Origin of the sequence: Enterococcus cecorum, from assembly GCF_052119425.1 — a bacterium.
GTDB classification, from domain to species: domain Bacteria; phylum Bacillota; class Bacilli; order Lactobacillales; family Enterococcaceae; genus Enterococcus_E; species Enterococcus_E cecorum_C.
On the sequence record NZ_JBQKFH010000008.1, the window covers coordinates 1 to 57,671 of the forward strand.

The 57,671-nt window shown below is 38.3% G+C and carries 54 protein-coding genes and 6 pseudogenes (1 of these 60 running past the window's edge); 15 read left to right on the forward strand and 45 right to left on the reverse strand.

Annotation, left to right across the window (positions count from 1 at the left end; translation table 11 throughout):
- Positions 1–57: 57 nt before the first annotated feature.
- Positions 58–1,347: a serine hydroxymethyltransferase gene (gene glyA, locus ACTQZM_RS02950; protein ID WP_441652854.1), complete on the reverse strand. Its 1,290-nt coding sequence runs from the start codon at positions 1,345–1,347 to the stop codon at positions 58–60.
- Positions 1,348–1,555: 208 nt separating this feature from the next.
- On the opposite strand from glyA, the gene ACTQZM_RS02955 reads away from it, so the two are divergent.
- Positions 1,556–1,735: a hypothetical protein gene (locus ACTQZM_RS02955; RefSeq protein WP_441652855.1), complete on the forward strand. Its 180-nt coding sequence runs from the start codon at positions 1,556–1,558 to the stop codon at positions 1,733–1,735.
- 174 nt (positions 1,736–1,909) lie between these two features.
- Here ACTQZM_RS02955 and ACTQZM_RS02960 read toward each other — a convergent pair.
- The 28 genes and pseudogenes from ACTQZM_RS02960 to lepB form a co-directional block, all read right to left on the reverse strand.
- Positions 1,910–2,070: pseudogene (locus tag ACTQZM_RS02960) on the reverse strand (MFS transporter); the annotation flags it as partial.
- An 85-nt stretch (positions 2,071–2,155) separates the two neighbouring features.
- Positions 2,156–3,022 carry an aldo/keto reductase gene (locus tag ACTQZM_RS02965; RefSeq protein ID WP_248621201.1) on the reverse strand — a complete coding sequence of 289 codons (867 nt, stop codon included), beginning with the start codon at positions 3,020–3,022 and terminating at the stop codon, positions 2,156–2,158.
- Positions 3,023–3,091: 69 nt separating this feature from the next.
- Positions 3,092–3,511: a MerR family transcriptional regulator gene (locus tag ACTQZM_RS02970; RefSeq protein WP_441652856.1), complete on the reverse strand. Its 420-nt coding sequence runs from the start codon at positions 3,509–3,511 to the stop codon at positions 3,092–3,094.
- Between the two features lie 58 nt (positions 3,512–3,569).
- Entirely contained in the window at positions 3,570–5,060 is a 1,491-nt protein-coding gene (locus ACTQZM_RS02975) for an ABC transporter permease/substrate-binding protein (RefSeq protein ID WP_248621203.1), read from the reverse strand.
- A complete protein-coding gene (locus tag ACTQZM_RS02980; RefSeq protein WP_441652857.1) occupies positions 5,053–5,784 on the reverse strand; it encodes an ATP-binding cassette domain-containing protein in 732 nt (243 codons plus the stop codon). The genes ACTQZM_RS02975 and ACTQZM_RS02980 overlap by 8 nt, the downstream gene beginning before the upstream one ends.
- 333 nt (positions 5,785–6,117) lie before the next feature.
- Positions 6,118–6,804: pseudogene (locus tag ACTQZM_RS02985) on the reverse strand (site-specific integrase); the annotation flags it as partial.
- 21 nt (positions 6,805–6,825) lie between these two features.
- Positions 6,826–6,885 (reverse strand): annotated as a pseudogene (locus ACTQZM_RS02990) (hypothetical protein); the annotation flags it as partial.
- Between the two features lie 563 nt (positions 6,886–7,448).
- Positions 7,449–8,864 carry a tetracycline efflux MFS transporter Tet(L) gene (gene tet(L) / locus ACTQZM_RS02995; protein ID WP_047342058.1) on the reverse strand — a complete coding sequence of 472 codons (1,416 nt, stop codon included), beginning with the start codon at positions 8,862–8,864 and terminating at the stop codon, positions 7,449–7,451.
- A gap of 22 nt (positions 8,865–8,886) precedes the next feature.
- Positions 8,887–9,030: a hypothetical protein gene (locus ACTQZM_RS03000; RefSeq protein ID WP_158409719.1), complete on the reverse strand. Its 144-nt coding sequence runs from the start codon at positions 9,028–9,030 to the stop codon at positions 8,887–8,889.
- 72 nt (positions 9,031–9,102) lie between these two features.
- Positions 9,103–9,231 (reverse strand): annotated as a pseudogene (locus ACTQZM_RS03005) (cysteine-rich KTR domain-containing protein); the annotation flags it as partial.
- A gap of 100 nt (positions 9,232–9,331) precedes the next feature.
- The gene (gene tet(M), locus ACTQZM_RS03010) at positions 9,332–11,251 is read right to left on the reverse strand and encodes a tetracycline resistance ribosomal protection protein Tet(M) (protein WP_281955975.1); all 1,920 of its coding nucleotides are present in this window, start codon (positions 11,249–11,251) and stop codon (positions 9,332–9,334) included.
- A gap of 15 nt (positions 11,252–11,266) precedes the next feature.
- Positions 11,267–11,314 (reverse strand): annotated as a pseudogene (locus ACTQZM_RS03015) (hypothetical protein); the annotation flags it as partial.
- 313 nt (positions 11,315–11,627) lie between these two features.
- Positions 11,628–12,560: a conjugal transfer protein gene (locus ACTQZM_RS03020; RefSeq protein WP_001224318.1), complete on the reverse strand. Its 933-nt coding sequence runs from the start codon at positions 12,558–12,560 to the stop codon at positions 11,628–11,630.
- Positions 12,557–13,558, reverse strand: coding sequence for a bifunctional lytic transglycosylase/C40 family peptidase (locus ACTQZM_RS03025; RefSeq protein ID WP_000769868.1), 1,002 nt, complete (start codon positions 13,556–13,558; stop codon positions 12,557–12,559). Before ACTQZM_RS03025 ends, ACTQZM_RS03020 begins: the two co-directional genes overlap by 4 nt.
- Positions 13,555–15,732 carry a CD3337/EF1877 family mobilome membrane protein gene (locus ACTQZM_RS03030; protein ID WP_441652858.1) on the reverse strand — a complete coding sequence of 726 codons (2,178 nt, stop codon included), beginning with the start codon at positions 15,730–15,732 and terminating at the stop codon, positions 13,555–13,557. The genes ACTQZM_RS03025 and ACTQZM_RS03030 overlap by 4 nt, the downstream gene beginning before the upstream one ends.
- A gap of 2 nt (positions 15,733–15,734) precedes the next feature.
- Entirely contained in the window at positions 15,735–18,182 is a 2,448-nt protein-coding gene (locus ACTQZM_RS03035; protein WP_000331160.1) for an ATP-binding protein, read from the reverse strand.
- Positions 18,166–18,558: a conjugal transfer protein gene (locus ACTQZM_RS03040; protein WP_000723888.1), complete on the reverse strand. Its 393-nt coding sequence runs from the start codon at positions 18,556–18,558 to the stop codon at positions 18,166–18,168. Before ACTQZM_RS03040 ends, ACTQZM_RS03035 begins: the two co-directional genes overlap by 17 nt.
- Before the next feature lie 88 nt (positions 18,559–18,646).
- Positions 18,647–19,144 carry an antirestriction protein ArdA gene (locus tag ACTQZM_RS03045; protein ID WP_000342539.1) on the reverse strand — a complete coding sequence of 166 codons (498 nt, stop codon included), beginning with the start codon at positions 19,142–19,144 and terminating at the stop codon, positions 18,647–18,649.
- An 89-nt stretch (positions 19,145–19,233) separates the two neighbouring features.
- Positions 19,234–19,482: a hypothetical protein gene (locus ACTQZM_RS03050; RefSeq protein ID WP_441652859.1), complete on the reverse strand. Its 249-nt coding sequence runs from the start codon at positions 19,480–19,482 to the stop codon at positions 19,234–19,236.
- 42 nt (positions 19,483–19,524) lie between these two features.
- A complete protein-coding gene (gene mobT, locus ACTQZM_RS03055) occupies positions 19,525–20,730 on the reverse strand; it encodes a MobT family relaxase (protein WP_000398284.1) in 1,206 nt (401 codons plus the stop codon).
- 177 nt (positions 20,731–20,907) lie between these two features.
- Positions 20,908–22,293 (reverse strand): FtsK/SpoIIIE domain-containing protein, encoded by a 1,386-nt coding sequence (locus ACTQZM_RS03060; protein ID WP_000813488.1) that lies wholly within the window; start codon positions 22,291–22,293, stop codon positions 20,908–20,910.
- Between the two features lie 28 nt (positions 22,294–22,321).
- Entirely contained in the window at positions 22,322–22,708 is a 387-nt protein-coding gene (locus ACTQZM_RS03065; protein WP_000985015.1) for a YdcP family protein, read from the reverse strand.
- Positions 22,709–22,723: 15 nt separating this feature from the next.
- The gene (locus ACTQZM_RS03070) at positions 22,724–23,038 is read right to left on the reverse strand and encodes a YdcP family protein (protein WP_000420682.1); all 315 of its coding nucleotides are present in this window, start codon (positions 23,036–23,038) and stop codon (positions 22,724–22,726) included.
- Between the two features lie 404 nt (positions 23,039–23,442).
- Entirely contained in the window at positions 23,443–24,453 is a 1,011-nt protein-coding gene (locus ACTQZM_RS03075) for an L-threonylcarbamoyladenylate synthase (protein ID WP_441652860.1), read from the reverse strand.
- 94 nt (positions 24,454–24,547) lie between these two features.
- On the reverse strand, positions 24,548–25,390 hold the full coding sequence (gene prmC / locus ACTQZM_RS03080; protein ID WP_441652861.1) for a peptide chain release factor N(5)-glutamine methyltransferase: 843 nt from the start codon (positions 25,388–25,390) through the stop codon (positions 24,548–24,550).
- Positions 25,383–26,456, reverse strand: coding sequence for a peptide chain release factor 1 (gene prfA / locus ACTQZM_RS03085; RefSeq protein ID WP_047242220.1), 1,074 nt, complete (start codon positions 26,454–26,456; stop codon positions 25,383–25,385). Before prfA ends, prmC begins: the two co-directional genes overlap by 8 nt.
- Positions 26,457–26,490: 34 nt before the next feature.
- Positions 26,491–27,072 (reverse strand): annotated as a pseudogene (locus ACTQZM_RS03090) (thymidine kinase); the annotation flags it as partial.
- A gap of 186 nt (positions 27,073–27,258) precedes the next feature.
- Positions 27,259–27,834: a signal peptidase I gene (gene lepB / locus ACTQZM_RS03095; RefSeq protein WP_441652862.1), complete on the reverse strand. Its 576-nt coding sequence runs from the start codon at positions 27,832–27,834 to the stop codon at positions 27,259–27,261.
- 172 nt (positions 27,835–28,006) lie between these two features.
- Here lepB and ACTQZM_RS03100 point away from each other — a divergent pair, with 172 nt between their 5' ends.
- The 6 genes from ACTQZM_RS03100 to ACTQZM_RS03125 all read left to right on the forward strand — a co-directional run bounded on the left by ACTQZM_RS03100 (position 28,007) and on the right by ACTQZM_RS03125 (position 33,962).
- The gene (locus ACTQZM_RS03100) at positions 28,007–29,764 is read left to right on the forward strand and encodes a LytS/YhcK type 5TM receptor domain-containing protein (protein WP_441652863.1); all 1,758 of its coding nucleotides are present in this window, start codon (positions 28,007–28,009) and stop codon (positions 29,762–29,764) included.
- A 5-nt stretch (positions 29,765–29,769) separates the two neighbouring features.
- Positions 29,770–30,504: a LytR/AlgR family response regulator transcription factor gene (locus ACTQZM_RS03105; RefSeq protein ID WP_441652864.1), complete on the forward strand. Its 735-nt coding sequence runs from the start codon at positions 29,770–29,772 to the stop codon at positions 30,502–30,504.
- A 156-nt stretch (positions 30,505–30,660) separates the two neighbouring features.
- A complete protein-coding gene (gene lrgA, locus ACTQZM_RS03110) occupies positions 30,661–31,095 on the forward strand; it encodes an antiholin-like murein hydrolase modulator LrgA (protein ID WP_087662666.1) in 435 nt (144 codons plus the stop codon).
- The gene (lrgB, locus tag ACTQZM_RS03115; protein WP_016250863.1) at positions 31,092–31,775 is read left to right on the forward strand and encodes an antiholin-like protein LrgB; all 684 of its coding nucleotides are present in this window, start codon (positions 31,092–31,094) and stop codon (positions 31,773–31,775) included. The genes lrgA and lrgB overlap by 4 nt, the downstream gene beginning before the upstream one ends.
- 167 nt (positions 31,776–31,942) lie before the next feature.
- Positions 31,943–33,295, forward strand: a complete 1,353-nt coding sequence (locus tag ACTQZM_RS03120; RefSeq protein WP_441652865.1) for a MurT ligase domain-containing protein — start codon at positions 31,943–31,945, stop codon at positions 33,293–33,295.
- On the forward strand, positions 33,288–33,962 hold the full coding sequence (locus ACTQZM_RS03125; RefSeq protein ID WP_047341857.1) for a type 1 glutamine amidotransferase: 675 nt from the start codon (positions 33,288–33,290) through the stop codon (positions 33,960–33,962). The genes ACTQZM_RS03120 and ACTQZM_RS03125 overlap by 8 nt, the downstream gene beginning before the upstream one ends.
- Before the next feature lie 43 nt (positions 33,963–34,005).
- On the opposite strand, the gene ACTQZM_RS03130 is transcribed toward ACTQZM_RS03125, so the two are convergent.
- Positions 34,006–34,653 (reverse strand): HAD family hydrolase, encoded by a 648-nt coding sequence (locus tag ACTQZM_RS03130; RefSeq protein WP_171332928.1) that lies wholly within the window; start codon positions 34,651–34,653, stop codon positions 34,006–34,008.
- Between the two features lie 236 nt (positions 34,654–34,889).
- On the opposite strand from ACTQZM_RS03130, the gene ACTQZM_RS03135 reads away from it, so the two are divergent.
- Together ACTQZM_RS03135 and ACTQZM_RS03140 are read left to right on the forward strand one after the other, a co-directional pair.
- The gene (locus ACTQZM_RS03135; RefSeq protein WP_441652866.1) at positions 34,890–37,154 is read left to right on the forward strand and encodes a glycoside hydrolase family 65 protein; all 2,265 of its coding nucleotides are present in this window, start codon (positions 34,890–34,892) and stop codon (positions 37,152–37,154) included.
- Between the two features lie 159 nt (positions 37,155–37,313).
- Positions 37,314–38,330, forward strand: coding sequence for a LacI family DNA-binding transcriptional regulator (locus ACTQZM_RS03140; protein WP_248621212.1), 1,017 nt, complete (start codon positions 37,314–37,316; stop codon positions 38,328–38,330).
- Between the two features lie 47 nt (positions 38,331–38,377).
- Here the strand turns inward: ACTQZM_RS03140 and ACTQZM_RS03145 are convergent, their stop codons facing one another.
- The 7 genes from ACTQZM_RS03145 to menB form a co-directional block, all read right to left on the reverse strand.
- Positions 38,378–39,904, reverse strand: a complete 1,527-nt coding sequence (locus tag ACTQZM_RS03145; protein WP_441652867.1) for an AMP-binding protein — start codon at positions 39,902–39,904, stop codon at positions 38,378–38,380.
- A 122-nt stretch (positions 39,905–40,026) separates the two neighbouring features.
- The gene (gene menC / locus ACTQZM_RS03150; RefSeq protein ID WP_441652868.1) at positions 40,027–41,133 is read right to left on the reverse strand and encodes an o-succinylbenzoate synthase; all 1,107 of its coding nucleotides are present in this window, start codon (positions 41,131–41,133) and stop codon (positions 40,027–40,029) included.
- Positions 41,130–41,963, reverse strand: coding sequence for a 2-succinyl-6-hydroxy-2,4-cyclohexadiene-1-carboxylate synthase (menH, locus tag ACTQZM_RS03155; protein WP_441652869.1), 834 nt, complete (start codon positions 41,961–41,963; stop codon positions 41,130–41,132). Before menH ends, menC begins: the two co-directional genes overlap by 4 nt.
- A complete protein-coding gene (menD, locus tag ACTQZM_RS03160) occupies positions 41,951–43,645 on the reverse strand; it encodes a 2-succinyl-5-enolpyruvyl-6-hydroxy-3-cyclohexene-1-carboxylic-acid synthase (protein ID WP_441652870.1) in 1,695 nt (564 codons plus the stop codon). The genes menH and menD overlap by 13 nt, the downstream gene beginning before the upstream one ends.
- A complete protein-coding gene (locus ACTQZM_RS03165; RefSeq protein ID WP_441652871.1) occupies positions 43,638–44,975 on the reverse strand; it encodes an isochorismate synthase in 1,338 nt (445 codons plus the stop codon). The genes menD and ACTQZM_RS03165 overlap by 8 nt, the downstream gene beginning before the upstream one ends.
- Positions 44,959–46,476 carry an o-succinylbenzoate--CoA ligase gene (menE, locus tag ACTQZM_RS03170; protein ID WP_441652872.1) on the reverse strand — a complete coding sequence of 506 codons (1,518 nt, stop codon included), beginning with the start codon at positions 46,474–46,476 and terminating at the stop codon, positions 44,959–44,961. Before menE ends, ACTQZM_RS03165 begins: the two co-directional genes overlap by 17 nt.
- Positions 46,421–47,236 carry a 1,4-dihydroxy-2-naphthoyl-CoA synthase gene (gene menB, locus ACTQZM_RS03175; protein ID WP_060470936.1) on the reverse strand — a complete coding sequence of 272 codons (816 nt, stop codon included), beginning with the start codon at positions 47,234–47,236 and terminating at the stop codon, positions 46,421–46,423. Before menB ends, menE begins: the two co-directional genes overlap by 56 nt.
- Before the next feature lie 357 nt (positions 47,237–47,593).
- Here menB and ACTQZM_RS03180 point away from each other — a divergent pair, with 357 nt between their 5' ends.
- From ACTQZM_RS03180 to ACTQZM_RS03190, 3 genes are all read left to right on the forward strand, one after another.
- Positions 47,594–47,728 carry a putative holin-like toxin gene (locus ACTQZM_RS03180; RefSeq protein ID WP_224762864.1) on the forward strand — a complete coding sequence of 45 codons (135 nt, stop codon included), beginning with the start codon at positions 47,594–47,596 and terminating at the stop codon, positions 47,726–47,728.
- Between the two features lie 125 nt (positions 47,729–47,853).
- Positions 47,854–48,036 carry a hypothetical protein gene (locus tag ACTQZM_RS03185; protein WP_113783518.1) on the forward strand — a complete coding sequence of 61 codons (183 nt, stop codon included), beginning with the start codon at positions 47,854–47,856 and terminating at the stop codon, positions 48,034–48,036.
- Between the two features lie 197 nt (positions 48,037–48,233).
- Complete coding sequence (locus ACTQZM_RS03190) at positions 48,234–48,608, forward strand: PaaI family thioesterase (RefSeq protein ID WP_441652873.1); 375 nt, start codon at positions 48,234–48,236, stop codon at positions 48,606–48,608.
- Positions 48,609–48,702: 94 nt separating this feature from the next.
- On the opposite strand, the gene ACTQZM_RS03195 is transcribed toward ACTQZM_RS03190, so the two are convergent.
- Complete coding sequence (locus ACTQZM_RS03195; RefSeq protein WP_248621228.1) at positions 48,703–49,185, reverse strand: dihydrofolate reductase; 483 nt, start codon at positions 49,183–49,185, stop codon at positions 48,703–48,705.
- A gap of 118 nt (positions 49,186–49,303) precedes the next feature.
- Here ACTQZM_RS03195 and ACTQZM_RS03200 point away from each other — a divergent pair, with 118 nt between their 5' ends.
- Positions 49,304–49,672, forward strand: a complete 369-nt coding sequence (locus ACTQZM_RS03200; protein WP_441652874.1) for a hypothetical protein — start codon at positions 49,304–49,306, stop codon at positions 49,670–49,672.
- A gap of 92 nt (positions 49,673–49,764) precedes the next feature.
- Here the strand turns inward: ACTQZM_RS03200 and ACTQZM_RS03205 are convergent, their stop codons facing one another.
- From ACTQZM_RS03205 to ACTQZM_RS03225, 5 genes are all read right to left on the reverse strand, one after another.
- Positions 49,765–50,223: a universal stress protein gene (locus ACTQZM_RS03205; RefSeq protein WP_113827225.1), complete on the reverse strand. Its 459-nt coding sequence runs from the start codon at positions 50,221–50,223 to the stop codon at positions 49,765–49,767.
- 75 nt (positions 50,224–50,298) lie between these two features.
- Positions 50,299–50,883: a histidine phosphatase family protein gene (locus tag ACTQZM_RS03210; RefSeq protein ID WP_441652875.1), complete on the reverse strand. Its 585-nt coding sequence runs from the start codon at positions 50,881–50,883 to the stop codon at positions 50,299–50,301.
- A gap of 51 nt (positions 50,884–50,934) precedes the next feature.
- A complete protein-coding gene (gene manA / locus ACTQZM_RS03215; protein ID WP_113783510.1) occupies positions 50,935–51,894 on the reverse strand; it encodes a mannose-6-phosphate isomerase, class I in 960 nt (319 codons plus the stop codon).
- A 70-nt stretch (positions 51,895–51,964) separates the two neighbouring features.
- Entirely contained in the window at positions 51,965–52,963 is a 999-nt protein-coding gene (locus tag ACTQZM_RS03220; protein ID WP_441652876.1) for a serine hydrolase domain-containing protein, read from the reverse strand.
- 88 nt (positions 52,964–53,051) lie between these two features.
- Positions 53,052–53,852, reverse strand: coding sequence for a VOC family protein (locus ACTQZM_RS03225; protein WP_441652877.1), 801 nt, complete (start codon positions 53,850–53,852; stop codon positions 53,052–53,054).
- Positions 53,853–54,150: 298 nt separating this feature from the next.
- Here ACTQZM_RS03225 and ACTQZM_RS03230 point away from each other — a divergent pair, with 298 nt between their 5' ends.
- Complete coding sequence (locus ACTQZM_RS03230) at positions 54,151–54,576, forward strand: HIT family protein (RefSeq protein ID WP_113783507.1); 426 nt, start codon at positions 54,151–54,153, stop codon at positions 54,574–54,576.
- A gap of 726 nt (positions 54,577–55,302) precedes the next feature.
- On the forward strand, positions 55,303–55,644 hold the full coding sequence (locus ACTQZM_RS03235) for a YtxH domain-containing protein (RefSeq protein ID WP_441652878.1): 342 nt from the start codon (positions 55,303–55,305) through the stop codon (positions 55,642–55,644).
- Positions 55,645–55,707: 63 nt separating this feature from the next.
- Here the strand turns inward: ACTQZM_RS03235 and pepT are convergent, their stop codons facing one another.
- Entirely contained in the window at positions 55,708–56,928 is a 1,221-nt protein-coding gene (pepT, locus tag ACTQZM_RS03240; RefSeq protein WP_441652879.1) for a peptidase T, read from the reverse strand.
- Between the two features lie 9 nt (positions 56,929–56,937).
- On the reverse strand, positions 56,938–57,671 hold the 3' end of the coding sequence (locus ACTQZM_RS03245; protein ID WP_441652880.1) for a peptide ABC transporter substrate-binding protein. It continues 910 nt past the right edge of the window; the window shows 734 of its 1,644 coding nt (coding positions 911–1,644); the start codon falls outside the window, past its right edge; its stop codon occupies positions 56,938–56,940.

Sequence of the window (57,671 nt, forward strand, 5' to 3'; positions counted from 1 at the left end):
GATGAATGGTTTAATTGAATCGAAATAACAAAAAGAGCAGAGATAGCAAACAGCTGTCTATCTCTGCCCATTCCTTTTGTAAAACTCATCAGTCCAATTTGACAAAGAGCCTTTATAAATTGGATATTTATCCGTTAAATTCTTCACTTCTTGTTTAACTTGAGCAAGCACATCGGCATCATCTTTATTTGATAAAACTTTGACGATTAACTCAGCGACTTTAGCAGCATCTTCTTCTTTAAAGCCACGGCTCGTAATCGCAGGTGTACCAATACGGATACCACTTGTCTTGAATGGACTTAATGTTTCAAATGGGATAGAATTTTTGTTTACTGTGATATTTACTGAATCAAGTAAATGTTCAGCCTCTTTACCATTTAGACCAAAGCCAGTCACTTCCATTAGTAATAAATGATTGTCTGTATCACCAGAAACTAAGCGGGCTTTTGGCTCATTATTAAAGACATCCACCATCGCCTTGGCATTCTTGATGACTTGTTGGGCGTATTCTTTAAAACTTGGATCTAACGCTTCTTTAAATGCCACAGCTTTACCGGCAATCACGTGTTCTAATGGGCCACCTTGAATGCCAGGGAAAATAGCAGAATTCACTTTTTTCGCTAATTCTTCGTCATTCGTCAAAATCATGCCCCCACGAGGACCGCGTAAAGTTTTGTGCGTAGTTGTTGTTACGATATCAGCATATGGTACTGGATTTGGATGTAAACCAGCAGCAACCAGACCAGCAATATGCGCCATATCGACCATTAATTTTGCGCCTACTTCATCGGCAATTTCTCTAAATTTTGCAAAATCAATCGTTCTTGAGTAAGCAGAGGCACCAGCTACGATTAATTTTGGTTGGTGTTCGCGTGCTAAAATACGAACAACATCATAATCAATGACTTCAGTGGTAGGATCAACGCCATAACCAACAAAATGGTAAGTCTTGCCACTAAAGTTAACAGGTGAACCATGTGTTAAATGTCCGCCTGCTGAAAGGTCCATACCTAAAACAGTATCACCAGGTTCAATTAATGCTAAATAAGCAGCTGTATTTGCTTGTGAACCGGAGTGAGGTTGCACGTTTGCAAATTTTGCACCAAAAAGTTCTTTTGCACGTTCGATAGCTAAAGTTTCCACAACATCAACAAATTCGCAACCACCATAGTAACGTTTATTTGGATAACCTTCTGCATATTTATTTGTTAAAATACTGCCTTGCGCTGCTAAAACGCCTTTAGAAACAATATTTTCAGACGCAATTAATTCCAAATTGTTTTGTTGACGAACGCCTTCATTTTCAATTGCTTGCCATAATTCTGGGTCAAATGCCTTATAATCCAAGTAGGACACTCCTTTTTAAAAATATTATCAGTCGCTTGCTGACGAAAAAATGCTACTAAAAGAAAAAAATCTCAAGTAGTTGCTTAAATTCTAGCATAAAACCGAATAAAAATCAGCTACTTTGTACTAATCGTATGTAAAATAATCTTAACATTCCGATGTAAACCTTTTCTACAAAACGTGTTATAATTGGTTTGAGGTGATGTCCATGTCTGAAAAGCCAGAAAAATTAACAATCGAGGAATATAATCTATATCTGAAAGCCGCTATAAAAAATTTAGGCGGCGGGAATGCATTATATGAAAATCTTTCTTCTGAACTCAAGCGCTTAGCCAAACTTTATAGCATAGAAGAAGTCAAAAAGAAAGATTTCGGTTTTTGGAAATGATAAAACGGACGACACCAAACCGTCCTTTTTTCATCTATTCTTTTTTAGCATGCCAAATACAATGATAACAATCGCAACAGCCGTATAACAAGCAATTAACATCATTTTCGTCTTAAATTGGCTTGCGTTTCAAACAATAATTGCCAATCCCAATGGTCCTCCAATTTGATGCATGGTATTGGTCAAGGCACTGGATACCCATGATAATTCAGTTGGTGAAAAACGAAAAATCTCGCCAATTTGTAATGAGCTCGTAAAAATAATCGAGTTATCCATTAAAATAAAAAATATGAAAATAATGTAATAGGTAAAATCAACCCCTGCTTTTTGTGCATTTCATTCTCCTCACCACAATTGATGTTTATATTTCAACTTTCTCACCTTTCGACTAAAACGAATGGATAATTTTTGTTTACTCAATTATTCCTCTGTTGCTAACATTCTTTGCATAAACCATTCGACTTGTTGAGGTGCGTCATGATCAAAAAATGCTGATTCTCGTAAATCCAAGTTAGCAATCACTTCCATATCATCACTAGATAACTCAAAATCAAAAATATCAATGTTTTCTGCCATTCTTTCAGGTCGAACTGATTTTGCCAAAGCTACAATGCCTCTTTGCATCAACCATCGCAATACAACTTGTCCTACTGATTTATGATATTTTTGACCAATTTCAGTTAATATCGGATTCGTAAACAATTCATGACGACCTTCTGCAAATGGCGCCCAGGCTTCGATTTGTACACCATATTTTTCATGCCATTCTTGATCAACATTTCTTTGATACCATGGATTAACTTCAATTTGATTAATTTGCGGTTTTACTTCATTTAAACCAACAAATTCAATCATTTTCGCCGATTTAAAATTAGAAATACCAATCGCACGTAATTTTCCACTTTTTTGTAAAGCAACTAGGGCACGCCAAGCACCATAAATATCCCCATAAGGCTGATGAATTAAATATAAGTCTAAATAATCTAATCCCATCACTTTTAATGAATGTTCTACAGTTTCTTTTGCACGATTTTCAGGTGCTTGTAAGATAAATAATTTAGAAGTGACAAATAACTCTTCTCTTGTAACGATGCCTTCTTCAATCGCTCTCTTAATTCCTTCCCCTGTTTCTTTTTCATTTCCATATACCGCTGCAGTGTCAATCAAACGATATCCTGCCTTAATTGCTTGATATACAGCTTCTGCAGTTTGTTCTGCTGGAATTTGGTACACTCCGTAACCTAATTGTGGCATAACTACTCCATTATTTAATTCAATTGTGTTCATTTTTATGATTCTCCTTTTACTTGATATATTTTATTCTAAACTTTGGCATAAACTCCATGGCAAGTGATTTTAGAATTTTTTCTCCCAGAGTTTTTCAATTGTATTCTCATTCATCTTACCTTCTTGAAATTTTGCCAAAAGTTCATCATAAGTTTCTATTTTATAACTTAACAACGCTCTAACTTGTTCCATTTCTTGAATTTTTTCATTTAATTCAGCCAACTGTTCATGTAGAATTTGTTTCTGCGCCTCAGCTACATTGGTTTTCTCGCGCATTTGAGCCAGCTGTACGAATTCGATTAGCGATTCAATTGATAAACCTGCATGACGTAAATTTTTTGCTAGATAAATCCAATTTAGATCATTCACTGAATATTCGCGATAGCCACTTTCATTGCGCTTAACTGGTGGAATCACGCCAATTCGTTCATAGTATCTAAGCGTATCCACACTTAAACCAAATAATTCTGCTGCTTTTTTAATATTCATCATTTTCACCTCACAAATAAATAATAAACCCTAGAGCACGCTCCAGGGCAAGTAAAAATTATCTATTTTTTAACAAATGTTGCCTTATCAAAAATTCCTTTGCCACTTTTTGCGGACTTTTTTTCAATACATCGACTTGGTAATTCATCTGTTGCATTTGCTCTTCAGTAATTTTTCCAGCTAATTGATTTAATATTTTCTTTAATTCAGGATATTTTTTCAAGGTAGTCTCACGAATTAAAGGTGCTCCTTGATAAGGTGGAAAAAGCTGAAGATCGTCTTTAAGTAAAACTAGATTGTATCTCTTGATGCCACTATCAGTTGAATAGACATCAGCAATTTGAATACTTCCTTGCTCAAGTGCTTTATAGCGTAAAGCAGGTTCCATCGTCTTGACTTGTAAAGAAAGCTGATATTTTTCTTGTAAACCGAGGTTACCATCTTTTCGTTGGTTAAATTCTAAGGTAAAACCAGCAATGGCTTGATTTTCTACCTTTTTTAAGTCACTAATCTTCTTTAATTGATGTTGTTTAGCATAATTTTTTGGTACAGCTAATGCATAAGTATTCTGATAGGCCATAGGTTGCAAATAAACTAAATGATCTTGCCGATAAATGCCTTTTTTTGCCTGTTGATAAACTGTTTTAGGATCAGTCGAAGTTGTTGGTGTTTGCTTCAATAAAGTGCTCGTAATCGTTCCTGTAAATTCTGGATAAAGATCAATTGAGCCTTTTTTTAACGCTTGATATAAAAAACTTGTTTTTCCTAGATTTTCTTTTAATTCTACATGCAAGTCTGACTGGTCTTCAATTAATAGTTTGTACATATGTATTAAGATGTTGGGTTCAGCACCTAATTTACCAGCAATTACGATTGTATTATTGGTTTGTGTTTGTAAAAAGAACGGCACAAAAGTTAAACCTGTTATGGCAATCAAACTAACAAAGGTAATCCCAACTTGCTTAAGCTTCAATCGTTGAAGCCATTGTAATAAAAAACTAAATAATATTGCTAATCCTGCCGAAGCAAGCGCTCCAATTAAAATCAACTGATTATCTTGACGATCGATTCCCAATAAAATATACGTTCCTAGACCACCTGCTCCAATTAAAGCCGCAAGTGTAGCTGTCCCTATAATCATGATGGCAGAAGTCCGGATACCAGATAAAATCATCGGCATAGCCAATGGCAAAGATAATTTTTTTAATCGCTCCCATCGCGTCATTCCAAAGGCTCGCGCTGCCTCATCCAGACTTGGATCAACGTTAGCTAGACCAACTAGCGTATTTTGTAATATAGGAAAAATCCCATAAATGATAAGTGCAATTAAAGATGGTGTAAAGCCAATGCCCATAAACGGAATAAATAATCCTAATAAGGCTAATGAGGGAATGGTCTGCATAATTCCGGTAATTTGTAAAATAACTGCAACTACACGCTTAAAGGGTTGTAAAATTAAAGCTAAACCAATTGCTAAGAGGCTTGCTAATAACAATGCACTCATAGAAAGTTGTAAATGTTGAAAAATTGCTTGTAAAAGGCTAGGCATCATATTCACGTCCTTTCAAAACCTGTGCAACAAATGCATTTTGCGGATCGCTTTGAATATCTGAAGGACTAGCAAATTGGACTAGCTCACCGTTTTGTAATACTGCAATTCGATCAGCTAGCTTTAATGCTTCATCCATATCATGCGTAACAAAAAGAACAGTTAAATGTAATTCTTCATGCAATTGTTTGAGCAAGTCCTGTAACTGTTGACGACTTAACGGATCCAAAGCACTAAATGGTTCGTCCATCAATAATATCTTAGGTTGCGTAATTAATGCTCGCACAATACCGACACGCTGTTGTTGCCCACCAGATAACTCTTTGGGATAACGATGTAAGACTTCTTTTGGATTTAGACCAACCTTTTTGAGCCAAAAATTTGCCATTTCCGGCCATTTAGCTTTAGGAATTTTTTTTAATTCGGGAATTAAAGTAATATTTTCATAGACAGTCATATGTGGAAATAAGGAAATCTGCTGAATCACGTAACCAATTTGCAAGCGTAACTCTCTTAATTGCCACTGATTAATTGATTGATTATCTAATAAAATTTGACCATTATCAGGAGTGACTAGTCGATTAACCGTCTTTAATAAAGTCGTTTTCCCACTACCACTTGGTCCAACTAAGCAAATGAATTCGCCTGTATTTATTTGCATTGAAATATTTTTTAAAATAGCAGTCTTGCCATAATTTTTACTTATATGTTGAAATTTAATCATATCTACTCCTTCTTAGGTATTTGTAACTAATTTTATCATCTTTAACTTTCAGTATACGGATTATTTTATCATAAGCAAAATGATTGGCCTGCATTTTCTTTTCCAGATTGATTCCTGTTCATTCAAAGCTAATCACAATATTTCAAAATTTTTTATTTTAAACAAAGTATAAATTTCTAATTATCTTTTTATATTTTCTTAAATGCTCGTAAAGCCTTATTCTATGTGCTTTCGAGTATTTTTACTGTAGGAAGATACTTCACGTTTCTTTGCATATTTCCTCATGTCTTAGCTGTCAGAAGTGGTAAATAAGTAGTAAATTCATTTGTACTACTAAGCAACAAGACGCTCCTGTTGCTTCTCTTTATTCAAGCGTTTCATTTCTGCCATTGCAGAATCGAATGTTGCATGTGCGTAATAGTTCAGCGTCATGGCTATATTAGCATGTCCCATAATGTACTGTAATGCCTTTGGATTCATTCCTGCATTTGCATAGTTGGTACAGAATGTATGTCGCAAACTATGTGGAGTGATGTGTGGCAATTTATCCTCGTTATACTTATTGTATTTCTTAACAAGACCTTTCATCATGCCGTTGTAATCACTTGCCACTTTTGGATAGTTCTTTCTATTAAGAAAGAGGAAATCACTATATCCATCAATCTCAACACGCTTATCATTCTTTCGATTCGCTAACACTCGCTTAAATGCTTGATAGGCTTCTTCAACCATAGGAACTTGACGTTCGCCACTTTTGGTCTTTGGTGTTTCAATGTAGTACCCAATTTCAGTATCTCTCAATAGCTGATGGTCTATATTGACAAGACGATTCTCAAAATCTAAATCTGGAAGTGTCAAACCACCAAACTCTGAAATACGAAGACCTGTTTTTAAGAGTATCAGAATTTCATCATAATTTTTGCTGTAGGTTTTATCAGCTTTTGCAAAGGCTAACAGTTTTTCTTCCTGTTCTTCTGTTAGTACGGTCTTAGGGACAGTATCATCATTCGTTCTACTTTTTCGCTCTCTTTGATTATGAAATTGCATGCCTTTTAGTCCAGCTGATTTCACTTTTTGCATTCTACAAACTGCATAACTCATATGTAAATCGCTCCTTTTTAGGTGGCACAAATGTGAGGCATTTTCGCTCTTTCCGGCAACCACTTCCAAGTAAAGTATAACACACTATACTTTATATTCATAAAGTGTGTGCTCTGCGAGGCTGTCGGCAGTGCCGACCAAAACCATAAAACCTTTAAGACCTTTCTTTTTTTTACGAGAAAAAAGAAACAAAAAAACCTGCCCTCTGCCACCTCAGCAAAGGGGGGTTTTGCTCTCGTGCTCGTTTAAAAATCAGCAAGGGACAGGTAGTATTTTTTGAGAAGATCACTCAAAAAATCTCCACCTTTAAACCCTTGCCAATTTTTATTTTGTCCGTTTTGTCTAGCTTACCGAAAGCCAGACTCAGCAAGAATAAAATTTTTATTGTCTTTCGGTTTTCTAGTGTAACGGACAAAACCACTCAAAATAAAAAAGATACAAGAGAGGTCTCTCGTATCTTTTATTCAGCAATCGCGCCCTTTAATGGAACAAAAAGATTTGAATTCCTGTTATAAAAAAAGGATCAATTTTGAACTCTCTCCCAAAGTTGATCCCTTAACGATTTAGAAATCCCTTTGAGAATGTTTATATACATTCAAGGTAACCAGCCAACTAATGACAATGATTCCTGAAAAAAGTAATAACAAATTACTATACAGATAAGTTGACTGATCAACTTCCATAGGTAACAACCTTTGATCAAGTAAGGGTATGGATAATAAACCACCTACAATTGCAATACCTGTTCCCTCTGATAAAAAGCTGGTAAAGTTAAGCAAACTCATTCCAGCACCAGCTTCCTGCTGTTTCAAGCTACTTGAAACAATTGTTGATATAACTGTTTTGGTGAACGAAAGCCCACCTAAAACAAATACGATTATAATTGTCATGAACCATGATGTTGTTTCTAAAAGAAAGGAAGCAGTTAAAAAGCTAACAGAAAGAAATGTAACTCCGATGTTTAACACGTATAAAGGACCTCTTCTATCAACAAGTATCCCACCAATGTAGCCGAAAATAATGACACTCATTGTTCCAGGGAAAATAATTACACTTCCGATTTCGGCAGTACTTAGCTGGTGAACATCTTTCATCATATAAGGAACCATAGAGACAAACCCTGCTACTGTTCCAAATATAATTCCCCCACAAAGAACTCCAATCATAAAAGGTATATTTTTCCCTAATCCGGGATCAACAAAAGGATCTGTTACTTTCCTGATATGTTTTACAAATATCAGGAATGACAGCACGCTAACGATAAGAAAAGAAATGCTATATGATGTTGTAAACAACATAAAAAATACAATGCCTACAGACATTAGTATAATTCCTTTGATATCAAAATGACCTTTTATCCTTACTTCTTTCTTTAATAATTTCATAAGAAACGGAACAGTGATAATTGTTATCATAGGAATGAGTAGAAGATAGGACCAATGAATATAATGGGCTATCATTCCACCAATCGCTGGACCGACTCCTTCTCCCATGGCTACTATCGATCCAATAAGACCAAATGCTTTACCCCTATTTTCCTTTGGAATATAGCGCGCAACTACAACCATTACGAGTGCTGGAAATGCAGCTGCACCAGCCCCTTGAATAAAACGAGCCATAATAAGTAAGGAAAAGAAAGAATGGCCAACAAACCCAATTACCGACCCGAAACAATTTATTATAATTCCAAATAGGAGTAACCTTTTGATGCCTAATTGATCAGATAGCTTTCCATATACAGCTGTTCCAATGGAAAAGGTTAACATAAAGGCTGTGTTCACCCAGTTTGTACTCGCAGGTGGTTTATTAAAATCATTTGCAATATCAGGTAATGAGACGTTCAAAACCATTTCATTTAATACGCTAAAAAAAGATAAAATGCAAAGCCAAATTAAAATTTGGTTGTGTCGTAAATTCGATTGTGAAAATGATACGCTTCCCTCTTTTAATTGAACCCTGTTACATTCATTACACTTCATAATTAATTCCTCCTAAACTTGATTAAAACATATGATTATAGTAATTATGCTTTTCGTATAATTCACTATACAAGCGTTCACCACTTCTATACGCAGCCATTGCAATTAAACTTCTCTCCCCTCCATTTCTTTTAGCTATACTTAAAGATAAATGAAATATTGCCATGATAATCACCTCTCTTCCTTTTCTAATTACATGAGCGAAGCGAATTTTTTTAAACACGCTTGACGCTAAATTTAATGAAATTAAATTTTCTTGTCTGCATTTCGGACAATAGAGGGGGAATTTTTTTAATTCAGTATCTTCCCTTATCTTTAATCGTGTTTTATTTCCACATACAGGACACAATATCCACTTGTAGTTTATAATAACTATCTCCTCCTTTACACTTTAATTCAAATCTTTATTAAAAAATATTTCATCTTATTTAACAAGAAACCATATTTATATAACAACATAAAATACACTAAGTTATTTTATTGAACATATATCGTACTTTATCTATCCGACTATTTGGACGACGGGGCTGGCAAACAGGTTCACCGGTAGTAACATGGTACCCTTTTAACTCTGTTAAACAAACACTACGTCCATTTGTAAAGAAAGTTAAATCACTACGATATTCTTGAATACACCGAGCAGGGATTTCTCCACTAAGAATGACCTCATTATTTTTCAATTGAGTGTCTACGATGTTCGCACAATATTTAGGAGCATCGTTGTATGCTCGTGAAAGATATTCCTGTGGCGCATAAATTTTAAAACTAAGATATGGCTCTAACAATTCTGTTCCAGCTTTTTTTAAGACTTGTTCCAATACAATAGGAGCAAGCATCCGAAAATCTGCTGGGGTACTAACAGGGCTATAGTATAAGCCATACTTAAAACAGATTTTACAGTCCGTCACATTCCAACCATACAATCCTTGTTCACAACCATAGCGTATCCCTTCCATAACTGCATTTTGAAATGATTGATTTAAGTATCCAAGAGAAACCGAGCTCTCATACTGCATTCCACTTCCCAACGGAAGCGGTGATACAGATAAACCAATGGAAGCCCAGAAAGGATTTGGCGGCACTTCGATGTGAATGGTATATTCTGCATTTTTTAACGGTCTCTCCATATAAATGACTGTAGGCTCTTTTAGTTCTATCTCCACATGATACTTTTCTTGCAACAGTGCACTAATCACTTCCATTTGTACTTTCCCTAAGAAAGAAAGTATAATTTCATGTGTCGTAGAATCCACGTAATATCGTAGAAGCGGATCACTATCTGAGATTTCCAAAAGGGCATCAAGCAACATTTCTCTCTGTTCAGGTTTGCTCGGTTCAACAGTTGTTTGCAGCAGAGGGAGCGGATTTTCAATTCTCTCTCTCTGTGGCAATAGCTTTGTATCTCCAAGAACACTATTTAGCTTCAAAAACTCATTTTGCAAAATAACAATTTCCCCGGAATAAGCCTTATCAATTTTACATAATTCACCATTTATTGAAGTATACATTTCTGTAATTTTTATTTTTTCCTTTTCCGATATTCTAACCGAATCCCGCAAATGCAGGATTCCGCCATAAAGGCGTACATATGCAAGACGTTGTCTTTCTTCCGAATATTCAATTTTGAAGACATTTCCGCAAAGTTCAGACTTCTTTCTGTATGTTGATGAATAAAATTTATTCGTTATCACTTCTATAAGCTGCTCAATCCCTATGTTGCTTTTTGCGCTTCCATGATAAACAGGGTACAAGGAGCAATTCTGAAATCTTATGCTTTCCTCTTGTTCGAGTTCCAATGCTTCTAATGATTTACCGGACATATATTTCTCTAAAAGGTCATCGTTTCCCTCTATTACCGTATCCCATTGTTCAGATTCGGTAAAGTTCGTCACACACATATTAGGATACAGTTCTACCTTCTGTTTGATTACAATTTCGGCAGAAAGTTTCTCTTTAATATCCTGATAAACCGTTGATAAATCAATTCCATTTTGGTCAATCTTATTGATAAAAAAGATTGTGGGAATCCCCATTTTCCTAAGTGCATGAAATAATATACGAGTTTGTGCTTGTACGCCATCTTTTGCAGAAATCAGTAGAATTGCCCCATCTAAAACTGATAATGAACGATATACTTCTGCTAAGAAATCCATATGTCCTGGCGTGTCTATGATGTTCACCTTCGTATTTTCCCACTGAAAAGAGGTTATTCCTGTCTGAATTGTAATTCCTCTCTGACGTTCTAAAAGCGTATTATCCGTCCTCGTTGTACCTTTGTCCACGCTTCCTAATTCTGTAATCGCTCCACTGTTATATAATAAGCTTTCTGTTAAGGTAGTTTTTCCCGCATCAACATGAGCTAAAACTCCAATATTAATAATTTTCATGTGATTTTCCTCCATTCAAAAGCCCAAAAGGGCATAAAAATCCCAGTGATAAATACTCTTATCACTGGGATTTTTATGCATAACCATAGGCATACAAAGCATACAGATATTCTCCGGATACTTTAGAATCACATGATAAAGGTATTCTTAAACTGGGTACAAAAAACTAAGCCCTCCTAAAAAAGGACATCCAATTATTTGTTCCCACTATCAAATTGACAGTTTATTTAAGAATACCTTGCCGCATATTTATTAACTCCTTTTAAATAGATACTTAAATAATAGCACGTAAGAGCATATTTGTAAAGGAATCTCCAATTTTTTATCAAAGAGAGTACGTGATTACAAAATAGCTGTAATAATGTACCAATATTTGTTATTCTATAATCTTCCAATTACTCCCGTTCTTTTCAAGTACCAAATCAAATTGAGATACCTGCGTTGCTTTGGTCTGCTGGTCGATATACTCCACTGTCAGCGATACCGTGACTTGATTATCCTTACGATTGTGAATAGGATTTACCAGTTCTTGAAAGATGTACTCTTTTCCGATTGGTTTTAATATCCCGTCATTCACATAGTAGGAAAGTTCACTGGCTGTCGCTGTAGGATAGAGCTTGAAGAACGTCGTTAAAAACTCATTGATTTCATTGGTTGTAATGGAATCAACCGTCCCCTCACTTTCAATGGCTTTTGGTTTATAACTTGATTTCTTAGGTATGTTGGTAATGGTCGGATTCTTAACCAGTACCATATTTCCAGAACCATCTACATAGACACTCACTATATAAGCAGAGTGGACGGTCTTTGTATTTTCTCCCTCTGTAATGAGCTGGTCTACACTGTAGGTTACATTAAACTCATTGTCGCCAGTTGGCTCTACCGTCCATATCTGAAATCCTCTTACAGAAGACGATACAGGAATATCTTTGCGTACTGTATCAACATTGAGAGCTTGAAGTTCATCTGTCAGATAGCCTTTTAGACTTTCCATTCGATTATCAATGGACTTATCGGATTGCTCCCATGAATAGTAGACTTTCGCAAAGTTCTCTACAAAATTTTCTACATGATGAGTATCAACGTATTCCTTTTCTATGATAGTTGTTTCGTGAATAGTATGAGTATCTATAGCTGTAAAGTGCTTGAATATCGCAAAGCTGAAACTAAGCCCTAAAAGTACCCACAAGGCAATCACAACCTTTTTATGAGGATTGACCTTATAGACACGAGGTTTCTTTTCCTTTGGTATCTGTTTTTCTTTATTCTGATTTTTTCTAAATTTCATCATTAAATCTTCCTTTCTCATTGTTTGATTCGTCCTGCTCCCACTAAATGCTGTTGCCAGTAGGGGCTTGTTAAGTCGGCATAACCGATTGGGTCGCCTGCATGAAACATACGGTTATTGCCAAGGTATATCCCAACATGAGTAATATAAGAGCCAGCGTTATAGGTAGAATGAAAGAAAACCAAATCGCCAGCTTGTGCTTCCGATAGTGGGATATGCTGGGTCACATCATATTGCTGTTGTGCGGTTCGTGGTAAGTTAATTCCAGCTTTTCCATACGTCCATTGTGTCAGTCCGCTACAATCAAAAGAAGTAGTCGGGGAAGCTCCACCGTAAACGTATCGCCAGCCCTCATATTTCAGTGCTTCGTCCATGATGGCTTGTACCGTATCATCATCAAACTCTGTTGTGACAAGATACTGCGTTACCAGTTGCACATAAAACATATTGCCATAGTTGTATCGCCAGCCCCCATTGATAGGTATGGCTATGGGATTGGGGTAAGACACTTTTTCGCCACCTGAATACTCTTTTGAGAAACTTTGAGCCAGTTCAAAGGTATATTTATTTCCACGATTAGCCACATACCCTAAGAAACCACCACCATAATTGTAGGACTGGATAACCGATTCTAAATCTACACTGAGCCTTTCGCTACTGGCTAATAATTCACTGAAATACTTCACACCTTGCTTAATGGATTCTTCTGTACTCAATGAATTAGGTGGAAGACCGAGGGATTCCGAGGACTGCATAACATCTTCCGCAGTACCGCCCGATTCCACCTGTATAATCGCAAGAAGTATGTTGACATATTCTTCAACGCCATATTCTTTGGCATATTTTTCTACCATAGGCTTATGAGCCAGCACTTCTGCGGAAACATTCACACCTCCATAATGAATATTGGAAATTCCGCTGTCCTGTTCATCTGAAAATAAAATGGCAACAAACAGAAGCAGTGAGAAGACCATCAAGAATAATCCAGAACCACCAATCACTAAAGTTTTCAACTTCATGGTTTCTTACCGACTTTCTTAATGGTGGCGGTTTTGATTGGTGGTCTACTTCTTGTATTTTGTAGTGGTACTCTTTGAACAGTAGACGGACGTTCTTTTGTGATTGGACGTTGTGAAGTTCTATCTGCTGTAGTGGTTGAAGTTGCTGGCTTTTGAACGGTTTTTTCTTGAACGGTATTGCCTTGGCGTTCCACTTTTGGACTTGAAAAATCGGACTTAACTGCTGGACGCTCTTGTTTGGCTTGTTGAGATTCCTTATATGAAGTCTGAATATTAGACTGTTTTGAGGTCTGTTCATCATGATATTGTTCTTGTCTTGTAGTCGGTCTTTCATGAACAGAAGAAGCAGGCTGTTTTTTCTGTTTGACCTGTTCCATTTCAGAGCGACGCTTCGCAATGGTTTTTCGCCTTTGTTCCTGCTGTTCCTTGCGTCCACTGGCTCTGTCCGCTTTGGTTTGAGAAATACTACTGGTTAAATCACGGACATTCTCTTTTACTTTGGATTTTCCTTGATATACTGCATATCTTGCATTGGTCGGCAAATCTTTAACCTGTTCTTTCAAACCACTAGCAGTGTCTACCATTCTGTCTTTGGTATCAGCTACTGTACCGATGGTTTGACCGATACGTTTTCCAAGTGTTGATTTTTCCTTTCCGTCTGGTCGGGAGTGATCTGCTTGTGTCCTTGCAGAACTCCCCGAACCCGACTGTCCTTTTTTACCTGTAACAATGGCAGACCCAGCCCCTAGAGTAGTCATGGAACGTCCAAGTTTCCGCTGTAGACGGTGCATGTGAGCGTGCATAAGCATACGAGGTTTTCTCATCACACGACTTCCCACACTTTGAGAATCGTTACTCTGTAGAGAAAACATACTCATTAAATCGCCCAGCTTGAAGTAGATTCCTGCAAAGGTCACAATCTGTAGAAAAGCAATCAAAAAGAACGGATAACCAGCCGATAAGGTATAGAGCATGGTTGAAATACTAAATGCTGTCGTAATAATCAATGTGATTCCAGCTCGTGTCAAAATGGTATTAAAGAGCTTTGTTATGGCTCGTTTTGACATACCATCAAATGATGGAATCATGCTTAAAATAAAGCTCACAGGCAGAAACATAGCATAGATGATAAAAAGTACCTGCGAGAAAATCATGATTCCTGTTAATAGGAATACAAATATGGAAATCCCAATATTGAAGACAAATAGGAAGAAGACTGTACCTAAACGGTTAATGGTCTTTGTAATGGTTAGATTGGTATTGCTTCTGTCTTCAATTTCTTCCGCAACAATTTTTTCTCTGTCTTCGCCATTGTTGGAATCTGGGCTGGTGGAGAGCAGGCTTTCCACACGGTCAATACCGATACTTTCAATGTCTGAACTGTTGTATTGAAGCAGTAGCCACGGTTGCTGAACCTGTATGGAAAACAGGCTATCTCTGATTAAGTCCACGCTGTCCTTGCCTTGACTATCGGAATGGGGCATGACAATCTTCGTGCCAAGTGATAAACTGGCATTACTGATGTCTGATGAAAAGTCATTGATTTTTTTAATGTAGTCGGGAGCGTAGGCAATAAAGGAAGCCGATAGGATAAACACCAGCACAAAATTCATAATGGCATGAATTGCCTTTGTGGTTTCTCTCTTTATCAGTCCCGTATAGGCAACATAAACCCCAAGAACCAAAATCAAGAGTAAGAGGAATCCAACATAGAAACCCTCTGTTGAAAATCCGTTTGCACTCACACCAGCTAAGGTCTGCATATTCTTACAAATGGAATCTGCTGTAGCGGAAATGAAGTCTAAGGAATAGGCTTCCTGTACTAAGTAACCTGTCGCATTGGAAACATACAAACTGATTGTCCAAATAAAATTGGTAATGGCATATAGTCCATACATGACCTGTTTTCCAATCCCGTCCGACCAGTTCCACGGAAGCCAGCCCCAGCTATTATCCACATAAAAATCCAGTTGATAGTTTTCAAGTGGGTATCGGCTGTATTCATTTGCCACATTGACCGTATCATCTACCAAGCCCGCAGCTTGAACCACCGTTCCCAGCATGGCTAAAAGAAAAATGGCAATCACAAGTGTGAAAGCCACTGTCATTGCCACTTTACCTAGACGTTTCAGCGTCCAGTTTGATTTTATTCTGTTTACTATTGATGGTTTCACATTTACACCTCTTTTCGCACAGGTGGTCTGGTATCAAAGGCATGGAGCAGTTCTTCAAATACAGGGTGGAACTGTATCACACCGACACGACCATATAAATCACTGATAAGGCATTGCCCGTTTTCCAAATCACGCAATCGCTTCTGATTGTTTTCGTCCTCTGGGTCTACACCAAAAAAGGCTAAGGTCTTTTTAATCTCGTTAAGGTCAGTGGAACGAAATGCAAATTTTAAGCCGAGGTTATTTTTCAGTTTTTCATCTAAGAGGTCGTCTGTATTTTGGGTCACGAAATATACCCCAGCGTTCATAGCACGACCAGCCCGAACCAGCTTCATAGATAGTGTTTTTCCTTGTGCTACCTGTAAAAAGCTCCATGCTTCGTCTAAATCTACAATCTTGAAAATGCTTCGGTCTGTATGGATAAAGTCTAAAGCAAAGGTACTAATGACAATCAGCATAGCAACGGATAAAAGCTCCATAGTGGTATATTCCTCAAAGGAAGTTTCCTTGTCGGGAAGTACCAAGTCCGCAACCTGTATAATGTTCAGTTGTTTTTCTAAGCTGATAGACTGCTCCACATAACCATTACTGAATAATAAATGTGCAAAGTCATAGTCTGTAAAACTTTCGATATGGTCGGCTATACTGGTACTTAGTGGCGTATTCTCAACCCGTAATTCCTCAATCACTTTCATCAACCCTCGTACTTCACTATTGGTTACTGCACGAATGGCTTTTCTAAGGATTGGGAAGCGTTCCCCATCACGAGAGGAAATCCCCGTAAGGAATGTCAGAATATCAATAGCCAGTGATTCAGAATCTTTGGGATTTTTCATAATCACATAAGGGTCAAGTAAGCCTTTGTTTTTCTCATCAGAAGTCAGAGTGACGATATTGATTTCATGGGAAATCTCTGGCAAGGTTTCTTTCCATCTGCCACGTTCTGCTTTTGGGTCTACAATCACTGCTTGTGCCCCATAAAGCACCGCATAATAGACGATAAGGTTATTCGCAAAGGATTTACCACCACCCAGCGAACCAACAAAAGCCGACGCTAACGCATTGGTTACTGAACCCTTAACCCCTTGACTGGCAAGAGCAGGTTTCAGATAGACATTGCGTCCAGTATCTAAGCTGTAGCCAACATAAATCCCCTCATTTTCCCCCAGCATTTGAGTAGCACCAAAACCTAAACCAGCGAGGAAATCAGAGGTCACGTATTGAATATAATCATTCATATAACGCTTGCTGGCAGGTAAAAATTCTTCATGTAAGCCGAGCATATCCCCAAATGGTCGTACCAGTTTTACGCTTAAATCGTCATAAAAATCTTTCACTTCATTACAACGACGTTTGAGTTCGTCAAGATCATTTGCTGATACCCTTACCACATAAGACAGCTTGTACATAGATTCCTTGCTTTGGTCTAAATTGGTTTCCAGCTCATTCACACTTTCCAGAGCTTCCGCCACATTGGAGCTGGTTTCATTATCACTTTGCCAAGCGTGGTTATCCAAGTCTTTCAGTTCTTTCTTTTTATTGCGGACAGTAGATAGGGCTTTACGATTCGCTACAATTTCCACATTCATTGACGTATCAATCGGGAATGTAAATTGCTGTTGCTGGTAGTAGAAGATTTCAGAGGACGGGAAGTCCAGTTCTCCGACAATGCTGTTAATGGTAAAGTAAGCTACATAGACGGTTTCATCTTCCTGCTGGATTTTCAAATATCGCTGTTTTTCTTCCACCAAACAGCGAGTAGGCTTAATCAAGTCATAGTATTTAATCAGCGTTTCATTATCCAGCTTTTTCTTTGATAGATGGTACTCATACTCTTCATAGGCAGTGCCTGTCTGTCCGTAAAGGTGTTCAATCAGATAGCCGAAGTCGTCCTTATCTAACCTGCGGATTTTGAAACGACGAGAGATTTTATTTTCTAAGAGCTTTTCCATCTTCTGAAAACGCAGGATTTCATCATTACTCATACTAACAAAATCGCCCATCAGCTTATGGTTCACATCATAGACAAAATCAGACAAAGCATTTTTTGCTTCAACGGTAAGACTTTTCATAGAAAACTCCTGATCGTTGAGAAGCAACTTAAAGCCGATAAAGAAACGGTAGTTCACTTGATTTTCGCCAATCATGGATATTAAAGCGTCTGTCTGTTGGTCGATTTTGTCATAGGCAACCGCTTTGAGCTTGCCAGTGACTTCATTTTTGGAACGCTCTTGTGCAGAACGTATGCTGGATTCTGTACTGATTTGTAAAGCATGAATTTTGCCATCACGATTTTGTGCGATAAGCTGTCTGAAAGAATCATGCACTTGTATTTTCTGTTCTGGACTTAGAAATGAGTAATTGTAAGGAACAAGCTCATAGTAAGCATAACATTCCCCGTCTTTATTCCAGACGAGATTGTTTTCAATGTATTTAATTGGATATGCCATAAAATTCACTCCTAACTGCTGTAATGGCTTCTTGTGGCTGGTTTCTGCCAAGCGTTACTTTTTTTCCTGCATAGGTCAGCTTTGGTCGCAGTGCATAAGCAATGACAGACTTCAAAAATCCATAAGGCTTTTTACCATCAAAAGTTTTTGTAGACATAAACCATGTGAAAGCCACAGGAATCCCAAAGTATTTGAGAAATGCTCCCTCTATCATGGAAAGAGGGGGCAAGTTGCCAAGTATCATCACTGCAAAGAGTGACACGACAAACCATGTCATTTGCGTAAAGGTTATGGGAAACGGAAGTCTAAAATCATTGATAGAATACAGTACCTTTTCCACAGACCAGATACTGGTATAGCTTCGTATTTTCTTCATGTAATCAATCCTTTCATAAAAAATAGGGGTAGCTGATTGAGCCACCCCGTAAAATAGAAAATCTGCCAGTAGTAATGTACCGACAGATTTAATAGACGATTTCAAAAATCCCATGATTGGTTGAGATAAACGTTCCTGAAAGGTCTAAATCCCGACCATAGGCTTGATAATCAATATAGTTTTGAAGACTAGCTGGTACTTCGCCTAAAGCACCCGTTTCTTCAATGTAGTAGCGTGCCACGTCATACATATCATCACAATCGGAATGAATGATAATATCCTCTTGATGTTCGCTTAGTTCCTCAATGCTTGAAAAATGAGTGAGCAGAGCAGATAGCTCCGATTGTAATTCTTCGGGTAATTCCGATACCATTTCCCATAGTCGATTGAGTTCGCCAATGGAAGTGTATTCGTCAACCGTAAAGGGTAACTCGTAGTCATGAATGGCGTATTCCTCATATTCATCATTCAAGCCGATTTTCTCTTTGACTTCCTCAAAGTCAATGGGAAAGGTAAACCACGCACCGACCAATTCGCCCTCATTGTATTTGCCTAAATTCGCAATATAGACTTGCATATCGTCCATATATTCACGTCCTTTCTTTGTAGAGATTCAAAAATCCCTACCGCACTTCGTTTGGTGTACCATTCCTTTGCGGAACATAAGAAAACCACTTATATTCCACAAAAGAACGGTTTTATTTTAGCACCAATAATGCGATTGAATAGCTCTAGTAAAATGTCTTTTACTCCAGCAGCGTTGAAGACTAAGCCAACCGCAATAATCGCAATAATTAAAAAGCCAATCAGTTTGCTAAACTCACGCTTGAAGCCAAGATACAAGCCAATCACAACGATTGCTAAAAGCACCAGTGATTGAGCGTTTGATAGAAACCAGTTATAAAGGTTTTGTCCAAAATTCATAAAAATGTTCTCCTCTCTATATTCAATGAATTTGTATTTGAGTTATTTTTTTGTTGTTATCACGTCCTGTTCTTTTACTGACTGTTGCTTCAAAATCTGCTTGTGTCGGTCTGTCAGTTTCGCATGGTCGAGAATGTCTTTTACAACCTGCGTCTGGTTGATTTCATCAAGTTTAATCGCAACCTTTAAGGTCGGGGCAACTTGATGAGATAGCCAGTTCAGCGTCCTTTGGAAGGAGTAAGGCTCTGGTTTTGTGGTTAGTTTTAATCGTTCACGATTGTTCCCAATAAACCAAGCCCATTCTTCATTCAGTTTCCAATCAGAACGAGGTTTGGAATCGTCTTTATCTACAAAACGGATATACCGATTGATAATTTTAAAGGCGGTATGCTCTGGATTGTCATAGACGAGTAAATCACGGACTGCATAATAGGCACGCTCATTTTTCAATCGAATCTCAAAACGGTTTTTTACTTCTGCGTCTTCAATGGGAATATCATTTTTCTTGTACTGCTCGTAGTCCTTTTCATAGATACAGAAATAAACTTCACTTTGTAATGAACCGATATAGAGGGTGTTTCCCATACATTCCTTTTCCTCTTTGCGTACCAGTTCGCCACTGCGATAGCTTTTAAAACTGCGGAAGACGGAGATACATTCTTCCTGTTGGCACTTTTCAGTGAGTACAGGGATATTCAAAATCCCTGTCTTATCGTTAATGGCAAGGTCAAGGCGTTTCATCACACCGCCAGCCACCAAAACGTCCATAAAGAACTCATACCAGCTTCTTTGTTGTGCCAGAAGATAGCTTTCAAATTGTCTGCACCCACGACCTTTCAATTCCACCAGAACTCCTTTGTCCAGTTCATGGGAGCAAAGGACGAATATGTCGCCTAAAGCATAATGCTCTGAATAAGAATAGAAACCATAGTCCTCATGAAGAAAATAGGACAGTTTCAGTTGTAAGATGTTTTCGACCACCTGCTGTACGTCTGTTGTCGGAAAGCGAATCCTTACATAATCAAACAGCATTTCAAGGGGAGCGTCGGGATTGAAGCGTTCCAGAGCTTCCCAAAGGGACTGCTGTAAATCCTCTGATGGCTTGACTTTTCCTGTTTCAATATCGCTTAGATACTGCCTTGTAATACCAGTCGCAACAGCTAAACGGTTTTGAGATAGTCCATAAGCCAAGCGTTTTTCTTTTAAATGCTGTAACCAAGTTTGTTCATTCAGTAAAAATCCCTCCAATCAAAAAGGCGTATGTCAACTTTTAAAGCCCATTTGACATACGCTGAAATTTTGTAAATCCCTTGTAACCAAAGGATTTTCTAATGTTTTTTTGACTGTTTCCTGTCGATTTGTACCCCCCTGTTAGATACGGGGGGTTAAGTGCTGGCGTGGCTATTGCCACACCAGCCAGCAAGATCAGTCCACACCTGCGACTTCCGCTTCGCACGTCGCCTGCGTGGACTGTCTGCTGTTGGATAACTTTTTAATTTCCTCCAAGAAATCATATCCTTTTGGTACAAGGGGAGTATAAAACTCTGATATGACACTTGTTCCTACATCAACATAGCCACGACCTTTGATTCGCTTTAAGAAGAAATCCTTTTGTACGTCACTGCCAAACATCATGCCATAGCCCATTTCAGACATACGACCTAAAGCCACTCTGAAATTAAACTGATCACGGATTCCGTCGCCTAAATATTTTGCGTCTGGACGTTGACAAGCCAGTATTAGAAAGAAGCCAGCTTGACGACCTAACATGACAATCTGTTTCAGCTTATTCATAACTGCGGTGTTTTCTTTTGTTCCCAGCATTTCCATGAAAGCGACGTATTCATCAAAGATTAAGAAGTGTGCCGGGAGACCTAAGTAAGCATAATTTTTGCCAGTCTTATAGTTCTTCATCTGCTTCATTTCCTCACTACGTTTCATCATTTCTTCATAGAATGTTTCAATGCAAGAAAGCAAGTCTTCTTTTCTATAGTAGACATTTGCCATCACAGAACCTAAGTCCGCAAGGTCAGCATTTTTCGGGTCAAGAATATACAGTTTTGAATCTGTATGAAGCAAGGCTTCAATCAGTGTCAGTATAAAGTAAGTTTTACCGCCACCTGTACCACCAGCAATCAACATATGAGGGAGCTTATCATATTCCCACCATACGTTTTTCATTAAGCGAAGTTTACCATCTTTAGCTTCTACTTCATCAATAGAAATACGACTGGCTATGGTGTCATAGAGCAAAGTATATTCCACATAGGAATCCTTTAACTCTTTATCCGTCAGCTCACAGTACAAGCCACTCTCTAATTTCTTTTCCAAGTGTAAGAGTTGGTCTTGATATTTTCCCAGCGTGATTTCCACCCGTATCTGTATCAAGCCATTTTTAAGTCGATAATACATTTTAGGGAAGTAGGTTATCTTTTCCTTTGTACGACCAGCACTATCTTTAAAGAAACCCTCTGTTTTGACCTGTTCAGATTCATACCACTTGTTTTCAAGTATCATCTTTGCCAGTTTTTGACGGTGGTAAAGTTGTTTAACCGTATCATAGCGAACCCGTTTGAATACAAACGCTACCAGCAAGCAGATAAGAATTGCGACACTGAAACTGATAATTAAATAGGGAATGTCAATCTTATCTGCTTGTGATAGGTTAAAATCCTGCCAGTTGATCTGCTGGATTGTCTTCACATGAAACAGTCCGACAACCAGCAGGAAAACAGGCAGGAGTGACGCTATCGTAAAATGAAAGACTAAATCTTTACCAGATGGGCGAATCCTTTTACCACGCTGTTTCATGCGAAAAAGTCTCCTTTCTACCTAGCGACTATTTGTCTTGTGTCGGTTCTTTCTTTGCTTGTGGTTGAGCTTTGAATGAACTAGAATCCTTTGTCAGCACAATATCGTCTGCCTTGATATACCAGTCAACATCTGCTCCTTGATAGGTGGCAGTAGCAACGGTGTCCGCAATGGGATTGATAAGTTCCACCCGTGCGTTATAATCAAACTCTTTCAAAGGCACGCTGGCAGGAATACTTACTTGAATCATGCGTCCTTGTCCTTTGGATTTTAAGTCATAGGTACGTTCCTTGATTTCATCTGAAACCGACCCGTCTTCATTTTGGATTCTCACTTCACGACGTAGAGCAGAGAATTTCAATTCTCCAAAAGTCGTGTCTTTATCTAATACAATGCCATTTGCTAATCTCATCATTTTTCCTCTCTTTCTTTATTCTTTTATCATGTCGTCAGCATGTAAAAGGTAATTTGTAAAACCACGAGTGCCGATTTTGTAGCCCTCTGCGGTAATACGTGGATTGACTAACTTCACACGTTCCTCAAAGCCGAAATGTTTTTCGCCAGCTTCAGCAGGAAGCACCACCACAATATCATCTGCTCTTTGAACATCAGAATAGAGATTATAGCTTCTTGATAAGACAGTTAGCCGTCCGTTGATTCTTCGCTGAACGACTTTATCCTCGCCAGCAAATTCTAAATTGCCGAATGTTTTTTCCATGTTGGGAATCACAAATTTAAGTTCCATATTTTTACCTATCCTTTCTTTTTTATTGGCTGAATGAATGTTTGATGGTCTTAAAGAGTGGGGAACGACCTTTTGATTCTTGATTTTTTGTTTTCATAAGTTCACTTCCTTTCAAAATCGGGTAAAAAAATAGACACCTCATTTTTTGAAGTGTCTACCTATTAAATATTCAAATTTTATTGGAAGTATCTTTATATCTTCACTTTTCAAGGATAAATCGTCGTATCAAAGCTCATTCATAAGTAGTAAATTAGTAGTAAATTGAGTGGTTTTGACCTTGATAAAGTGTGATAAGTCCAGTTTTTATGCGGATAACTAGATTTTTATGCTATTTTTCAACTAAAAAAACATTGACTATCCATTATTGGTAGATAGACAATGTTTTAAAAACTATACTTATGATTTTATACTTCATATATTTTTTGTCCGGCGGCTTTTTTTAGTCGATTCATATAGGCCTGACCTAACCCAGTTTCCGCAGTCGTTGTGACTAAAATCAAATCCAAGTCCTGTTCATCTAATGCCCGTAAGCCTGCGAACAATCCTTTTGTCGCCGCTTCAACAGACTCATCTTCATAAGCTGAAACCAACTCAGCATTTAGGCCTACTAATTGCTTCGGACTAGCCAATAAGCCTAATTTCTTACCTTGAGTGTTAAAATCATCAACGGCTTGGGCTAGATTTTCTGGTTGAACCATCATTACTGGTGTATTTGGTGAATAATGTTTATATTTCATTCCAGGTGATTTTGGGGTTTCACTTTCTTTGACTAAATGTTTGTCCAAAAGAATCTCCATATCTAGAAAATCTGCTAACATTTCCCTCGTGATGGCACCTGGTCTTAAAATCATTGGTGCTGCTTCAGGATTACTCAAATCTAGGACTGTAGACTCTACCCCAACCTGACAATTGCCCCCATCCACAATGCCAGCAATTTTTCCTTGCAAATCATGATAGACATGGGCAGCGCAAGTAGGACTAGGCTTTCCTGAAGTATTGGCACTCGGTCCAACTAACGGCACCCCAGCTTGATGGATCAAATCTAAAGTCAATTTTGCATTTGGCATCCGAAAAGCGGCGGTCGTCAAGCCACCTGTTACTTCTTGTGGTAAAGAGCCCGGAATAATTTCAAAAATTAACGTTAAAGGTCCTGGCCAAAACTGTTGGACGATTTTTTCTGCCAAAGGATGTAGTGTTTGAATATATTTTTTTGCTTGTTCAAAACTTTCTACATGGACAATCAGCGGATTATCACTCGGGCGGCCTTTTACTGCAAAAACTTGTTTAACCGCTTCTTTATCCAAAGCATTCGCCCCTAAGCCATACACTGTCTCAGTAGGAAAAGCCACGACTTGACCTGATTTTAATAACTGTGCCGGTGTCGCTAAATCCTGTTTATATATGATTGTATCCACAACTTATCCACATCCTTTTTTCATACATTTCTTGATTTATACACATTTCTTACTTAATTATCCCCAACTTGTGGAAAAGATATCCACTTATCCACTATTCCACCACAATCATTCGGTCATTACCAAATAAATCTTTGTGAATCGACACTTGCTTTTTAGGAAAGGCTGCTTGAAAGATTTCCTTCACAGCAGGACCTTGCATAAAACCAATTTCTAAAAATATCTTACCATCCTTAGCTAACTTACTTTGTGCTTGTTGGGCGAGTTTTTGATAAATCGCAAGGCCATTATTTTCCGCAAATAAGGCCATTTTTGGTTCAAACTCGCGGACACTGACATCCATTAATTCATATTCATCTTGGCTTATATAAGGTGGGTTGGAAATTAAAACATCAATCGGACCTGCTACTTCATCTAAGCAATCACTTAAAATAAACTCAAGTACCACACCAATTTGTTGAGCATTTTCCTTCGCAACTTCTAATGCAGCCGAGGATAGATCCACCGCACTCACCTGCCAAGTGGGGCGTTTATCTTTTAAGCTAATCGCAATCGCACCTGTTCCCGTCCCCACATCAACGACTTTTAAAGCTTGATTCGCTTGTTTTTGCGTTAACTTTAAACACTTTTCTACTAATTCTTCAGTTTCAGGACGCGGAATCAAGGTATCCGGAGTCACTTTGAAGCGATAATCCAAAAATGCTTCACTACCAATTAAATATTGTGGAGGATAGTGGTCTAATAGCTTAGCCAGATCCTCATCGATTTGCTTTTGATCTTCTGGAGTTATTGGCTCATGCATATGCAATAAATAGTCCGTTTTATTCCAGTGTTTGCGTTGTAAGAAGACATATTCAATCATATGACCTTCTAATTGATTTTGCTCTAAAAACGAAGAAGCCCTAGCCAGGACTTCTCGATAACTATTTTTACCCATTTTGCAACTCTTCTAATTTTGAAGTTTGATCATAAACGATTAATGCATCAATGACTTCATCTAGTTTGCCAGATAAAATTTGGTCTAATTTTTGAATCGTTAAACCAATGCGATGATCTGTGACACGATTTTGTGGGAAGTTATAAGTACGAATGCGTTCAGAACGATCTCCCGTACCAACGGCTGATTTACGATTTGCATCATATTCACTACGAGCTTCTTGTTGCATTTGGTCATAGACACGTGCACGTAATACTTTCATCGCTTTTTCACGGTTTTTTAGCTGTGAACGTTCATCTTGCATGGCAACCACGATTCCAGTTGGGATGTGAGTCAAACGTACCGCAGAGGCAGTCTTGTTGACGTGCTGACCACCGGCACCTGATGCATGATAAATGTCCGTACGAATATCTTTGTCTTCAATTTCAACTTCGACTTCTTCAGCTTCTGGCATCACGACAACCGTTGCAGTAGAAGTGTGAATACGACCTTGAGATTCTGTAGATGGCACGCGTTGGACACGGTGAGCGCCTGATTCGTATTTCAATTTAGAGAAGACATTATCACCAGTAATCATCATAATCACTTCTTTATATCCACCGATACCTGTGATATTCGCATCCATCACTTCGACTTTCCAACCTTGAGATTCAGCATAGCGTTGGTACATATTAAATAAGTCGCCGGCAAATAAAGCTGCTTCATCTCCACCAGCAGCACCACGGATTTCCATAATAATGTTTTTATCATCGTTTGGATCTTTTGGTAATAATAAGATTTTGATTTTTGCTTCTAGTTCTTCTTTTTCTTTCTTCAAATCAGCTAATTCTTCTTTAGCTAATTCCGTCATTTCAGGATCTAAGTTTTCTGCTAGCATTTCTTCCGCATCACTTATTCCTTGCACGACTTGTTTATAACGGCGATAAGTTTCCACAGTTTCGCGCGTATTTGCTTCTTCTTTTGACAAAGCCATAAAACGCTTCGTATCCGCAATCACTTCAGGGTCACTTAATAATTCGCCTAATTCTTCATAACGGTCTTCAATTGCTTGTAATTGATCGTACATTGTATTCTCCTTTATTCATTTTTATTTTTCGTCGTTCGTTTTTTTCATTCATTTCAGGATGGAAGTAATGATGGCGACAAACTGGATAATACGCTTCATTGCCTCCAATTTGTACTTGGTCCCCTTCATAGACTGGCTTTCCATCAATATAGTGTAAATTCATCGTTGCTTTTTTATGACAGAACCAACAAATCGTCTTCATTTCTTCTATCTTATCGGCATAAAGCAATAAATACTGTGAACCTTCGAATAATTCATTGCGAAAATCATTTTTCAAACCAAAGGCCATCACAGGAATATTTAACTCATCGACCACGCGCGTAAAAGCTAATACATGATGTTTTTTCAAGAATTGCGCTTCATCAATCAATACACAATAAGGCTTTTGTTCTAAATTGGCAATCGTTTCATATACATCCGTCTCATCAAAAATTGGAATGGCTGTACGCTCTAAACCAATCCGACTAGCAACATTACCAACACCAGAACGCGTATCTAGACCACTAGTCATGAGTACGACTGGCTTATTTTGCTCTTCATAGTTATGCGCGACTTTTAAAATTTCGATGGATTTTCCACTATTCATCGCACCATATTTAAAAAATAATTGGGCCATTTTTTCACTCCTCAAACATTCCTTTAGTATTATACTTGATACACTAGCTTTCGTGCAAGCCAATCTATTTAGGAATATTGAAAACTTCAAGCTTGCTTACAATTCTCTCAACCAAACGATAACAAAAAAAGGATATCCTCACTAACAGTCCAATACCATTAGCTTTAAATATCCTTTCAAGCATACTTAATCTTTAAACATTTTAATCCTATCAAATGGGAAATACCGTAATACAACTTCACCACGCATCAATTTTTTAGTAATAAAGCCAAACTCACGACTATCCAATGACACCAAGCGATTATCCCCCATCACGAAATATTTTCCCTCAGGTACCTTTATTGAAAAATCTTGCGTGAAATTGCTGACTGTAGCGGCAGTATTGCGATAATCCAATGAATAACTGTACTCTTCTTGCAAACGATTTTTGGCAAATTTCGCTTTAAAATCTTTAAGGTAAGGTTCATTATAAGCTTTGCCGTTAATCAATAATTGATCATTTTTATATTCAATCGTATCTCCCGGCAACCCAATCAAACGCTTAACAGCTACTTTACTTTGATCATTGGGCTCGACTGTCGTAATGATATCAAATCGTTCTGGTTGAAATACTTTACTTACAATTAACTTTTGACCATCTGCTAAAGTCGGATCCATCGAATGGCCTTTTACAGTTACAGGCTCAAAGACAAAGATTCGCACAAGTAAAATCAACAAAATAATTAAAATAAGCGAACCCCATTCACGTAAAAATTTTAACAAAAGCTATCCACCTCATTTTTATCTACATAACTATAAGTATTGTAGCGAAAATAAGGGAAAGAATAAAGGAAAAAGTCAGAAAATGGGAAAAATTTAAAAGAATGTTGTGTGGCTAGACAAATAAGGAAAAAACTTTTACCATAAATAATATGAAAAAAATGGAAGTGATTTTATGTTTGAGTTGTTAATCTTAATGATGGAACGTGTGGGTTTAATCATTTTAATGGCTTTTTTACTAGTAAATATTCCTTACTTTAAACAAGTTCTCTTGAATCGTCAAAAATTGCAAGCCAAAATTATTTTAACGATTATTTTTGGGATATTCGTTATCATTGCCAATCTAACCGGGATAGAAATCACCAAAAATACAATTCTACCGGCTAACTTTTTGCCAACAATTTCGACCCAAGCAGCCATCGCCAATACTAGAACTTTAGTCATTACGGTATCTGGTCTAGTAGGTGGTCCAGTTGTTGGGACTGCAGTTGGGTTCATTGCAGGGATCCATCGACTATGGCAAGGGACAATGAATGATTTTTTCTATGTGCCTTCCTCGATACTGATTGGGTTTATCGCAGGCTGGCTCGGACAACGTAAAATGCATCGCCACGCCTTTATTTCGACGATGGAGGCGACCTTGATTGCTGCTTTAATGGAATGTGTCCAAATGGGATTTATCTTATTTTTTAGTCCTAGCTTTACAAGTGGCTTAAATTTGATTCGTTTTATTGGTTTTCCGATGATTTTACTCAATAGCGTGGGGACCTTTATCTTCATGTCGATTTTAACCATTACCTTCAATCAAGAAGAGCAAGCCAAGGCCGTCCAAACCCATGAAGTACTCGATCTTGCTGCCCAAACTTTACCATATTTTCGTGAAGGACTACATAAGGATTCAGCGCGCAAAGTTGCTAGTATTATCCAGCATTATACGAAGGTTAGTGCCATTAGTATTACCGATACCCATCAAATATTGGCTCATGTCGGCAAAGGGGATGACCACCATATTCCCGAACTAGAAGTCATTACCGAGCTATCTAAACGAGTCTTAAAAACCGGCGAAATGACGATTGCTAGAAGTAAGGCTGAAGTTGGGTGCTCGCATCCTGATTGTCCCTTACAAGCGGCCATAGTCATTCCTTTATTTTCAAAAAATCAAATTGTTGGCACGCTGAAAATGTATTTTGATAATCCTGATGACTTGACCCATGTGGAAGAGCAATTAGCAGAAGGACTAGCCTTGATTTTCTCCAGTCAAATCGAACTGGGGGAAGCAGAAGTGCAGTCGAAACTCTTAAAAGAAGCCGAAATCAAATCCTTACAAGCTCAAGTCAATCCTCACTTTTTCTTTAATGCCATCAATACCATTTCTGCCTTGATGCGTATCGATAGCACCAAAGCCCGCGAACTATTGCTACAACTCAGCAAGTATTTTCGTGGTAATTTACAAGGGGCCATTGCGACAACGATTCAAGTCCAACAAGAATTAGATCAAGTCAAAGCGTATCTGGCCTTAGAGCAAGCACGATTCCCTGAGCGCTATCATATTGTCTTTGATGTCGAAGAAGATTGTTTAGAATGTTTCATCCCACCTTATGCCATTCAAGTGTTAGTCGAAAATACGATTAAACATGGCTTTAAAAACCGCAAAGAAAATAATCAAGTCTATGTCCAAATCCAAAAAGATGACCAAGCCTTGCACATTGATGTCTTTGATAATGGCGAAGGAATTCCAGAAAAACGTCTCGCCTTATTAGGCAAACAAACGGTAGAATCAGAAAAAGGAACGGGTACTGCACTGGAAAATCTCGCCCGACGTATCCAAACCCTTTATGATAATCAGGGAAATTTCTTCATTGAAAATAATCCTGAAGGTGGTAGCCATGTCGCACTGACCATCCCTCAGCTCAATCAATCATTGAAAGGATAGATTTTATGCACGTATTAATCGTTGATGATGAACCATTTGCTAGAGAAGAACTTGCTTATCTTGTTAAGCAACACCCACAAGTGACCTCCATCGCACAGGCAGATAGTGTCGAGCAAGCCATCGCCCAACTAATCGACCAAAAAACGGACTTGCTCTTTTTAGATATTCATTTAACCGGAGAAAGTGGCTTTGACTTAGCGGAAAAATTGATCAAAGTCCAAAATCCACCCTACCTTGTCTTTGCCACCGCTTATGATCAATATGCGCTCAAAGCTTTTCAAGTTAATGCCAAAGACTATATCTTAAAACCTTTTGATGCCGAGCAAATCCAGCAGGTCATCCATAAAGCCAGTCAAGCAAATCCAGCATCTCAATCTACAAGTCAACCAGTCTTGGCAAATGAAAAAGAAGATTTTGATGCCATTGCGATTCAAGGAGAAGACCGGATTTACATGGTAGCGCCGAAAGATATTTACTGCGTCTTGGTGGAAGAAAAAACCTTAAGTATCAATACCAAAGACCAAACGTATCAAATGCCCGGTAGCCTGAATCAAATGGAACAAAAACTACCAAAAAGCATATTTATTAAAACCCATCGCAGCTATTTAATTAATCGTAAAAAAGTCCAAGAAATCCAACCTTGGTTCAACCACACCTTGCAAGTCATCTTGACTAATGGCCAAAAAGTACCCGTTAGTCGCTCATATCTGAAAGAATTTAAAGAAATATTTGGCATTTAAAGCATTGTCTTTTAGGCATCTCAAGTGTAATTGGGCATTTGAGGTGTCTTATTTTGCATTTCGCGCCAAATTTGATTCATTTAATGGTAAAAACGCTTTATTTATTTTAGAAAGCGCTATACTTTAATCAAGAAAACGTTAAGGAAGTGCTTAAACATGAAAAAATCTGAATACTCATTTTGTCAACAAGCGGTCATTTTTGCTATCATTATTTTAATTTCGAAATTTGTGGCCAATCTACTTCCTATCCCCGTTCCTTCATCGGTGGTGGGCATGATTTTATTATTTATCGCCTTATGTACCGGTGTGGTCAAACTCGAACAAGTAGAAGGTTTAAGTAATAGTTTATCTAAAGTCATTACCTTTTTATTCGTCCCATCTGGCATCTCACTTGTGAATTCCTTAGATTTAATGGCAAGCTATGGATTACAAATTGTATTCGTGATTCTCGTAGCTACCTTAGCTTTATTATTCGTTACTGGTTGGTCTGGTGCATTACTCTTAAAATTACGCCAAGCCAAAAAATTCCAACTATCCGACCTTATCCCATTCAAACAAACCCAAGCTAACAAAGGAGATGTTAGATTATGAACGCTTATATCGGAATCATTATTTCATTAGTTGTATTTGAAATTGGGGTCTTTTTATTCAAGAAAAGTAAAAACTTCTTCTTATTTACGCCTTTATTTGTCGCAATGGTTTTGGGTGTGATTGTCTTAAAAGTAACAGGTATTAGTTATGAACAATACAACGAAGGCGGCAAATACATTAGCTTTTTCCTAGAACCAGCCACCGTTGCTTTTGCGATTCCTTTATATAAAAAACGCGATGTCTTAAAAAAATATTGGTTTGAAATCGTCTTAGCCTTAACGATTGGTTCGATTGGTTCCTTATTCAGTGTAATTGTAGTAGGCAAACTCATCCATATGCATCCAGCTATCATTGCCTCTATTTTGCCACAAGCCGCAACAACAGCCATCGCGGTACCTATTAGTGAATCTATTGGCGGTGTGGCTTCCATTACAGCCTTTACGGTTATCTTTAATGGTGTGTTGACCTATGCTTTAGGTAAAATGGCGCTACGATATTTTAGAATCAAAGACGAAATCGCTCAAGGTCTATCATTAGGCGCAGCTGGTCATGCACTCGGAGTGGCTGTAAGTATGGAATTAGGCGAAACCGAAACGGCCATGGCAAGTATCGCCGTAGTTATCGTTGGCTTAGTTACGGTGGTTGTCGTACCTATCTTTGCCCCTTTTATCGGAATTTAATGAGGTATTCCCTCTCCTTTGTCTTATTTGATTTGTTGATGTACAAGTCAGTAAGGCAAAGTTTTTTTATTTTTTATAAAATCTTGCTTACTCCTTCATGCGCATTATCTTTTTGGGACATTCTATGGTATGATAGTTCTGTTAATTGAACAATTGGAGGAAGATTTATGAGTATCAAGAGTCTTTTGGCCACAGCTGTCGGTAAAAGCTCTTTATGGTTTTTAAAGACATTTATGAAAGGTGGTTCAAGCTTACCAGGAAAGTTAGCCTTAAAGATTGACCCACAAATATTAGATCACTTAGCTAAAGATTATCAAGTCGTTGTCGTTACTGGTACCAATGGCAAAACGTTAACAACGGCTTTAACTGTAAATATATTAAAACAAGAATTTGACCATGTTCTAACCAATCCAACAGGCGCAAATATGGTCCAAGGAATCGTCTCTACTTTTTTATCTGCTAAAGTGAAAAAAGGTGAGAAAAAATTTGCCGTTCTAGAAATTGACGAAGCTTCTTTAAGTAAAGTTACTGAATATATTAAGCCTGAACTCTTTGTCTTTACGAATATTTTTCGAGATCAAATGGACCGTTACGGCGAAATCTATACTACTTATCGTTTAATTGTCGAAGGTGCCGCAAAATCTCCACAAGCGACCATTTTAGCCAATGGAGATTCGCCTATCTTTAACTCGATTGACACGGTAAATCCTAGAATCTATTATGGGTTTAATCATCAAGCAGATCAGGAACAGATGGCCCATTACAATACGGATGGCGTGCTTTGTCCACATTGTCATCATATTTTGCACTACAAGCTGAATACCTATGCCAATCTTGGAAAATATTACTGTCCAAACTGTGATTTCAAACGTCCAGCATTAACCTATCAATTAACCGATTTGAAAGAAATGAGTAATACGCATGCCAAATTTGTGATTGACGGGGAAGAATACGGCATTGAAGTGGGGGGAATGTATAATATTTATAATGCTTTAGCGGCTTGTTCGGTGGCTGAATATTATCATGTCAGTCCTGAAAAAATCCGCAAAGGCCTAGCTTACGATGAAAAAGTCTTTGGTCGTCAAGAAGTCATCCAAATTAAAGATAAAAAATGCACCCTAGTATTAGTAAAAAATCCAGTAGGAATAAACCAAGTCATTGATATGATTGGCCTTGCTCCTCGTCCTTTCTCTTTAGTTTGTCTATTAAATGCGAACTATGCCGATGGGATTGACGTCAGCTGGATTTGGGATGGCAATCATGAAGCCTTTGCCGACATGGCGATTCCTCAAGTGATTGCTGGTGGCGAACGACATAAAGATATGGCCCTACGCTTAAAGGTTGCCGGAATTGAAGAAGATAAATTGACTGAAGTCCGCGAACTAGATGAAGTTATTGAACAAATTGCAACTTTACCAACAGAAAATGTCTATATCTTAGCAACTTATACCGCTGTGTTACAATTACGCAAAAAATTAGCTGAAAAAGGCTACATTAAAGGAGGGATGGATCGTGGCTAATTATGAATTACACCTTTGCCATTTATACGGAAACCTCCTCAATACGTATGGCGATAACGGAAATTTATTAATGCTTCAATATGTCGCCAAAAAAATGGGCATTACCTTAACAACAGAAATTGTCAGTATCCATCAAGAATTTAAGGCGGATGATTTTGATTTAATTTTCTTTGGGGGTGGGCAAGATTTTGAGCAAGTCATCGTGGCTGAAGACTTACCTACAAAAAAGGAAGAACTCACTCGCTATATTGAAAATGATGGGGTCATGTTAGCCATTTGTGGTGGGTATCAATTACTTGGACATTACTATATCGGTGCTCATGGCGAACAAATTAAAGGTATTGGTGCACTCGATCACTATACATTAAGCCAGGAAAATAATCGTTTCATTGGCGATACCGAGATTTATAATGAGGAATTTGATGAAACTTATTATGGCTTTGAAAATCACAATGGGATGACCTTCTTAGGAAAAGGCGAAAAACCTCTGGGCAAAGTCATCCAAGGAAAAGGCAATAATGGGCAAGACCAAACAGAAGGTGTGATTTACAAAAACGTCTTTGGGAGCTACTTCCACGGTCCTATCCTAGCTAGAAATGAAATCCTAGCCAAACGCTTAATTTTAACCGCACTAAAGAAAAAATATCCGAATGAACAATTTGACTAACAAAAAACTCGTACGCCCAGTCAGACTGGTTGTACGAGTTTTTTTACAATGCTAATAAACGTTGAATATCCACCTGTTGATAGTCGGTCACTATCTTATCGGCGGCTGATAAATCTTGTTTAGGGTATTCGGGATTTGCAAAACCAATCGTATACATCCCGGCATTTTTAGCTGCGCGACTGCCATTTTTCGTATCTTCAAAAACAATACACTCACTAGGATTGCGCGCAATACGTTTAGCCGCTTCTAAAAAGACATCCGGAGCAGGCTTACCATGTTCGACTTCATCAGCGCTCACATAGGCACTAAAACAATCGATAATCCCTAGTTCAGTGAGATATTGTTTAATCTCATTTCTCGGTGATGCTGAAGCCACAGCCAACTTAAACCCTGCCTGATGCAACGCCTTGACTAATGCCACTGCTCCTTTGATTGGTTTGACCCCAGTTTCTTGAAAAATAGCTTTGCGGCGTTGATTCATCTCTTGAATATATTCATCCACTGATTTTGGTAGGTCAAATTCTTTTTTCATTTCTTCCCACATAAAAGTAAAAGTCGTGCCCATAAACTGGTAATGATAACTCGTTTCTACCGGATGACCCGCCTCAGCTAACATATCAGACTTACTCTTAAAAAAAGTATATTCAGAGTCTACTAATACTCCATCCATATCAAAAATCACTGTTTGCATATTCTCGCTTCCTTCCTCCACTCATCTACATACTTAGTCTATCACAAACAACTTTTGCAAAACAATCAAACTTGAAAACGCAACCGATTCCCAAACAATTAATTACCAATTTAAGCATTGTCAATCCTTGATATTTACCCCAAAAATATTTTTTTCATTTTTTTGCATTTTCAACTTGACTTGCGCAACCGTTTGCGTTTAAAATATAAGTGACTTAATAAACGGAGGAGTATATCATGAAACAAATTAAACGATTATTTGAAATTGATCCCTGGAAAATTCGCACAACAAAATTAGATAAAGAAAATCGCCGACTACAAGAATCGCTAACTAGTATCGGTAATGGCTACATGGGGATGCGCGGAAACTTTGAAGAAACTTATAGCGCAGACCACCATCAAGGTACTTATATTGCTGGGGTTTGGTTTCCGGATAAAACGCGTGTAGGTTGGTGGAAAAATGGTTATCCTGAATATTTCGGGAAAGTCATTAATGCAGTGAACTTCTTAAGTCTTGAAATCTTAGTTAATGGTCAAGTATTAGATTTAGCTCAACTTGATCCGCAAGACTTCAAAATGGAATTAGACATGCAAAACGGTCTATTATCTCGCTCATTCGTCGTAGCTTTTGACGATTGTAAAGTTCGTTTTGAATTTGAGCGTTTCTTAAGTATCGTGAAAAAAGAATTAGCTTTTATCCGTCTAACAGCAACTGTACTTGAAGGAGAAGCAACCATTCAAATTAATTCTAGCTTGGACAATAATGTAACCAATGAAGACAGTAACTATGATGAACATTTCTGGGAAGAAGTTGCACAAGGAGAAACAGATGGCTTTAGTTATGTCACTGCCCGCACTATCGCTAATCCATTTGGTGTCCCACAATTCACTGTCACTTCTGCAATGAAACACAACTTTGAAAGTGAAGCAAGCTTAGAAGCACCTTTAATGATCAGCAATCAATTTGTCTTTAACAAAAAACAAGGAGAAAGCTTTACTTTTGAAAAAGAAGTAGTCATCGTAACCAGTCGTGATGTTGAAGAAGACGAACAAGTAGCTAAAGTTGCTGAATTATATGCTGCTTTTGGTAATGACTATGAAGCCTTAAAAGCCGAACAAGCTCAAGCATGGCAAAAACGTTGGGAATTAGCCGATGTCGTGATTAATGGCGATGATGCTGCTCAACAAGGTATTCGCTTTAACTTATTCCAATTATTCTCTACCTACTACGGTGAAGATGAACGCTTAAACATCGGTCCTAAAGGATTTACTGGTGAAAAATATGGTGGTGCAACTTACTGGGATACAGAAGCTTATGCCGTACCATTATACTTATCTTTAGCTGATCCAAGCGTGACTCGTAGCTTATTGAAATATCGTCATAATCAATTACCACAAGCTTATCACAACGCCCGTCAACAAGGTCTAGCTGGTGCGCTTTATCCAATGGTTACCTTCACAGGGGTAGAATGTCATAATGAGTGGGAAATCACTTTTGAAGAAATCCACCGTAATGGCGCAATTGCTTATGCGATTTACAATTATACGAACTATACTGGCGACACAACTTATCTTGCTAAAGAAGGTTTAGAAGTATTAACAGGAATTGCACGCTTCTGGGCTGACCGTGTGCACTATTCTAAACGCAATGATAAGTACATGATTCACGGTGTTACTGGTCCAAACGAATACGAAAACAATATTAACAACAACTGGTATACCAACTACATCGCACGTTGGGTTCTAAAATATACCTTAGAAAGCTATCGTCGTTTCCAAGACCAAGCAACCTTAGAAATCTCTGAAGACGAACAAGCAAAATGGGAAGATATTATTGAAAAAATGTATTTCCCTTACGATGAAGAATTAGATGTCTTTGTCCAACATGATACTTTCTTAGATAAAGATTTACGTCCAGTTTCTAGCTTAGACAAATCAGACTTACCATTGAACCAAAATTGGTCATGGGATAAGATTTTACGTTCTTGCTTCATTAAACAAGCCGACGTTTTACAAGGAATTTACTTCTTTGAGGATCAATTTACTTTAGAACAAAAACGCAACAACTTTAACTTCTATGAACCAATGACTGTCCATGAATCTTCTCTTTCAGCATGTATTCACGCAATCTTAGCTGCTGAACTAGGCATGGAAGAAAAAGCAGTTGAAATGTATGAACGTACAGCTCGTCTCGATTTGGATAACTACAACAATGATACTGAAGATGGCTTACACATTACTTCTATGACTGGTAGCTGGTTAGGTATTGTACAAGGATTTGCCCAAATGAAGACAGCCAACGAAACATTAAGCTTTGCCCCATTTGTGCCACAATCATGGAGCGACTATGCCTTCCACATTAACTACCGTGGACGTTTATTAGCGATTAATGTTAATAAAGAAGCCGTTACTGTTGAAAAATTAAGTGGCGATGCTTTAAGTCTAAAACTTTATGATAAAGATTATGAATTAACCGATAAAATTACTGTTGCGTTAAACTAAAATCAATTGCAACCAGACACTAAGACGGATGCACCTTCTCTGGGGCACCGTCTTTTCTTCTTATTATGCAAATGTTGCGTACAAATGTATTCTTTCACTAGCAAAAGAGAATATTTTCTGATACTATGGTTACGGTTACTTTTAATTGGGAGGAAAATAATGAGTATTACAGTAAAAGATGTGGCGAAAAGAGCGGGTGTGGCAACTTCGACCGTTTCTCGTGTGATTAATGATCACCCCAGTATCTCTGAAGAAACAAAAAAAAGAGTCCGCGCCATTATGGATGATATGGGATATATTCCAAATTTAACCGCGCGCAATCTTGGTAAACAAGTCTCCAATGCTATTGGAATCATCTTGCCTCCACTAGACTCCAAGGAACGCTTAGGCAACCCTTTTTATTTAGAAACAATTGAAACAATCAATGAAGAAGCTCGTCAATCTGGTATGACTGTGGCAATTGCAACGGCCTTAAATTTTGATTCTTTATTAGAAAATGTCAAACAAATGCATCGCCAAAAACAAGTCGATGGTTTTATTTTGACTTATTCAGATAATCACGATCCGATTATTCGCTATTTAATGGAAGAGGATGTGCCATTTACTCTAATCGGTCAACCTTATAATCAAGAGCAAAAAATTACCTATGTCGACAATGATAACCAGCTATTAGGCAAACAAGCAACTGAATACCTGATTAATCATCATCATCAAAAAATTCTTTTCATAACCAATACCACGCAGGAAAATGTTTATTTCGAGCGTTACTTTGGTTATCAAAAAGCGATGATGTTAGCCAATCTTGAAGTCAAACCGGCTGTAACTTTTCAACATCCAGAAGACTATGTCAATTTTGAAGAACTTTTAAAAATCGAAAAACCAACAGCCTTAGTGGTCATTGATGATTTATTTGCGATGCGTATTATCCAATTATTAAATCTCTATCAATATCAAGTACCTGATGACTTATCCATTATCAGTTTTAACAACTCAATTTTTGCGACCCTCGTGCACCCTTATTTGACGAGTATCGACGTAGATGTGGCTGAATTGGGTAAGATGGCGACCCAGAGTTTGATCCATAAGCTCAATGATAATCAACAAACAAGCGGTCGAATGGTGGTTCCTCATCAATTGATCAAACGCGAAACCGTCATTGATCTTAATCAACAGTAAAAAAATTCCCCAGATAAAAGCTGAGTGCGCTATCTGGGGGATTTTTATTATCCTTCATTTTTTAGTGATTCTTCAATATACAAACGGCGGACTTTCATCGTAGCTGTTCGTGGAATATCATCAAAATCGCGAATAATTGGCGCATTAAGATGAGGTAGATCTTCTACTTGTTTCCACCAAGCCTCCCAGTCCATTTCGCAATCTGGCGCTAAGGCAATCACTGGTTGGGCATGTCCTTGTTTATCGCGCACCATCACGACTTCTGATAAGAAATCTAAATGGTCTAATAAGAAGTCTTCTAAAGCTAGGTTGCTATCAATATTTTCAATTAAATCTACTTGGCGATCTTTAAGGTATAAATGACCTTGTTCATCCATGCAACCATAGTCACCAGAATCCCACCAAGCACCATAAACATTATCTTTAAAGCGTTGGTCTTCTTTATAATAAGTCAAAGCACGACCTTTTGATAAGAAATGAATATGACCATCTTGATTCGCTGGTAGCACATTGCCTTTTTCATCTGCAATGCGCGCTTTGGTTAACTCACCTAAACCTATCCCCATATCACGGGCATTATCCGTTGGTAAGGTTGCAAGTGTATGCGCTTTTAGAATCATTGGTCCACATTCACTTTGACCATAGACTTGTAAGAAGATTGGATCTTGCTTTTCACTCGCTTTTAAGAAAGTATGCATGGTCTTCTTGTTAATAGCATCAAAAGTCGAATGATAATAACGAATACTATCAAAACTTTCTGGTTGTTTCGCAGCGGTAAAACTCCATTGCACAAAATTATTTGGATGAGTTTCTAGAGCGATTGGTTGATGTTTGGCTATCAGACCAGCTACTTTTTCACCATCTGAAGTAGCTAAAGGCATCATCGGAAAAGCCATTGCCATCAACGAAGACACACCAATATTAAAACGTGAATGGACTGGAGAAATATGGAAAGCGACCAATTTTTTCTCCGCAATCTTTGTAAAGACCGTTCTTTGCCAAACCGTACGCCAACCCATCGAATGATAAGAATGACAAATTAATTTTGGAATCCCAGTCGTTCCTGAAGTATGCGTCATATAAGCAATTTCATCAGGGTCTAAGCTGACTTGTTCCACAGGCGTAATCTCGCTAGCTAAAAGACGGCTCACTTCGATTTTACGTTCATCATCTAAATTATTAATGGCAAGTACGCGTTCTTTCGTTTCATCATCATAAATAATAAATGGCTTTTCTAAACGGTCCACGAATACTTCCATGGTTTCAGTTGGAAAATGATAAGAAATCATCACCGGAACCGCACCTAGATAAGACGCAGCCACCGCTAATAAATAAGTATCGAATTTAGGGCTCTTGTACATAATGACCTTATCACGTGCCTTAATCCCTAAAGTGGCTAATTGACAAGCACGTTTCACAATGATTTCGTGACTAATTTGATAATTACTTTCTAAGCCTAATTCCGGAAAAGCCGGTAATACTTCATCCAGCAAAATAGGCGTTGTTGGATAATTTTGTGCTGCTTGTTGATAATTGGTATACAAATTAAGTGGTTGATACGCTGTTGCATCCATTATGTTCACCTCAACTAAAAATTTGAATTTTAAAGTGGTAAACCCTACTCGCTTCAAAATCCGTTGTGACAGTGTAACATTTACTTACACTTTTATATAATAACACTCGCAATGAAAACTATCTAGATTTTTTGTGAAAATTTATTTAAAGTGAATTTTGTTAGTGCCTGTTGGTCTAGTGATACGCCGATTCCTCTCCCTCTAGGCACGCGAATCTCACCATTTTCTACTACAAATGTTTGGGAAATAATGTCTTGTTCAAAATAATGCGCGGTGGCACTTAAATCGGCTGAAAAATCAAGCCCTTTGATACTTGCGACATGTAGATGAAACGCTCGGGCAATCCCTGCTTCATACATTCCACCGATCCAAGCTTTTACTTGATGTGCTTTGGAGTATTCTAGCATTTCTAAAGCTGGAATCAATCCACCGACACGTGGCAATTTTAAATTAATCACTTGGCCACTATGAAGGGCAGTCATCGTCTTTAAATCGTCCATTTGACAGATATTTTCATCCAAACAGATAGGCGTTGAAATCTGTTGTTGCAATTTGGCATGTTCAACAAAATCACTAACACGCAAAGGTTGTTCAATCATCGCCAAATCTAGTTCATCTAGTCGTTTGATAGTAGCAGTTTGTGCCAAAGTATAACTTGCATTTGCATCGGCCATTAAGCATAGATTGGGATATTTTTGCCGAATAGGCGCTAAATAATCATAATCTTTATTTGGAGCAATCTTAACTTTTACTCGCTGATAGCCTTGAAATACTGCTTGATCGACCTTAGCTAATAAGGCTTGGGGCGAGGACTGGATACCAAGGCTAATACCTACCGGGGCCGTGCTTAAAGTTGGTGGCAAAAAGTACGAAAGCGATTTCTCTTGTAACTTTGCATATAGATCCCATAAGGCCATCTCAATCGCCGCTTTTGCCATCTGATGACCACGAATCTTTGCGGCTTTTTGCATAAACGATTGCGGTGTGAGGTCTTGATTGGCTAATAATGGCAATAAATAGCGTTTTAAAACCAATAATTCGCCTGCTAAAAACTCCTGGACATAATCCGGATGTGGCAAGGCAGTTAATTCTCCCAAACCCTCTAATCCTTGGTCAGATTGTAAAGTAAGCACGACACATTCTTTATGCGTTAATTGGCCATAACTTGTCTGAATTGCTTGTTTAAAAGGAATTTGAATATGATATAACGTAATATTTGAAATTTTCATCTTGATTTACCATTTTCCACAAACTTTTTGATATTGTCCACCGCGGCTTTGGGATTTTCCAGATGGATACAATGACCCGCACCGCTAATGACTTCCAACTGTGCTTGATTTTGCCATAAGTGCACCATTTCTTGACCAATCTGACAAAATTTTCCATCCAATTCACCCGCTAAATATAATAGCGGCATATCCATTTTCGCCAACTGTGACCAATAATTTTGCTGTGCACCAGTCCCCATATGCGCTAAACTATTGGCTAACCCCCAACGATTTTGACTCATACGCTCTTGATAGACACGCAGCTGTACCGCTTGTGGCAAAGCTTTTTGAGAGGCAAATAACGGGACTTCTTGCCACTGTTGCACAAAAGCTTTAAGCCCCTCTTCTCTTAACAAGTGAATCCATTTTTGGTCTTGTTTTCGCCGGTTTGCTCGCAACACTGCCTCTTTTATACCTGCTGTACTACTTTCTAAAATCAAGCCTAAAACCATTTCGGGAAAAGTTGTCGCAAAAGCCAAAGCCACACGTCCACCCATCGAATAGCCAAAAAGGAAGCACTCAGTTAAGCCTAATTTTTCCAAAAAAGCACGTACATCTTTTACGACCTGACTCATCGTGTAATGCACAGTAGGGACATGCACACTCGTTTGACCATGACCAATTAAATCTAGTGCTAAAATATTCACGCCAGGTAATTGGTCAGCCAAAAAATCAAAGGTGTGTAGAGTCCCTGTAAAGCCATGCAGACAGACTAACGTAGGCGCCCCTTCTTGAAAGGAACCGATATATTCATAATGAAAGCGAACTTGATTGGCCCTTACAACTGGCATCCTTTCATCCTCTTTTCCTTGAAGTTACTTAATACTGCTTGCCAAAAATCAACGGGCACTTGGGCTTGACTGGTTAACTCAATCATATTTGCACCAGTTAGCTTGCGTGAAGTAACCATTGCTTGTTCAAAATCCGCTTCACTTTCAACTTTTTGATAGGCTAATTCATAGGTATTGGCTACTTGGGCGAAATCTAAATCAAGTGGGGTCGCAAACAATGGATCAAAGTCATCTGCTGTTAAACTACGCTGACTCAAAAAAGAGAAAATCCCGCCAGCATTATTATTTAACAGGATAATCGTCACTGGGAGTTGGTAAGCTTTCAATAATTGGAGTCCATTCATATCATGGAAAAGTGTCAAATCACCAACCAATAAATACGTGCGCGCTTTCGTTTGCATCGCTAGCCCTGCGACCGTAGAAAGAATCCCATCAATACCGTTAACGCCGCGGTTCCCAAAGACTGAAAAGGCCACCTTACTAATACCGGATAAGCGGTCCACCAAACGAATCGCATTACTATTAGCAACAAAAAGCTGTTCGCCAAACGCTAAGGTTTTCATCAATACCATCGCCAATTGACTCTCATGAAAGGCAAACTGCTCACTCGTTTCATCAATGGCTTGACTCGCTAGTTTTTGCAGATTTTGCCAAGCTTGCAGATAAGCCTGGTCCCTTTTTGGTGTACTTTGAAGAATTTGTTTGGCCACTTTTGTTAGTGATTCAGCGACGAGATACTGACTGCGATACAGATAATCAGGCAATTGTTGCGTCTCATCGACCAAGATTTGCACCGCCTGACTATCACGCAAGTAAAACATCACATTTTTGGTCACCGGTACCTTACCAAAACGTAAAATCACCTCAACTTCAGGTAAATCACGCGTCTCTTCAAAAATTACATCGGCTTGTTTAACATAATTTTGCGTCTCTCCATCGCAACTAGCTAATTGACTTAACGGATCACCCACAATCGGCCAACCTAGATGATTCGCTAAAGTTAAAGCAAGGCGTGCTTCTGCTAGGCTGCGTTCACCACCTAATACAATCATCCCTTTTTTCTGAAACCAACCTTGGGCAATCAAGTTTTGTGTAGTCGTTTGCATAAGGAACAAGTCAATCGGTGTATTTTGCGTTAAATCAGGTAATAACGGCTCCCTTAAAGGAATATTGGCATGCACAACCCCTTTAACCCCACTCATCGCCCTCGTTGCTAATTGGAATCCTTGCCAAAAACTATAACGCAACATGAGCGGCGTGCTTTCAGGTAAGGCCATCTCCACAAAAAATTTCACATGATCGGCATATAACTGATTTTGCGACATCGTTTGTGGGGCACCAACATTTCGTAATTCAGGTGGCCGGTCGCTAGTTAAGACAACTAAAGGGACATTGCTAGCTTCAGCCTCACAAATCGCTGGATAAAAGTTTGCCGCAGCAGTCCCTGAAGTGCAAAGTAAGGCGACTGGCTGCTGACTACTTTTGGCTAATCCTAGCGCTAAAAAACCAGCCGAACGCTCATCAACCGCTACAAAATATTGCAAATCTTTCTCGCGTTTGACCAATAAAGCTAACGGTGTCGAGCGTGAACCCGGACTAATCACAACTTGACGCACACCGCCTTGTTTTAACCCAGCAATCAAATAGCGCAAATAACTAGTCATTTCTTGTTGCTTATTCAAGACCTAATAACCCCCGTTTCATTGGTTCAAATTTTAATTTGGTTTCTTCAAATTCTTCATCGGCATTCGAATCTTGGACAATCCCACAGCCAGCAAAACATTCGCCATAGATTGCCTCCTCTTGTCCATAAACTCCCGAGCGTATACCTACCACAAATTCGCCACTATCTTCAAATAAGCGATAATAGCCAATCGGTGCCCCATACAAGCCACGGTCTAAGTTCTCATTTTCCTGTAAGTAACTAAGGGCCGCTTCTTTTGGATTACCACCTAAAGCTGGGGTTGGATGAAGGTTTTCAATCACCTCTAAAAAGCGACTTTGCTCTTGTCGTTGACCAGCTAATGTTAAGAAGATATGTTGGACTTGCTCATTTTTTAATATTTGTCTTGGGCCTAATGCGACTTGGCCATTGACAAAAGGCGCTAATTGTCCTTGAATCGCTTCAACAACGATTTGGTGTTCTTTGGTATTTTTCGCATCATGCAATAAAAGATTGGCTAATTCCACATCCTCTGCAGGTGTTTGGCCGCGGCGAATCGTCCCAGCAACACTGGCAGTCAGATATTCACTGGTCGTTGCTTTTAATAAGCGTTCCGGTGTCGCACCAAAAAAGTGACGCGTCGGCCCATCTAAATAAAAACGATACGTATTTTTTTGCAAGGCGACTAAATTTGCCATCAACTGACCTGGCACTAACTCTGTCGCATGAAAAGCCATTTTACGTGCCAAAACGACTTTATTCAACACTTGGCTAGACTTTAACATTTGAATCGTTTGTTGAGCTAAATGTGTCCATGCTTCTTTGGCTAAATAGTTAAATTCCGCATTGGCAGATAAAGCAGAGTGTACGTGCCAGTCTTGATTTGCTGCTAAAAATGCTTGAACTTGTTGCTTTAACTGTTGATACTTCGCTTTTGCCTGTGCTTTGGATTCAGCAAGGACCAAAATGCTTAACAACTGCTCCGTCAAAATGATTTCAGGCAAGATAAAATATCCTTGGGCCAACTCTTGCCAGATACTTTCGCCCTTATGCTGAGAATCAAACGCAAAAGCCCCGAATAAAGCCAATGGTTGACGATCAATCACGTTCACTTCTTCCACACTGGCTTGAAGTCTATCTTTTAACGTTTGGACTTGTGCAAAATCTAAGCCAAACCACTCAGCCACTTTCCCTAGGCCTAAACGCACTTCATCTTCTGGAGTTTGCCAAAATTGTGCCTGTAAACCACTATTTTTCGCCGCCGCAAATACCGACAAGGCAGAAAATTTCGGGATTGCTTCTTGCCAGACATAAATTTTTTGCTGCATCGTATTATTGAAAGTTTGCATCGAATACTTTCACTCTTTCTATTTGAGATAATTGATACTTTTGGATTTTACCACTTGCAGTTTTTGGGAAATCTGCCAACACATAATAGGTGTACGGGTGTTTATACTTAGCTAATGTTTTTAATAATATTTGTAACTGGGCTAAATCAAAATCATCAGAAGCTATTTTAAGATAAGCAACCGGGACGTGCCCCCATTTTTCATTTGCTTCTCCTACGACCGCGACTTCTTGGATTTGCGGATGTTTTGATAGGCAGTCCTCGATTTCTTTGGGATAAATATTTTCGCCACCAGAAATGATTAACTCTCCTAAGCGACTCTTCACAAACAAAAAGCCATCTTCATCCAGATAGCCTAAATCGCCCGTATGAAAATAACCATCTTTATCAAACCGCTCTTTCGCCAATCCGTGCAAATATCCCGGTGTGATACTTGGTCCTTTCACTAAAATTTCGCCAATTGCTTCTTTTTCGTTCAGCGGCTCAATTTTACACTGCACATCCTGTAAAGGCAGTCCTGCTGAGCCAAGTTTTGTTAAAGAATAATCAAAAGGCAAGGCAAAGATTTGTGAACAGGTCTCCGTCATCCCATAAGATTGCATCACTGGTAATTGATAAGCAAGACATTTTTCCAAAACTTCTGCACGCACCGGTCCACCACCCAGTAAGATACCTTTCAAACTAGCGGGATAACTTTCTTTCGTCAGATTTAATAAATCTTGTAACATCTTCGTCACAACAGAAACCACGCTCACTTGCCCCGTCTTCAACCAATGATGGACTTGCTCGGCAGCATACTTAGGCAACAAACGGACACTCAAGCCAATCACTAAACTACGCAAAAAAATCGACAGCCCACTAATATGATAAAGTGGCATAACATTTAGCCAACAATCATCCGCTGTCAACGATAAGCTTTTCTTCGTAGCGATGGCACTGGCTTGGTGGTTACCAAATGTTTGGCGCACACCCTTAGCTTTGCCGGTCGTCCCAGAAGTATACATAATGCTTGCGACCTGATTGGTTTGATAGCCTAAGTCGAACCAGTCTGATTTTTTAACAGGCTGAAGTTCTTGAGTCTTTGGTGCCTGAATCAACACACAAGGAGCAAATGTAACAGCCAATTTCTGGTCAGTGACAATCAGCGCCTGAGCTTGACTATCTAATAACTGTACACGACATTCACTCTCAGTCAGACGCATATTTAAAAACTGGACCGTCACCCCAAGCTCCCACAAAGCCAAAACCGTATAGATAAACGCTGGGGAGCTCTTGCCATATACCGCCACAATCGTACTATCTTTAGGTAATTTTTGCTGATAATCGTGCGCATAGCTTTGGACAATTTGCTGTAACTCAGAGAAAGTGTGGACTTGCTTTTCATAGAAAAAAGCTGGCCGCTCAGGATGAAGCACGGCTTGTTGAGTCAACCAGCTAGCATATTTTTTATGGGAATTTTGGAAATTGGTCAAAGTTTGGTTCTCGTTTTTCTTTAAAGGCATCACGACCTTCTTTGGCTTCATCCATCGTGTAGTATAGTAATGTCGCATCGCCTGCTAATTGTTGAATGCCCGCTAAGCCATCTGTGTCCGCATTCATCGCTGCTTTGATCATACGTAAAGCGAGTGGACTCTTCTTCAACATTTCTTGCGCCCAACTTACCGCTTCGTCTTCTACTTGATCAACGGGCACAACTTTATTGATCCAATTCATCTCTAATGCTTCTTGAGCCGTGTATTGACGCGTCATAAACCAAACTTCTTTGGCTTTTTTATGACCAATCACGCGTGCTAAATAACCAGAACCATAGCCCCCATCAAAACTACCGACATTCGGACCTGTTTGACCAAATTTAGCATTTTCACCGGCAATGGTTAAATCACAAACAAGTTGCAATACATTTCCGCCGCCAATCGACCAGCCTTTGACCATCGCAATCACTGGTTTTGGAATAATACGAATCAAACGTTGTAAATCTAAAACATTCAAACGTGGAATTTGATCTTCCCCAACGTAGCCACCATGGCCGCGAACTTTTTGGTCTCCACCAGAACAAAAAGCTAAATCCCCTGCTCCTGTTAATAAAATGACACCGATATCACTACGATCACGACAAATACTAAAAGCTTCAATCATTTCAGCCACTGTTTTTGGCGTAAAAGCATTATGAACATGTGGACGATTAATCGTAATTTTGGCTATTTTTTCAAACTGTTCAAATAAAATCTCATCATACTCTTTAATTGTTTTCCACTCGCGCATATAGACACTTCCTTTAAATCTTTCTTAATCATCGTGCTTTGCGAAACTTTTGCAAAACACCTCTTTTAAAGTATACACAAAATTAGTAAAATACGCTTGAGATAACCCTTAGAAATTGATTTGATAAAAGACAATAATAAATAAACGCAATTGAACTCTTGATATATCTAAGCTTTTACAATTTCAAAATAAATAAGCAAAACCACCACTCTAGCTTGTTGGTCTAGGGCGATGGTATGAGTAAAATATTTTTTTGTTAAAAACTATTGCATTCGTTTACCGTATACATTATGATAAACTCATAAGGTTAGTAAAGTTAAAGACGGTTAGCAATTCTCATTTCTGGGGGTGGTGCTTATGAGTGTAACAACTCTGCAACGCATTCTAAAGAAAGGAATTTGCAAAATGTCTGTTTATGAAGCGCTAAGCCTAATGATTGCTTTTGCGACATTAATCGTGCTAGTGAATAATAATAAAGACAATAAAAAATAGCCGTCTAAACTTTTAGCGAGGTTTTCGGCTATTTTTCAACTAGTATAAAATCAAGCTACCGTCTTCAAACGGTGCTAACCTTTTTCTATTTACACTATATCATGTTTAGAAAAGAGGTGCAAGCGATGCAATCGGAAAATAAACAAACCATCGCTAACCGTAAGTATAGAGAAAAGAACAGAGAAAAAACCAACCAACAAGCTTATAAACGATCTGGTAAATTATTCATTTTGAATTATGCAACTGAAGAAGATTTACAATTGTTTGAGAGTTACATACAAGAAAGAAGAAAAACACTAAAAGGCTAACACATTATAAACTAGCCTTTTTTATATCCCAAAATCTTTCATCCATTGAAAATTGTATAACTGCAATTTTCAATTCACTACGTACAAGAAAATACAAAATTATCCTAAGAATGTGTGAATAAGCAATTTCTCAAATCAAATCCACCCTCGTACTTCCATTTTTTTGCTATAATGAGAAAAAAAGCGGAGGAATACCCATGAATTTATTAGAACATCTCGATATTCAAATCAAGCAAACTACCCCAGAACAAGTCGAACTTTCGCTTATCGTCCGTGAAATCCATAAACAACCCTTTGGCATCATGCACGGAGGGATGAACGGTGTCTTAATCGAAACCGCCTGTAGTCTCGGCGCCAATCAAAATGTAAAATCCAATGAATATTGCGTAGGTGTAGACTTACAAGTAAATCACTTGCGAGCAGTCACTTCAGGAGAATTAACTATCCGCGCAATTCCTGATAAAGTTGGCCGCACGATTCAAGTCTGGCAAGCCACCGTTTATCAAAAAGAGCAAAAAATCGCAGTTGGCCGTTGCACCCTCATGACACAAAGAGCACAAACAAAAGACTAGGACGGAAAATTCCTGTGCCTAGTCTTGTTTTGTTGCTATTCGTTTTCTTCTACATATTAAGCGGTACATGCCCAACTTAAGAGATGGGTTTGCTTTATTTTTGTCTTCTCACCCATTTTTGAAAAACATGAGGATAAATATTTTCTTCGTCTAACACGCCAGGAATTTCTTCGACTAGCTCAAAATCACTAAAGTCAATCTCGCCAATATACGCATCGCCTGTAAATTCCGCATCAATCAATGTACGATAAATCACATCGGTATACGGCAAGAATAAGCGAAAAATATCGCCACCGCCCCCAACGTGCAAGTCTTCTACAGCTAAGACTTCTTCTGGTGAGTGAATAATTTCAGCATTTTCATATAGTGGCAACTCATTTTGACGGGTGCAAACATAAATCTTCTTATAAGCTTTGGATCTTTTCCCTAGCCCTTCATACGTTTTTCGCCCCATCACTAAGGTCCCGTTCATCGTTTTGCTCTTAAAAAAATTCAAATCATTCGGTAATTTCCATGGTAATAACCCATCTTTACCAATTAAACCATTTTTATCTTGCGCCCAAATTGCTGTTATCATTTGCTCGGCTCCTTTTGTTCGTTTTTTTCATTATAACGAATCTCAAAGAAGAAAGAAATACCGAATCTAACTTCCATATGGTAAAATCAAATTAGGATGTGTTGAGGAGTGATTTAGCATGGCCTATTTTTCTTTAAGTTTATTATTTGAAGCATTTGATGCAAAAACAAAAATTTCTAGAAAAGCTTATGAACATCGGATTGTTTTAGTACAATTTCCAGTAAAACCTGATAAAGCGACACTGATTGATTATTGTAAGCAACATTTTACTGAAGAACCTTATCAAACAGCTGATGGTACGCTTGATTTTTGGCAAGTAAGCAAAATAATCGACTGTTTTGAATTAGTTGAAGAAGTTTCCGGAAATATCCATACGCCGCTTGAAGTATACAGTAGATATTTTGCAGATGACTTTGATAGTACTCGCGAAGAAATTCTTGAAAAATATTTTTCCGATTACGTGTATGAAGATCAGGAAAATGATTAAATAACCCAAATTAAAAAAGCAAATCTATCTGTTGGGGCAGACGGATTTGCTTTTTTAAAGTAAACAATTACAAAAACTTGATAAGAGCTAAATTAATGGGTTGGACGAGTAGTATTGTCCATGTGGGTTTTCACTACGAATACATCCACTTTTGAATTTTGAACGATAAAATCAGTTGTAGAACCGATGAATAGACGGGTAAATGAGTTCGTACCACTTGCCCCCATCATGATTAAATCGGCATTTTGATCTTTGGCAGTTTCAAGAATGGCATTTTTTGCACTACCTACTTCTAGAATCGTTTTACAATTAATATTATCTTTGGCTGCATCTTCAGCATAATCTTCTAGAAATTCTTTTGCGGTATTCATTAATGGATCAATTTCGAATCCACCGCCGTAATCATGCATTGCGATTCCAGATGTATCGACAACAGATAATACGATTAAGTGTGCATTCGTTTGTTGGGCATAACGTTTTGCTTTTTGATAAGCTAAATCCGCTAAAATGGAACCATCGATTGGTACCAAGATTCTACGATAATTTGCCATACGACATTCCTTCTTTCCTATACCTTTATTTTACCGTGTTTTTTCGTGAATTCAACAACAAATTGCCTTGACGAATTACTTTTTTTCTGCTTCGTTCGGATTGACAATTTCTAATAAAATAAATTTTTCGTCTTCATAAGCAAATTTATAAATCGTACAATTACCCATGCCTCTTTGTGGACTAACCTTGGCATAATCTTCCCAAACACGTAAAAAATTCCGACACGCCCCACCATGAGAGACAACCAAAGTAGGCAAATCATTATTCACTTCTTGCATAATTGCCTGCATGGTGTCGTTCATTCGCTGCATCAATTGTTCTTGACTTTCTCCGCCATAATGCACAAAAAAGTCGCCATAAGGTAAAGGTGGGTTTAAAAATTCGGGTTCTCCTTCAAAGCGTCCAAAATTCCATTCTTTCAAGCCTTTTTTACGTTGGTAAGGCAAGTCACAAACAATTTCTAAAGTATCACAAGCCCGCTCTTGAGTCGATGCATAGGCCTGACCAAACTGGATACCTTGTGATTGAAAATATTGTCTTGCTTGCCGGGCTTGTTCTTTGCCTAATTCAGTTAAGGGCGAGTCACACCAGCCTTGCACTTTTTTCAATTCGTTAAAAAGTGTCTGTCCATGCCGCATTAAATATACGATTTTTACCATTGTCATTCCCTACTTTCAAAAAGAGCCGCTCCTCAAGAACAGCTCTAATCATTATTTATTATTCTTCGCTGTATCAGAGGCAATAATTCTGACATCGCCTTTGATTTGCCATTCCTTCACTTGATTTGGCAAAATACAGCTTGTCCCCATATTTAACTCATATTCTTTGCCATCCACGACTAGATAACCAAAACCTTCAATCACCGTCATCAAAGTATACGGCGCAAAAGCTTTGAAAGAACATTCTCCCTTCACAAGCCATTCATAGACATTGAAAAATTCAGTTTGAAGATAAGTGGTAATCGCACTGTTGCCTTTACGTACTTCTTTAATCGCTAATTCTGGTGCATGGTCAGGGACATTGGTCACATCAATGGACTGTTGGATGTGTAATTCACGTGTATTTCCTTGCGCATCTTTGCGATCATAATCATACACCCGATAAGTCGTATCTGAGCTTTGTTGGGTTTCTAAAATCATGATTCCTTTACCAATCGCATGCATCGTCCCACTCGGAACAAAGAAGAAATCCCCTTTTCTCACTGGCACATGTTTTAATAAATCATCCCAACGTCCCTCTTGAATCATTTCGGCCAATTCTTCTTTGGTTTGCGCATGATGACCATAAATGATTTCAGCTCCTGGCGCGGCATCAATAATATACCAGCACTCGGTCTTTCCTAGCTCACCAGCATGATGTTTGCCATATTCATCATCAGGATGGACTTGGACAGATAAATCATCTTCCGCATCCAAAATCTTCACTAATAATGGAAAAACTTCTTCTGATTGATGACCGAATAACTCTTGATGGTCTTGCCAAAGTTGATCTAAAGTTTGACCTTTGAAAGGACCATTTTCAATCACACTTTTGCCATGGGGATGCGCACTGATTGCCCAGTCTTCTCCTATCTTGTCACTAGGAAGTTCAAAACCAAAGACAGTATTTAATCTTGAGCCACCCCAAATTTTTTCTTGAAATACGGGTTTCATAAATAAAGGTTCTACCAAATGAATCACTCTTTCTTGTATAGGTTTACAAACAAGTCCATTATATCACAAATGTCTAGACTTTTTACTTTTAATTTTTTTCTTCCAAATAAATCGCGATTAATTCATCTCGTTTTGCCAAATATTCTTGTCTAAAATCATAAGGATGCACGCGGTTAGATAGGAAAATAAAGGCCTGTTGCAACTTAGGATCAATGCATAAAAACGTCCCAGTATAGCCTGTATGGAATAAAAAGCCATAACGCAAATCCCAACCTAATGAACGCTTTCCCTCTTTACTTGGCGTTTGGTCTTGATAAAGCTGAGCAATCGTTTCTCTTTGCAAAAAGGCCCGTCCATCAGGTAATTGCCCCTCATTTAGATACATTTGGGTAAATTTTAATAAGTCGGCTAAATTCGTAAATAGTCCCGCATTGCCCGCATGCTCGGCTAAGACTCGGGCTTTAGGATCATGAGTTTGCCCACACAAAGTATCTTCCGTTGCAGCAATCGAATAGTACGTATCAAGCGGTGGAAATTGACTATTGGTCATCTTTAGTGGTTCAAAAATTTCTTCTTTAAAAATAGTAGTGACCGGCTTTTGAAAGATCGCTTCTAGCATGAACCCTAATAAAATCGTCCCCGCATCGGTATATTTGACGACTTTTCCTAGATTATCACCCGCTCTTAAAGTCAAATAAGCCTGCATTAATTCCTGTTGGTTGAGCTGATCACGATTCGGAATATAAGTCACAATATCGGCTGTATGGGTTAATAAATGTCGTAACGTAATGCTTTCATCGCCAAAAGCTGGCAGATACTTCTTCAAAGGTTGGTCAATCTCGATGACTCCTTGTTCCATCAATTTTAAAATCATCGTCGTGGTACAAACAACCTTGGTCAAAGAAGCCACATCAAATAATGTCTCTTCCGTCATCACCCGTTTTTTGGGGATGACAGACGCATAACCAAAATGCTTGTGAATCATCTTTTCTTGGTCAATAATTGCGTAACAAACCCCTGGAAAGACCTTTTCATTTAGATATTCTTGAATTTTTGCTTGTGTTTTTGGATAAAAATTTTCTTGCATGTTTTTCCTCTATCCCTTTCATTAAAAAAACGCCTGATTGGTTGGACGATACATCCGGTAACCAATCAGACGTCTTTGTATGATGCAATTAACGTAAGAACCACCATTCTACACCGACTGGATCATACACCGTTAAAATCTTTTGTTTGCTATCAAGGTAATGCTTCATTTGACTTTCTTGAACATGTTTTAATAATTGTTCAAACTGTTCATCTTGTAATTTGAATTTCAAAAAGTCTAAGCCTAAAATTTGATGACTTGGGATTTTTACGTTTTCGGTATCATGCTTGACAATTGAAATTCCAAATTCGCCATCTGCCAAGGTTTGAAAAGCAATATTATTTTCATCAAACTCAAAGCCTAGTAAATCAGCTAAAAACTGGCATTCTTCTTGGACATCTTGTGCGTGAAGACCAAGTGCCGCAATCCGTGCTTTACTTGATAATTTTTTATTTGGATCAGCTGAAGTTAAAAGTGAAGTTTCGTCAATGCTCACTGTTTCAGGTGTGCGAATCGCCAACTGATTGCCTTCAGGATCCACGATAGTAAACTGACATAAATCAGGTGTAAACTCGGCTTGAATGACCGGATATTTAGCATGCACCAAACGTGAATAAACGGCCGCAAACTCAGATAAAGTCGGCACCTCCACTTTATAGTAGTTCAGACGTTTCACTTCACCAAAATGCTCTGTTGCACGTGGGCTTTCCTCTAACCAAATGCGCTCATGGCTACCATCTTCGGCTACTAAAATCGCTAATTCATTTTCTTCGGTTTTTAACTTAAATCCTAACATCTCACAGTAGAAATTAATCATTTGGTCGCGATTTTTGACACGCAAAGCCACAATACTTAATTGACTACTGGGATCAAAACTAAATACTGACATTGAAACGAGTCCTCCTAAATTCCAATTGGCAAAAAAATTACCACTACTCATCTAAATTCTATTATTTTCATACATATCAAACTGTATAGATAATACTTTGATTCTCTTTCCTCATTCATTGTACTTAGAAATCTTATTTATCGCAAGGAATATGGTTAAAAATTTAAACAAGGCTTGCTAATTATCATTTTTACCCACGACATTTCACCAATATTTTCAAAGTAAATACTAACCAAATAACCTAAAATATGTTAAAGTAAAAGTACAACACAACGTTTATTTATTGGAGGAAAAACTGATGGAAGATTGCATTTTTTGTAAAATCATTGATGGAGAAATTCCTAGCTATAAAATTTATGAAGATGAGGTCGTTTATGCCTTTTTAGATATTACCCAAGTGACACCTGGCCATACTTTAGTGGTACCTAAAAAACATGCCAAAGATATTTTTGAGTACGATGAAGAATTAGCTTCTCAAGTCTTTGCTCGTATCCCTAAAATTGCGCGTGCCTTGGAAAAAGCATACCCAGACATGCAAGGATTAAATATTATTAATAACAACCGTGAAGTGGCCTATCAATCTGTTTTCCACTCACATATTCATTTGATTCCTAGATTTAGTCCACATGACGACTTCTCTATGCACTTTGGCAACCACCAAGACCAGTACAACCCAACACTAATGGAAGCCATTGCCAAAAGAATCAGAGAAAGCTTTGAATAAAGTATAAGGTTGTGAGGTAGCTTGGGCAGACATGAGAAAATTCGTGCTTACCTCCCGATGTGAAAATCAGATGGTTTTAAAGATTTTCACAATCGGGAGGGCGAATTTTCAAAATGTCTAGCTACCGAACACCGTGAATAAAAGGTTGTAAATCGACTTGGTCAGCTACGAGCGGATAAGGTTTGTCCAACACGTCGGGAAAGTCCAAGAAGTAAAGACTTTCCCAGACGGGGTGGCTTATACGCCGAAGTAGCTAGTCGATTTACACCGTCAAATAAGGTTGTGAGAAGGGTCGATCAGCTACAAGCAGCTAAGTTTGTCCGGAATGACAGGAAAATCCACTATGTTTTTAGATTTTCCTAGGCAGGCCGGCTTAGATGCGATGTAGCTACCCTTCGAACACCGTCAAATAAGGTTGTGAGGTAGCTTGGGCAGACATGAGAAAATTCGTGTTTACCTACCACTGCAAAAATCGGATGAAAGGAGATTTTCGCAAGCGGGAGGGCGAATTTCACAATGTCTAGCTGCTGAACACCGTGAATAAAAGGTTGTAAATCGACTTGGTCAGCTACGAGCGGATAAGTTTGTCCAACACGTCGGGAAAGTCCAAGAAGTAAAGACTTTCCCAGACGGGGTGGCTTATACGCCGAAGTAGCTAGTCGATTTACACCGTCAAATAAGGTTGTAAATCGACTTGGTCAGCTAGCATTAATTATCTAGGAAAGGATGAGTGCAGTGAAAGGATTTTTAAAGGGATTACTTTTTGGTTCAGCAGTCGGCGGTATCGTGACCTTACTAACAACGGAAAAAAGTGGTAAGGAAAATCGAGAGGCGATCAAAGAAACCGTGGATGAATCCATGTCTAAAATCAATGACGTAACCAAGAGTTATCAACGAGTGCAAGAAAACCAAATCATTTTACAAGAAACCATGGACCAAACCATCCCAGCTTTCAAAGAAGGGATTGAAAAAGATTTAGCTGCCTTTGAATTCCAAGTTCAGCCTCGTCTTGCTAGAATCAAAGAACAGCTAGAAACATTACAATCGCACCTCGAAGTAAAAGAATAAACTATAAAAATACGCCCACTAACTATTCAATGACTAATAGCTAGTGGGCGTTCCTGTTTCATTTTATTTTTTGCCGTAAAGACGGACAATTTCAATTAATGTTTGGGCGGCTTTTTCCATCGCTTGTAAGCTAATAAACTCATACTGTCCATGGAAATTCTCGCCACCAGTAAAGATATTCGGCGTTGGAATTCCTAAATAAGAAATCTTAGAGCCATCCGTACCGCCACGGAAAGGTTCGATAATTGGTTCTATCTCTAAATTTTTCATCGCCTCTATCGCCAAATCAATCGACGCAGGACACTTTTCCACAATCGGACGCATATTATAATATTGGTCTGTCAGCTGATAACTGATTGGATCATACGAATAGCGGGCGTTAATCTTTTCTATCACTTCCACCAAGTAGGATTTCTTATCGGCAAAAGCTTGTTGGTCATGGTCGCGTATAATATAATTTGCCGTCGCATGTGCAATCGTGCCATTTAAATCATGTAAGAGATAAAAGCCTTCATAGCCGCGTGTCTTTTCAGGGACAGCTTCTTGAGGTAAGGCCGCATCAATTTCTAGCGCTAGTTTTAAGGCATTGACCATTTGTTGATAGGCAGTCCCTGGATGAACACTGATTCCTTTAATCTCTAGGTCTAATTTGGCGGCATTAAAAGTCTCATATTCGAAATGTCCAACTCGGCCACTATCAATGGTATAAGCAAAGTCTACTGGAAATTGATCGACTGGGAAACGATCTGCCCCACGACCAATTTCTTCATCAGGACCAAAAGCAACCCAAATATCCGGACGAGAAACTTCAGGATGTGCCACATAAAAACGCAGCATAGCAAAAATTTCTGCAATTCCCGCTTTATCATCCGCCCCTAAAAGTGTCAAACCATCTGTCGTAATCAAAGTTTCTCCTAGATAATCTTTTAAATTAGGGGAATCTGCTACCCGCAAATAAATTTGGTGTTCGGCATTTAATAGCAAATCACTGCCATCATAATTTTCAAATACTTGTGGCTGGATATTTTCTGCATTGTAATCCGCCGTATCCACATGCGCAATAAAACCAATCGCCTTATTGGCTACATTTCCCTTTAAACAACCAATCGTAAAGGCACAATCATCTAAAAATTGTACCTGACTTAACCTTAAATCCTCCAATTTCCGCTTTAACAACAGGGCTAATTCTTTTTGTCCCGGTGTTGTTGGAATGGTTTGTGATTTTTCGTCTGAGCGTGTATTAATCTTAACAAACGATAAAAAATCGGATAATAATTCTTGCAAACTGTTCACCTACTTCGTGACATAAGCTTCACGTAAATTATAGTAATCTCCATAGGTATGGAAAACGATATGCTTCACCTTAGGATTAATTAAATAGTTAGCTGCGGTTTGGACTAATGGCACTTGAGCCGCATCTTGCGTTAAGAGAATTTCTTCGGCCGCTTTATAATCTTGATAAAAAGCTGCTTCATCATTGGCATCGGTCGTACTTGCTTTTTCTAATAATTCATCATATTTTGCATTATTATAGCTACCAAAGTTATACGCAGAAGTGCTTTGGAACAAGTTAAAGTAAGAATTCAAATCATTACTTCCAGCAATCCAACCAGATAAAGTCATTTCATAATTCTTATCACGACGAGCTTGGTTCACATTATTTGCTGGTTGTGGCGTTACTTCAATCTTCAAGCCTTTTAAATGCGTTTCTAATTGATTTTGCACAAATTCCGCGATTTTCTTACTATTTTCTGTATCAGCGACTAATAAAGTAATCTTGATCTCATCGCCTAAGTCTTTCTTCGCTTTTTCAAAATGTTCTTTGGCTACTTTGACATCGTACGTATTATAATTGCCACTGTATTTTCTGAAATCTTCACCTTTTTTGTTTTGGTAAAGGTTCGCTGGTACAAGACCACTTAATGCTTTTGAACCATCATTTAAGACTTTTTTCGCTAAACTTTCTCGATCCACTGCTTGAGCAATCGCCTTACGTAATTCGACATTGGCTAGTGGCGTATTGGCTT

What these genes read in the sequence shown, in the direction of transcription:
- ACTQZM_RS03100 (WP_441652863.1), top strand. Translation starts at nt 28,007, where the DNA reads ATGTTTGAGTTGTTAATCTTAATGATGGAACGTGTGGGTTTAATCATT.
- ACTQZM_RS03135 (WP_441652866.1), top strand. Translation starts at nt 34,890, where the DNA reads ATGAAACAAATTAAACGATTATTTGAAATTGATCCCTGGAAAATTCGC.
- ACTQZM_RS03190 (WP_441652873.1), top strand. Translation starts at nt 48,234, where the DNA reads ATGAATTTATTAGAACATCTCGATATTCAAATCAAGCAAACTACCCCA.
- menB (WP_060470936.1), bottom strand. Translation starts at nt 47,236, where the DNA reads ATGCGCGAGTGGAAAACAATTAAAGAGTATGATGAGATTTTATTTGAA.
- ACTQZM_RS03065 (WP_000985015.1), bottom strand. Translation starts at nt 22,708, where the DNA reads ATGATGAGATTAGCAAATGGCATTGTATTAGATAAAGACACGACTTTT.
- ACTQZM_RS03230 (WP_113783507.1), top strand. Translation starts at nt 54,151, where the DNA reads ATGGAAGATTGCATTTTTTGTAAAATCATTGATGGAGAAATTCCTAGC.
- menH (WP_441652869.1), bottom strand. Translation starts at nt 41,963, where the DNA reads ATGCCAGTTGTAAGGGCCAATCAAGTTCGCTTTCATTATGAATATATC.
- ACTQZM_RS03060 (WP_000813488.1), bottom strand. Translation starts at nt 22,293, where the DNA reads ATGAAACAGCGTGGTAAAAGGATTCGCCCATCTGGTAAAGATTTAGTC.
- ACTQZM_RS03210 (WP_441652875.1), bottom strand. Translation starts at nt 50,883, where the DNA reads ATGGTAAAAATCGTATATTTAATGCGGCATGGACAGACACTTTTTAAC.
- ACTQZM_RS03145 (WP_441652867.1), bottom strand. Translation starts at nt 39,904, where the DNA reads ATGGATGCAACAGCGTATCAACCACTTAATTTGTATACCAATTATCAA.
- ACTQZM_RS03105 (WP_441652864.1), top strand. Translation starts at nt 29,770, where the DNA reads ATGCACGTATTAATCGTTGATGATGAACCATTTGCTAGAGAAGAACTT.
- ACTQZM_RS03185 (WP_113783518.1), top strand. Translation starts at nt 47,854, where the DNA reads ATGCAATCGGAAAATAAACAAACCATCGCTAACCGTAAGTATAGAGAA.
- lrgB (WP_016250863.1), top strand. Translation starts at nt 31,092, where the DNA reads ATGAACGCTTATATCGGAATCATTATTTCATTAGTTGTATTTGAAATT.
- ACTQZM_RS03025 (WP_000769868.1), bottom strand. Translation starts at nt 13,558, where the DNA reads ATGAAGTTGAAAACTTTAGTGATTGGTGGTTCTGGATTATTCTTGATG.
- ACTQZM_RS03235 (WP_441652878.1), top strand. Translation starts at nt 55,303, where the DNA reads ATGAGTGCAGTGAAAGGATTTTTAAAGGGATTACTTTTTGGTTCAGCA.
- ACTQZM_RS02965 (WP_248621201.1), bottom strand. Translation starts at nt 3,022, where the DNA reads ATGAACACAATTGAATTAAATAATGGAGTAGTTATGCCACAATTAGGT.
- ACTQZM_RS03020 (WP_001224318.1), bottom strand. Translation starts at nt 12,560, where the DNA reads ATGAGAAAGGAAGATTTAATGATGAAATTTAGAAAAAATCAGAATAAA.
- ACTQZM_RS03040 (WP_000723888.1), bottom strand. Translation starts at nt 18,558, where the DNA reads ATGAAGAAAATACGAAGCTATACCAGTATCTGGTCTGTGGAAAAGGTA.
- ACTQZM_RS03140 (WP_248621212.1), top strand. Translation starts at nt 37,314, where the DNA reads ATGAGTATTACAGTAAAAGATGTGGCGAAAAGAGCGGGTGTGGCAACT.
- menC (WP_441652868.1), bottom strand. Translation starts at nt 41,133, where the DNA reads ATGAAAATTTCAAATATTACGTTATATCATATTCAAATTCCTTTTAAA.
- ACTQZM_RS03130 (WP_171332928.1), bottom strand. Translation starts at nt 34,653, where the DNA reads ATGCAAACAGTGATTTTTGATATGGATGGAGTATTAGTAGACTCTGAA.
- ACTQZM_RS03045 (WP_000342539.1), bottom strand. Translation starts at nt 19,144, where the DNA reads ATGGACGATATGCAAGTCTATATTGCGAATTTAGGCAAATACAATGAG.
- ACTQZM_RS03200 (WP_441652874.1), top strand. Translation starts at nt 49,304, where the DNA reads ATGGCCTATTTTTCTTTAAGTTTATTATTTGAAGCATTTGATGCAAAA.
- ACTQZM_RS03220 (WP_441652876.1), bottom strand. Translation starts at nt 52,963, where the DNA reads ATGCAAGAAAATTTTTATCCAAAAACACAAGCAAAAATTCAAGAATAT.
- ACTQZM_RS03205 (WP_113827225.1), bottom strand. Translation starts at nt 50,223, where the DNA reads ATGGCAAATTATCGTAGAATCTTGGTACCAATCGATGGTTCCATTTTA.
- prfA (WP_047242220.1), bottom strand. Translation starts at nt 26,456, where the DNA reads ATGTACGATCAATTACAAGCAATTGAAGACCGTTATGAAGAATTAGGC.
- ACTQZM_RS02970 (WP_441652856.1), bottom strand. Translation starts at nt 3,511, where the DNA reads ATGAATATTAAAAAAGCAGCAGAATTATTTGGTTTAAGTGTGGATACG.
- ACTQZM_RS03120 (WP_441652865.1), top strand. Translation starts at nt 31,943, where the DNA reads ATGAGTATCAAGAGTCTTTTGGCCACAGCTGTCGGTAAAAGCTCTTTA.
- ACTQZM_RS03165 (WP_441652871.1), bottom strand. Translation starts at nt 44,975, where the DNA reads ATGCAAACTTTCAATAATACGATGCAGCAAAAAATTTATGTCTGGCAA.
- ACTQZM_RS03225 (WP_441652877.1), bottom strand. Translation starts at nt 53,852, where the DNA reads ATGTCAGTATTTAGTTTTGATCCCAGTAGTCAATTAAGTATTGTGGCT.
- ACTQZM_RS03180 (WP_224762864.1), top strand. Translation starts at nt 47,594, where the DNA reads ATGAGTGTAACAACTCTGCAACGCATTCTAAAGAAAGGAATTTGCAAA.
- ACTQZM_RS03195 (WP_248621228.1), bottom strand. Translation starts at nt 49,185, where the DNA reads ATGATAACAGCAATTTGGGCGCAAGATAAAAATGGTTTAATTGGTAAA.
- ACTQZM_RS03000 (WP_158409719.1), bottom strand. Translation starts at nt 9,030, where the DNA reads ATGGCAATATTTCATTTATCTTTAAGTATAGCTAAAAGAAATGGAGGG.
- menE (WP_441652872.1), bottom strand. Translation starts at nt 46,476, where the DNA reads ATGCCTTTAAAGAAAAACGAGAACCAAACTTTGACCAATTTCCAAAAT.
- ACTQZM_RS02955 (WP_441652855.1), top strand. Translation starts at nt 1,556, where the DNA reads ATGTCTGAAAAGCCAGAAAAATTAACAATCGAGGAATATAATCTATAT.
- ACTQZM_RS03050 (WP_441652859.1), bottom strand. Translation starts at nt 19,482, where the DNA reads ATGAATTTTGGACAAAACCTTTATAACTGGTTTCTATCAAACGCTCAA.
- ACTQZM_RS03035 (WP_000331160.1), bottom strand. Translation starts at nt 18,182, where the DNA reads ATGGCATATCCAATTAAATACATTGAAAACAATCTCGTCTGGAATAAA.
- ACTQZM_RS02975 (WP_248621203.1), bottom strand. Translation starts at nt 5,060, where the DNA reads ATGCCTAGCCTTTTACAAGCAATTTTTCAACATTTACAACTTTCTATG.
- ACTQZM_RS02980 (WP_441652857.1), bottom strand. Translation starts at nt 5,784, where the DNA reads ATGATTAAATTTCAACATATAAGTAAAAATTATGGCAAGACTGCTATT.
- ACTQZM_RS03070 (WP_000420682.1), bottom strand. Translation starts at nt 23,038, where the DNA reads ATGGAACTTAAATTTGTGATTCCCAACATGGAAAAAACATTCGGCAAT.
- lrgA (WP_087662666.1), top strand. Translation starts at nt 30,661, where the DNA reads ATGAAAAAATCTGAATACTCATTTTGTCAACAAGCGGTCATTTTTGCT.
- prmC (WP_441652861.1), bottom strand. Translation starts at nt 25,390, where the DNA reads ATGGGTAAAAATAGTTATCGAGAAGTCCTGGCTAGGGCTTCTTCGTTT.